The 57,671-nt window shown below is 50.4% G+C and carries 51 protein-coding genes and 1 tRNA gene (1 of these 52 running past the window's edge); 36 read left to right on the top strand and 16 right to left on the bottom strand.

Annotated features, from left to right (window positions below; genetic code table 11):
* Positions 1-1,494, bottom strand: the 5' portion of a protein-coding gene (locus FT643_RS20755; RefSeq protein WP_156873336.1) for a leucyl aminopeptidase. 9 nt of this gene lie to the left of the window's left edge; 1,494 of the gene's 1,503 nt are visible here — the first part of the coding sequence; the start codon lies at positions 1,492-1,494; the stop codon falls past the left edge of the window.
* 120 nt (positions 1,495-1,614) lie between these two features.
* Here FT643_RS20755 and lptF point away from each other — a divergent pair, with 120 nt between their 5' ends.
* Together lptF and lptG are read left to right on the top strand one after the other, a co-directional pair.
* The gene (lptF, locus tag FT643_RS20750) at positions 1,615-2,739 is read left to right on the top strand and encodes an LPS export ABC transporter permease LptF (RefSeq protein WP_156873335.1); all 1,125 of its coding nucleotides are present in this window, start codon (positions 1,615-1,617) and stop codon (positions 2,737-2,739) included.
* Positions 2,736-3,797 carry an LPS export ABC transporter permease LptG gene (gene lptG, locus FT643_RS20745; protein WP_317622091.1) on the top strand — a complete coding sequence of 354 codons (1,062 nt, stop codon included), beginning with the start codon at positions 2,736-2,738 and terminating at the stop codon, positions 3,795-3,797. The genes lptF and lptG overlap by 4 nt, the downstream gene beginning before the upstream one ends.
* Here lptG and FT643_RS20740 read toward each other — a convergent pair whose 3' ends face one another.
* Positions 3,798-4,298, bottom strand: a complete 501-nt coding sequence (locus FT643_RS20740; protein WP_156873334.1) for an RDD family protein — start codon at positions 4,296-4,298, stop codon at positions 3,798-3,800.
* 12 nt (positions 4,299-4,310) lie between these two features.
* Positions 4,311-4,397: transfer RNA gene (locus tag FT643_RS20735), tRNA-Leu, on the bottom strand.
* Positions 4,398-4,574: 177 nt separating this feature from the next.
* Here FT643_RS20735 and queA point away from each other — a divergent pair.
* The 5 genes from queA (at position 4,575) to secF (ending at position 9,979) form a co-directional block, all read left to right on the top strand.
* Complete coding sequence (gene queA / locus FT643_RS20730) at positions 4,575-5,597, top strand: tRNA preQ1(34) S-adenosylmethionine ribosyltransferase-isomerase QueA (protein ID WP_156873333.1); 1,023 nt, start codon at positions 4,575-4,577, stop codon at positions 5,595-5,597.
* Positions 5,598-5,630: 33 nt separating this feature from the next.
* Positions 5,631-6,746 carry a tRNA guanosine(34) transglycosylase Tgt gene (tgt, locus tag FT643_RS20725; RefSeq protein ID WP_156873332.1) on the top strand — a complete coding sequence of 372 codons (1,116 nt, stop codon included), beginning with the start codon at positions 5,631-5,633 and terminating at the stop codon, positions 6,744-6,746.
* Between the two features lie 36 nt (positions 6,747-6,782).
* On the top strand, positions 6,783-7,118 hold the full coding sequence (gene yajC, locus FT643_RS20720) for a preprotein translocase subunit YajC (RefSeq protein ID WP_156873331.1): 336 nt from the start codon (positions 6,783-6,785) through the stop codon (positions 7,116-7,118).
* A gap of 70 nt (positions 7,119-7,188) precedes the next feature.
* A complete protein-coding gene (gene secD / locus FT643_RS20715) occupies positions 7,189-9,051 on the top strand; it encodes a protein translocase subunit SecD (RefSeq protein WP_156873330.1) in 1,863 nt (620 codons plus the stop codon).
* 10 nt (positions 9,052-9,061) lie between these two features.
* Complete coding sequence (gene secF / locus FT643_RS20710; protein WP_156873329.1) at positions 9,062-9,979, top strand: protein translocase subunit SecF; 918 nt, start codon at positions 9,062-9,064, stop codon at positions 9,977-9,979.
* Positions 9,980-10,060: 81 nt separating this feature from the next.
* On the opposite strand, the gene FT643_RS20705 is transcribed toward secF, so the two are convergent.
* Complete coding sequence (locus FT643_RS20705) at positions 10,061-10,198, bottom strand: hypothetical protein (RefSeq protein WP_156873328.1); 138 nt, start codon at positions 10,196-10,198, stop codon at positions 10,061-10,063.
* A gap of 155 nt (positions 10,199-10,353) precedes the next feature.
* On the bottom strand, positions 10,354-11,163 hold the full coding sequence (locus FT643_RS20700; protein ID WP_156873351.1) for an inositol monophosphatase family protein: 810 nt from the start codon (positions 11,161-11,163) through the stop codon (positions 10,354-10,356).
* A gap of 124 nt (positions 11,164-11,287) precedes the next feature.
* Here FT643_RS20700 and FT643_RS20695 point away from each other — a divergent pair, with 124 nt between their 5' ends.
* The 14 genes from FT643_RS20695 to FT643_RS20630 all read left to right on the top strand — a co-directional run bounded on the left by FT643_RS20695 (position 11,288) and on the right by FT643_RS20630 (position 25,238).
* The gene (locus FT643_RS20695) at positions 11,288-12,058 is read left to right on the top strand and encodes an RNA methyltransferase (RefSeq protein ID WP_156873327.1); all 771 of its coding nucleotides are present in this window, start codon (positions 11,288-11,290) and stop codon (positions 12,056-12,058) included.
* A 36-nt stretch (positions 12,059-12,094) separates the two neighbouring features.
* Positions 12,095-12,901: a serine O-acetyltransferase gene (gene cysE / locus FT643_RS20690; protein WP_156873326.1), complete on the top strand. Its 807-nt coding sequence runs from the start codon at positions 12,095-12,097 to the stop codon at positions 12,899-12,901.
* A gap of 80 nt (positions 12,902-12,981) precedes the next feature.
* A complete protein-coding gene (iscR, locus tag FT643_RS20685; protein WP_156873325.1) occupies positions 12,982-13,470 on the top strand; it encodes a Fe-S cluster assembly transcriptional regulator IscR in 489 nt (162 codons plus the stop codon).
* A gap of 83 nt (positions 13,471-13,553) precedes the next feature.
* Positions 13,554-14,714 carry an IscS subfamily cysteine desulfurase gene (locus tag FT643_RS20680; RefSeq protein WP_156873324.1) on the top strand — a complete coding sequence of 387 codons (1,161 nt, stop codon included), beginning with the start codon at positions 13,554-13,556 and terminating at the stop codon, positions 14,712-14,714.
* A 140-nt stretch (positions 14,715-14,854) separates the two neighbouring features.
* Positions 14,855-15,286 carry a nucleoside-diphosphate kinase gene (gene ndk, locus FT643_RS20675; protein ID WP_156873323.1) on the top strand — a complete coding sequence of 144 codons (432 nt, stop codon included), beginning with the start codon at positions 14,855-14,857 and terminating at the stop codon, positions 15,284-15,286.
* Positions 15,287-15,424: 138 nt separating this feature from the next.
* The gene (gene rlmN / locus FT643_RS20670) at positions 15,425-16,609 is read left to right on the top strand and encodes a dual-specificity RNA methyltransferase RlmN (RefSeq protein ID WP_156873322.1); all 1,185 of its coding nucleotides are present in this window, start codon (positions 15,425-15,427) and stop codon (positions 16,607-16,609) included.
* A 19-nt stretch (positions 16,610-16,628) separates the two neighbouring features.
* A complete protein-coding gene (gene pilW / locus FT643_RS20665; protein ID WP_156873321.1) occupies positions 16,629-17,402 on the top strand; it encodes a type IV pilus biogenesis/stability protein PilW in 774 nt (257 codons plus the stop codon).
* Positions 17,403-17,404: 2 nt separating this feature from the next.
* Positions 17,405-18,514, top strand: a complete 1,110-nt coding sequence (locus tag FT643_RS20660) for a RodZ domain-containing protein (RefSeq protein WP_156873320.1) — start codon at positions 17,405-17,407, stop codon at positions 18,512-18,514.
* Between the two features lie 72 nt (positions 18,515-18,586).
* Positions 18,587-19,708, top strand: coding sequence for a flavodoxin-dependent (E)-4-hydroxy-3-methylbut-2-enyl-diphosphate synthase (ispG, locus tag FT643_RS20655; RefSeq protein ID WP_156873319.1), 1,122 nt, complete (start codon positions 18,587-18,589; stop codon positions 19,706-19,708).
* A gap of 120 nt (positions 19,709-19,828) precedes the next feature.
* Positions 19,829-21,106 (top strand): histidine--tRNA ligase, encoded by a 1,278-nt coding sequence (hisS, locus tag FT643_RS20650; RefSeq protein WP_198043768.1) that lies wholly within the window; start codon positions 19,829-19,831, stop codon positions 21,104-21,106.
* Between the two features lie 4 nt (positions 21,107-21,110).
* On the top strand, positions 21,111-21,797 hold the full coding sequence (locus FT643_RS20645) for a YfgM family protein (protein WP_156873318.1): 687 nt from the start codon (positions 21,111-21,113) through the stop codon (positions 21,795-21,797).
* Positions 21,797-22,996, top strand: coding sequence for an outer membrane protein assembly factor BamB (gene bamB, locus FT643_RS20640; protein WP_156873317.1), 1,200 nt, complete (start codon positions 21,797-21,799; stop codon positions 22,994-22,996). Before FT643_RS20645 ends, bamB begins: the two co-directional genes overlap by 1 nt.
* Entirely contained in the window at positions 22,993-24,414 is a 1,422-nt protein-coding gene (gene der / locus FT643_RS20635) for a ribosome biogenesis GTPase Der (RefSeq protein ID WP_156873316.1), read from the top strand. The genes bamB and der overlap by 4 nt, the downstream gene beginning before the upstream one ends.
* A 125-nt stretch (positions 24,415-24,539) precedes the next feature.
* Positions 24,540-25,238, top strand: coding sequence for a class II aldolase/adducin family protein (locus FT643_RS20630; RefSeq protein ID WP_156873315.1), 699 nt, complete (start codon positions 24,540-24,542; stop codon positions 25,236-25,238).
* Here FT643_RS20630 and FT643_RS20625 read toward each other — a convergent pair.
* From FT643_RS20625 to xseA, 3 genes are all read right to left on the bottom strand, one after another.
* Positions 25,225-26,007 carry a DUF2914 domain-containing protein gene (locus FT643_RS20625; RefSeq protein ID WP_156873314.1) on the bottom strand — a complete coding sequence of 261 codons (783 nt, stop codon included), beginning with the start codon at positions 26,005-26,007 and terminating at the stop codon, positions 25,225-25,227. The genes FT643_RS20630 and FT643_RS20625 overlap by 14 nt on opposite strands.
* 61 nt (positions 26,008-26,068) lie before the next feature.
* Positions 26,069-28,441, bottom strand: a complete 2,373-nt coding sequence (locus FT643_RS20620; protein ID WP_156873313.1) for an efflux RND transporter permease subunit — start codon at positions 28,439-28,441, stop codon at positions 26,069-26,071.
* A gap of 204 nt (positions 28,442-28,645) precedes the next feature.
* Positions 28,646-30,004, bottom strand: a complete 1,359-nt coding sequence (gene xseA, locus FT643_RS20615) for an exodeoxyribonuclease VII large subunit (protein ID WP_156873312.1) — start codon at positions 30,002-30,004, stop codon at positions 28,646-28,648.
* 296 nt (positions 30,005-30,300) lie between these two features.
* Here xseA and FT643_RS20610 point away from each other — a divergent pair, with 296 nt between their 5' ends.
* On the top strand, positions 30,301-31,647 hold the full coding sequence (locus tag FT643_RS20610) for an alpha/beta hydrolase (RefSeq protein ID WP_156873311.1): 1,347 nt from the start codon (positions 30,301-30,303) through the stop codon (positions 31,645-31,647).
* A 476-nt stretch (positions 31,648-32,123) separates the two neighbouring features.
* Here FT643_RS20610 and FT643_RS20605 read toward each other — a convergent pair whose 3' ends face one another.
* The 4 genes from FT643_RS20605 to FT643_RS20590 all read right to left on the bottom strand — a co-directional run bounded on the left by FT643_RS20605 (position 32,124) and on the right by FT643_RS20590 (position 36,076).
* A complete protein-coding gene (locus FT643_RS20605) occupies positions 32,124-32,894 on the bottom strand; it encodes an SDR family oxidoreductase (RefSeq protein ID WP_156873310.1) in 771 nt (256 codons plus the stop codon).
* Positions 32,895-32,910: 16 nt separating this feature from the next.
* Complete coding sequence (locus tag FT643_RS20600) at positions 32,911-33,606, bottom strand: histidine phosphatase family protein (protein WP_156873309.1); 696 nt, start codon at positions 33,604-33,606, stop codon at positions 32,911-32,913.
* Positions 33,607-34,680 carry a phosphotransferase family protein gene (locus FT643_RS20595; RefSeq protein ID WP_156873308.1) on the bottom strand — a complete coding sequence of 358 codons (1,074 nt, stop codon included), beginning with the start codon at positions 34,678-34,680 and terminating at the stop codon, positions 33,607-33,609.
* A gap of 181 nt (positions 34,681-34,861) precedes the next feature.
* Positions 34,862-36,076 carry an acyl-CoA dehydrogenase family protein gene (locus FT643_RS20590; protein ID WP_156873307.1) on the bottom strand — a complete coding sequence of 405 codons (1,215 nt, stop codon included), beginning with the start codon at positions 36,074-36,076 and terminating at the stop codon, positions 34,862-34,864.
* Positions 36,077-36,164: 88 nt separating this feature from the next.
* Between FT643_RS20590 and FT643_RS20585 the strand changes: the two genes are divergently transcribed.
* The 6 genes from FT643_RS20585 (at position 36,165) to FT643_RS20560 (ending at position 45,622) form a co-directional block, all read left to right on the top strand.
* Positions 36,165-37,085: a LysR family transcriptional regulator gene (locus FT643_RS20585; RefSeq protein WP_156873306.1), complete on the top strand. Its 921-nt coding sequence runs from the start codon at positions 36,165-36,167 to the stop codon at positions 37,083-37,085.
* Between the two features lie 133 nt (positions 37,086-37,218).
* The gene (locus FT643_RS20580; protein ID WP_156873305.1) at positions 37,219-38,469 is read left to right on the top strand and encodes a hypothetical protein; all 1,251 of its coding nucleotides are present in this window, start codon (positions 37,219-37,221) and stop codon (positions 38,467-38,469) included.
* Between the two features lie 128 nt (positions 38,470-38,597).
* Positions 38,598-40,802 carry an AsmA family protein gene (locus tag FT643_RS20575; protein WP_156873304.1) on the top strand — a complete coding sequence of 735 codons (2,205 nt, stop codon included), beginning with the start codon at positions 38,598-38,600 and terminating at the stop codon, positions 40,800-40,802.
* A 228-nt stretch (positions 40,803-41,030) separates the two neighbouring features.
* A complete protein-coding gene (guaB, locus tag FT643_RS20570; protein WP_156873303.1) occupies positions 41,031-42,500 on the top strand; it encodes an IMP dehydrogenase in 1,470 nt (489 codons plus the stop codon).
* A 30-nt stretch (positions 42,501-42,530) separates the two neighbouring features.
* Entirely contained in the window at positions 42,531-44,096 is a 1,566-nt protein-coding gene (gene guaA / locus FT643_RS20565; RefSeq protein WP_156873302.1) for a glutamine-hydrolyzing GMP synthase, read from the top strand.
* A 308-nt stretch (positions 44,097-44,404) separates the two neighbouring features.
* Positions 44,405-45,622 carry a tyrosine-type recombinase/integrase gene (locus FT643_RS20560; RefSeq protein WP_156873301.1) on the top strand — a complete coding sequence of 406 codons (1,218 nt, stop codon included), beginning with the start codon at positions 44,405-44,407 and terminating at the stop codon, positions 45,620-45,622.
* On the opposite strand, the gene FT643_RS20555 is transcribed toward FT643_RS20560, so the two are convergent.
* The 3 genes from FT643_RS20555 to FT643_RS20545 form a co-directional block, all read right to left on the bottom strand.
* Complete coding sequence (locus FT643_RS20555; RefSeq protein WP_456151664.1) at positions 45,585-45,863, bottom strand: helix-turn-helix transcriptional regulator; 279 nt, start codon at positions 45,861-45,863, stop codon at positions 45,585-45,587. The genes FT643_RS20560 and FT643_RS20555 overlap by 38 nt on opposite strands.
* Before the next feature lie 98 nt (positions 45,864-45,961).
* Complete coding sequence (locus FT643_RS20550; protein ID WP_156873300.1) at positions 45,962-46,384, bottom strand: DUF1249 domain-containing protein; 423 nt, start codon at positions 46,382-46,384, stop codon at positions 45,962-45,964.
* Positions 46,385-46,806: 422 nt separating this feature from the next.
* Complete coding sequence (locus FT643_RS20545) at positions 46,807-47,031, bottom strand: helix-turn-helix domain-containing protein (RefSeq protein WP_156873299.1); 225 nt, start codon at positions 47,029-47,031, stop codon at positions 46,807-46,809.
* An 868-nt stretch (positions 47,032-47,899) separates the two neighbouring features.
* Here FT643_RS20545 and FT643_RS20540 point away from each other — a divergent pair.
* From FT643_RS20540 to FT643_RS20510, 7 genes are all read left to right on the top strand, one after another.
* Entirely contained in the window at positions 47,900-49,228 is a 1,329-nt protein-coding gene (locus tag FT643_RS20540; protein WP_156873298.1) for a TolC family protein, read from the top strand.
* Positions 49,228-50,295: an efflux RND transporter periplasmic adaptor subunit gene (locus FT643_RS20535; protein ID WP_156873297.1), complete on the top strand. Its 1,068-nt coding sequence runs from the start codon at positions 49,228-49,230 to the stop codon at positions 50,293-50,295. Before FT643_RS20540 ends, FT643_RS20535 begins: the two co-directional genes overlap by 1 nt.
* A 12-nt stretch (positions 50,296-50,307) precedes the next feature.
* Positions 50,308-53,418, top strand: coding sequence for an efflux RND transporter permease subunit (locus FT643_RS20530; protein ID WP_156873296.1), 3,111 nt, complete (start codon positions 50,308-50,310; stop codon positions 53,416-53,418).
* Positions 53,419-53,513: 95 nt separating this feature from the next.
* On the top strand, positions 53,514-53,993 hold the full coding sequence (locus tag FT643_RS20525; protein WP_156873295.1) for a hypothetical protein: 480 nt from the start codon (positions 53,514-53,516) through the stop codon (positions 53,991-53,993).
* A gap of 47 nt (positions 53,994-54,040) precedes the next feature.
* Complete coding sequence (locus FT643_RS20520) at positions 54,041-54,463, top strand: MgtC/SapB family protein (protein WP_156873294.1); 423 nt, start codon at positions 54,041-54,043, stop codon at positions 54,461-54,463.
* Positions 54,464-54,467: 4 nt separating this feature from the next.
* On the top strand, positions 54,468-55,316 hold the full coding sequence (locus tag FT643_RS20515; protein ID WP_156873293.1) for a cation diffusion facilitator family transporter: 849 nt from the start codon (positions 54,468-54,470) through the stop codon (positions 55,314-55,316).
* 838 nt (positions 55,317-56,154) lie between these two features.
* Positions 56,155-57,021 (top strand): phage integrase N-terminal domain-containing protein, encoded by an 867-nt coding sequence (locus FT643_RS20510; protein WP_204995685.1) that lies wholly within the window; start codon positions 56,155-56,157, stop codon positions 57,019-57,021.
* A 21-nt stretch (positions 57,022-57,042) separates the two neighbouring features.
* On the opposite strand, the gene FT643_RS23740 is transcribed toward FT643_RS20510, so the two are convergent.
* Positions 57,043-57,165 carry a hypothetical protein gene (locus FT643_RS23740; protein ID WP_255473987.1) on the bottom strand — a complete coding sequence of 41 codons (123 nt, stop codon included), beginning with the start codon at positions 57,163-57,165 and terminating at the stop codon, positions 57,043-57,045.
* A 216-nt stretch (positions 57,166-57,381) separates the two neighbouring features.
* Between FT643_RS23740 and FT643_RS20505 the strand changes: the two genes are divergently transcribed.
* Positions 57,382-57,627 carry a hypothetical protein gene (locus FT643_RS20505; protein WP_156873292.1) on the top strand — a complete coding sequence of 82 codons (246 nt, stop codon included), beginning with the start codon at positions 57,382-57,384 and terminating at the stop codon, positions 57,625-57,627.
* Positions 57,628-57,671 lie beyond the last annotated feature (44 nt).

Here is a 57,671-nt window from a genome sequence, read left to right as displayed (position 1 = left end):
AGATTGTCCGATCAGGTACTGGGTTAGCAGGGGAACTGGGCGTCCGGTGCCGCCTTTGGCTGGTCCACTGCCAACGAAAGCACTACCAGCAACATCAAGATGAGCCCAGGGATAGGCCTTGGTAAAGCGGGATAAGAAGCAGGCTGCAGTGATAGAGCCTGCTTTGGGGCCGGAATTACCGATATTTCCGATGTCTGCGAAAGGGCTGTCCAGTAAGGCTTGATATTCGTCCCACAGGGGCAGTCGCCAGAGTTTATCCTGTGAATACTCCGATGCGGCTTCCAGCGCCTCGGCCACGGCCTCATTGCTGCTCATCATACCAGAAGCAAAGGGGCCTAAAGCGACAATCACCGCTCCAGTGAGCGTGGCGATATCGACCACCGAAGCCGGTTTGAAACGCTCCACATAGGTGAGCGCATCGCACAATACCAAGCGTCCTTCGGCATCGGTATTCAGGATCTCAACGGTTTGCCCCGACATGGTGGTGACGATATCTCCGGGGCGGGTTGCTTTGCCGCCGGGCATGTTTTCGGCTGCGGCCACCACACCAATAACGTTCATTGGCAACTCCATTTCCAGCACCGCTTTCATGGTGCCGAATACGGAGGCGGCACCACACATATCCCATTTCATCGTGTCCATGTCAGGGGCCGGCTTTAATGAAATACCCCCAGTGTCAAACGTAATGCCTTTCCCGACCAGGACATGGGGTTTGTCACTTTTTTTGCCGCCCTTATATTCCATTACGATCAACTTTGCAGGCGTCGCACTGCCGGCACTGACTGACAGTAGCGCACCCATGCCTAATTCTTTCATTTCTTTCTCATCCACAATGGTTGTGGTGAGATTTTTGTCGGATTTTGCTAGGTTTTTGGCTTCCTGGGCGAGATAGGAGGGGTTGCATACGTTGGGTGGAATATTGCCGAGATCCCGGGTGAAATTCATGCCGTTGGCGATGGCTTTCCCGATCTTGGTGCCCTGGGTTAATAACGCCTCGTTTTCACCGGCGCTGTAAATCAGAGACAGTTTCTTTAATTTAACGTTCTTGTGATTATCTTTGCTTTTAAACTGATTAAACGTATAGGTCGCGTACTCCGCCAACTCGACTATCTGGCGGCTGAGCCAGGTAGCATCGCGGTTATTGACCCGGATATCTTCTATGACCACGCTGGCATCTTTCGCTGCGGTACCTTTTACCGCGTTGATCGCAGCGCTGAAGGCTTTACGGAAACCACTTTCGTTCAGGTCTTCTGCCTTTCCTAAGCCCATCAATACGACGCGTTGGGCGCTGATACCGTCAATGCTATTGAGTACCAGTGTTTCCCCGCATTTGCCGTTAATGTCACCGCCTTTCAGAATTGAGCCTAAACTGTTTGAGGTTGCACCATTTACAGCGGCTCCGTTTTCCCCCAAAGTGGCTCCTTCGAATACAGGAAGTATCAAAGCATCTGTTTTCGTTTTTTCTGGTGTGGATTTTTTAATTTTAAAGTCCATTCAAACCTCGCAAGACAAAAGAATTCGATTGTTAGATAATGGCTGATCTTTAGCTGTTCTTAACTATACGCACTATTAACCAAAATTAACGTGATTTTCCAGAGCTGACGCTCCTTTTTAATGATTATATATCGATATCTATCCCGGCAGTTATTTTGGGCGACCATAGCGGTCAGCTCGATCCTGACCTTTATTTTGGTTTCCAGTCGCTTTCTGAAGTACTTGTCGCAGGCTGCGGTCGGCAAGCTTGAAGGTGGTGCGGTGTTTATGATAATGGCCTATCGGCTACCTGATTTTCTGGAGCTGATCCTGCCTTTGGGTTTGTTTCTCGGCATATTGCTGTCCTATGGCAGGATGTATCTGGAAAACGAAATGGTAGTGCTGCAGGCGTGCGGTGTCAGCCAGCGAAGGTTGGTGGCGCTATCCCTGATCCCGGCTATTTGTATGTCGCTTTTGATCGGCTACTTCGCATTTTTTCTGTCTCCATGGGGTGCCCAGAAAGCCAATAATCTTATCTTTGAACAGCAAACACGCTCGGGCCTTGATGTGCTGAGCCCGCGCCGGTTCCATTCCACGCGGGACGGCAGTACAGTGACTTATGTCGAGGATATTGATAGCCGCGCCGGTGTGATGAAAAACCTGTTTATCGTTAATTACGACCGCGAAAATGTCGGAGATGAATACAGTAAGGTCATTCTGATGCGTGCGACAGAAGGCACCTATCGAATTGACGATAAAGGTAACCGGTATCTGGTGATGTCCAACGGCGTGCGCTTTGAAGTGGACCCGGGAAGCTCCGTTTTTGCCCAGACGCGCTACGGAGAATACACCATTAAGCTCGAAGAAAAGCTGGTTTCACAAGGGGCAGCAGAATTCCAGGATCGCACTACGGAGGATCTGCTCGGAGACGACAGTATCAGTGCGCGGGTTGAGCTGCAGTGGCGGCTTTCTCTTATGATTATGGTGCCCATAGTGGTGTTTATTGCTGTGCCTTTGTCGCGTGCCAATCCGAGGCAGGGGCGTTACCTGAAAATGCTGCCAGCCATTCTTATTTATCTTGCTTACCTCGCGAGCATGATGTCGGTGAAAGGTGGCATCGAAAAAGGGCGCATTCCGGCAGAGCTGGGGCTTTATTGGGTGCATGTGCTTTTCTTTGGGTTGGGCTTTTTACTGAATTACTGGCCTTCGTTGCGATTGAAGATGTCAAAGAAACGCATGGATCGCCTGGAGGCTTCTGCGCCGTGAAGTTACTGGATAAATATATTGGTAGTACGGTGTTAATGTCCGTTTTAATGGTGACTTTAATTATCGTTGGTTTGGACGCCACCTTTGCTTATTTAACCGAGCTGGATGATCTGGGAGGCAATTACGGTGCCGGTCAGGCGTTGATATTTATCGCCCTGACATTGCCCCGGCGTATCTATGAGTTCATGCCGGTTGGTACCCTTATCGGCTGTTTGATCGGTTTAGGCACACTGGCTAATACCAGTGAGTTAACAGTGGTCCGCGCCGCCGGTGTTTCCATCAGTCGTATCGTATTCGCTGCGTCCAGGCCGGTTATATGGGTGGTATTGCTAGGGCTGCTGTTGGGACAATTTGTGGTGCCACAAACCGAGCAATTTGCGCAAAGTGAGCGAGCCAGGCATTTGTATCTGGGGGAAAGCATTACCTCAATTGCGGGTTACTGGTATCGGGAAGGCGGCCACTATACCCATATCCAGGTGGTTCAGCCGAATGGCGTAATGTACGGAATTTCCCGTTTCATTTTTGATGACAGCAATAATCTGGTGCAAACGGATTTTTCACAGCGTGCCATTTATCAGGGTGATCACTGGGTGCTGGAGCAAGTACGCCAGACCCGCATAAGCAAAGACCATACAGCATCAGAGCGCTACCAGACCTTACGTTGGGACAACACAACGATCACCCCGGATGTGATGTCTATTGTGGTGTTAAAGCCGGATTATTTGTCCATTTCCGGGCTGTACACCTACGCCACCTATTTGGAAACCCAAGAGTTGGATAGTTCTTCCTATTATTTTTCTTTCTGGAAAAAGGTGTTGCAGCCAGCCACTACGCTGGTGATGGTTTTTATCGCTATTTCATTTATTTTTGGTCCGCTGCGCTCGGTCTCGATGGGGCAGCGTTTGATGGCGGGGATTATCGTCGGTTTGCTTTTTCATTACGCCCAGCAGTTCCTGGGGCACATCACCATTATTTTCAGCATTGCGCCTTTGATGGCCGCGTTGGTGCCATTGCTGGTTTGTTTGTTTATCGGGATCTATTTGTTACGTAGGGTTTGATCATCGCCGCCTTCGGGCCGGCATTACTTTTTTATTTTCTTCCGTGGGCAGCACCAATGTGCGGGTATTGGAGAGGCTGTCATGCCAGGAATCCCCGCTCGGGCTGACCAACACCCAAATATAGCCGAGACCAAAGCTCAGTAATGACAGTATAGCGATCAGAAACCGGCTCAGGCATTGGGCCAGACGTAGCGGCCTGCCATCCAGATTTGCGTCCACCACTTGCAAGCGCCACGCGCGCATACCGAGCGTTTGTCCACCCCGGCTCCAGAACCAATAGTAAAACAGGAACGTGCCGCCCAGCAGAAACGGAAACAGGGTATATTGCAGTGAGTCATTGTTTTCCAGATTGTCGACACCACGGATGGCAGCGTGGGCAAATCCGATCAATAGCCACATGGCAACCAGAATAAGCAGGTCATAAACCATCGATGCGAGCCTACGGAACAGGCTTGCAGAGGGAAACTCTAAATAGGATGTTCTTTCTGAGGAATCTGTCATGGATTTGACAAGTGGTGCCTAGGGAGAGAATCGAACTCTCACTCTGTTGCCAGAACCGGATTTTGAATCCGGCGCGTCTACCAGTTCCGCCACCCAGGCACGTGTCTTGTAACCTTGTCTCTACTTAAGAGAGCGGGGATTATATCAATGACGATCAAGACGTCAACAAGCCATTTAAGAGAAATCCATAAACCGCTATAATCGCGCCCCTCCGGATTCCGGCTGAAGCCCGGATTTGTTCCCTGCAGCGTCCATATAAGTGACCACATTATCCAGATGAAGCGTACTGATTACCATTTTGACCTGCCCGAAGCGCTGATTGCGCGATACCCCGCTGAGCAACGCAGCGGCAGCCGACTGCTCAATCTTAATCGTCAAAATGGTGCTATAAAAGATTTGCAATTCAAGCAATTAGCGGAATCACTGAATCCTGGGGATTTGCTGGTTTTCAATAATACCAAAGTAATTCCGGCCCGCCTGTTTGGGAATAAGCATACCGGGGGTAAAGTCGAGGTATTAGTGGAGCGTATACGCTCGGATAATACCTGCCTGGCTCATGTAAGAGCCAGCAAAGCACCCAAACCCGGTAGTTCGATCGAGGTAGAGGGTGGTGGCTCATTTCAGGTTGAAGCGCGCGACGGCGATTTATTCGTGTTGCGGTGCGATCAGCCTTCGTTGTTGGGTTGGTTGCAGAAAGTGGGGCACATGCCGTTGCCTCCCTATATAGACAGAAAAGATGAGTCCTTGGATTTACAGCGATACCAGACTGTGTATGCCAGCACCCCTGGGGCTGTGGCAGCCCCAACGGCCGGGCTTCATTTTGACCAGCCTATGCTGGACCGGCTTGCCGAAAAAGGCATTCGTACGGCCTTTGTCACACTGCACGTGGGGGCGGGAACGTTCCAGCCGGTGCGGGTTGAAGATATACGGCAGCATAATATGCACACGGAGTGGTTGGAGGTGAACCAAGCCGCCGTCGATGCCGTCGCTGAAACAAAGGCAGCGGGAGGGCGGGTCATTGCCGTTGGAACTACTTCGGTTCGTTGTCTGGAAACCGCTTCAGCGAAGGGTGGTGGAGCAGTGGCACCCTATCAGGGTGATACCAATATTTTCATTTATCCGGGTTATGAGTTTCAAGTGATTGATGGCTTGGTGACCAATTTTCATTTGCCTGAGTCCACCTTGATTATGTTGGTGAGCGCATTTGCCGGACGCGAGGCGGTGCTAAATGCTTATGCCCATGCGGTGCGGCAGCAATACCGTTTTTATAGCTATGGCGATGCCATGTTAATTCTTTGAAGCCCAGGAGCAGTCAATGATGGACACCAAAGCATGAAGTTTGACCTGATTAACACCGACGCAGGCGCCCGTCGCGGGCGCTTGCATTTTGAGCGGGGCACCGTGGAAACACCGGCCTTTATGCCGGTTGGCACCTATGGTTCGGTGAAAGCCGTGCTGCCGAAAGAGGTGGCTGATATCGGCGCCCATATTATTCTAGGTAATACTTTCCATTTAATGCTGAGGCCAGGCACGGACATTATTAAATTGCACGGTGATTTGCATGATTTCATGCAGTGGCGCGGCCCGATCCTGACAGACTCCGGTGGGTTTCAGGTGTTTTCGCTGGGTAAGATGCGCAAAATTTCCGAAGAAGGTGTTAAATTTCAGTCCCCTGTTGACGGTAGCCCGGTATTCCTAAGCCCCGAAATTTCAATGCAGGTGCAGCGGGATTTGGGTTCCGATATTGTCATGATATTCGATGAGTGCACGCCTTATCCTGCAACGGAGCAGCAGGCCCGCGACTCAATGGCGCTGTCATTGCGTTGGGCCAGACGCAGCAAAGTGGCGCACGGGGATAATCCGTCTGCGCTGTTTGGCATTGTGCAAGGTGGCATGTACGAAAATTTGCGGCTGGAATCGCTGGCCGGTTTGAAAGAGATCGGTTTTGACGGCTATGCCATCGGTGGGTTGTCGGTGGGTGAGCCGAAAGAGGAAATGCTGGCGGTGTTGAACTATCTGCAGCCCCACATGCCTAACGACCGGCCTCGATACCTCATGGGGGTAGGCAAGCCGGAAGACCTAGTAGAAGGCGTGCGTCGCGGTGTGGATATGTTCGATTGTGTGATGCCCACTCGAAATGCCCGAAACGGGCATCTATTTACCGCGGACGGGGTGGTCAAAATCCGTAACACCGTACATAAAACCGATACCGGGCCATTGGAAGAAGGCTGTGATTGCTACACCTGCAATAACTTCTCCCGAGCGTACCTGCATCATCTGGATAAATGTAAAGAAATACTCGGATCGCAATTGAATACGATCCATAATTTGCGCTATTACCAGCGTCTGATGGCCGGTTTGCGTAGTGCCATTGAAACGGGTACATTTGAGCGCTTTGTGGCTGACTTCTACCAACGGCGGGGCATTCCGGTGCCGGCGTTAGGCTGAATACTCTAATTTAACTGTAAACAACTTGAGGTAAGTATGAGCTTTTTTATAGCAGATGCTATGGCTGAACCAGGAGCCGTAGCGGCTCAACAGGGTAACCCGATGACGTTCTGGGGCATGATGATTGTCATGGTTGCCATATTCTATTTTATGATTATCCGGCCTCAATCCAAGCGTAACAAAGAACACAAGGCGTTGATGGGTGCACTAAGCAAAGGCGATGAAGTGGTATTGTCCGGCGGTATGATGGGCAAGGTGACTAAAGTTGTGGATGAATACGTTGTAGTGGACGTTGCGAACAACGTAGAAATTTCCTTTCAAAAAGCCGCTGTAACGGCAGTCCTGCCCAAAGGCACTTTGAAAAGCATTTAATGATCTGAATGGCGTCATCAAGGAAGATGGCCCGTAACGACCGACGACGAAAAGAATAGGGTCAACCCCCATGAATAAATATCCGCTGTGGAAGAACCTGGTGGTGCTGGTAGTCGCACTGTTTGGGTTGATTTACGCATTACCCAATTTGTATCCGGATGATCCGGCATTGCAGATAACCGCAAAAAAAGCCGGTGAAAAAACCAGCCAGGAACCGTTGGATCGCGCAGTGCAGGCGTTGGAAAAGGCGGGTATCGAGGTCAAACGATCGGGTTTGCTGGACGATTCCGCCTTAATCCGTTTTAACACGATTGATGACCAGATTAATGCGAAAGAAGTGGTTCAGGATACGCTGCACGAAAATTATGTGGTGGCCATGAATCTGGCGCCCAACACACCCGGATGGTTGAAAGAATTGGGTGCCGCTCCGATTAAGTTAGGCCTCGACTTGCGCGGTGGAGTGCACTTCCTGATGGAAGTGGATATGGAAAAGGCAACGCAAACCCGGCTGGACAACACCCTGAATGGCATCCGGGATCGGCTGCGAGAAGAGCGCATCCGTTATAAGCAGGCATCGCGGGAAGATAGCCAGATCCGGCTCAGTTTTACCAAAAGTGTCGATATCGATGCAGTGCGTACTATTCTGCGTTCCGAGTTTAAGGAGTTTTTGGTTCAGGAAGAAGAAGCCGATAATCAAACCACGCTGATGCTGTCGCTGTCTGAGCAGTCGGCAAAGGACATTAAAGATTATGCCATTAGCCAGAACTTAACCAGCTTGCGTAATCGTGTGAATGAGTTGGGGGTAGCAGAGCCGGTCGTTCAGCGCCAGGGTGCTGACCGCATTGTTATTCAGTTACCAGGAATCCAGGACACTGCGGAAGCAAAACGCATCATCGGTCGTGCAGCCAATCTGGAATTCCGTTTGGTGGATTGGGAAAATGATCCGCTTACCCGTCGCGCGCCCATTGGTTCCGAGTTTTTGAATATGCGGGGTACAGGGCAGCCGGTGTTGTTGAAAAAAGACGTAATCGTCACCGGCGATCGAGTTATTAACGCCAACACCGGGTTTGACGAAAACGGGCGGCCCCAGGTAAATATCGAGCTGGATACGGTCGGTGGCCGGCGCATGCTGAAACAAACCAGTAAGCACGTGAAAGATTCCATGGCAGTGGTGTTTATTGAACTCGAGCCGGAAAAACGTAAGGTGATGGAAGGTGGCGTTGAAATTGAAAAGATTTTCACTAAAGAAACCCGGGAAGTAATCAACGTCGCAACCATTCAGAGCTCACTGGGCTCAAGCTTCCGTATCACCGGGTTAGACAGCCCGGCAGAAGCGAAAGAGCTGTCTTTGCTGTTAAGAGCCGGTGCATTGGCGGCCCCCATGTATTTTGTGGAGGAGCGGACCGTCGGGCCCAGTTTAGGCCAACAGAATATCAAGGCGGGTCTGATGTCCCTGGTTGCGGGATTCTCGTTGGTTATGTTGTTCATGATCGCGTACTACAAGCTGTTCGGGCTGATCGCGAATACAGCACTGTTAATGAATTTGTTGTTACTGGTGGCGATCATGTCCATCATTCCTGGCGCGACACTGTCATTGCCCGGAATGGCCGGTATCGTATTAACCGTGGGGATGGCGGTGGATGCCAATGTCCTGATTTTTGCACGCATAAAAGAAGAAATGGCCAACGGCGTTTCACCCCATGCTGCGATCAATGCGGGTTACGATCGAGCTTTTCTTACTATTTTGGATGCGAACATTACTACGTTGCTGGTCGGGCTGGTCCTGTTTGCTTTTGGCTCCGGTCCCGTTAAAGGATTCGCAGTCACGCTGTCCATCGGCATACTCACTTCCATGTTTACAGCTATTGTCGGGACTCGCGCAATCGTGAATCTCATATACGGTGGCCGTGCATTGAAAAAATTAAGCATATAAAGAGGCCATCATGAATAAAACGACGACATTTAATTTCATGGGTGCCCGCCACATTATGGGGGCGATGTCCGTACTGCTTATTATCGGCTCCATTATTTCTATCTCAATTAATTTTCTTGAGCTGGGTCTGGATTTTACCGGTGGTACCCAGATTGAAGTGGAATACCCCCAAGCTGCGCAGTTGGAAGCCATTCGTGATGAATTAAAGGGCAGTGCATATCCCGATGCGACGGTTCAGCACTTTGGTCGCCCGGAGGAGGTTCTGGTTCGTGTTCCGCCAGTGGACGGTGAAGACAAAGACCAGGTTGGAGCACAAATTCTGCAGATATTGCAAGGCCATAGCGAAAGTGTCCGGCTAAAGCGTGTGGAATTTGTTGGTCCGCAGGTCGGCGAGGAGTTGAGGGATAAGAGTGGTACCGCGCTGATTCTTGCGTTGGGTTTAATGCTGATCTATATCACGTTGCGCTTTCGGTTTAAGTTTGCGGTGGGTGCGGTGATGGCTTTGTTCCATGACGTCATTATCACAATGGGCTTTTTCTCAGTGACTCGATTAACTTTCGACTTGACGGCCTTGGCAGCAATATTGGCTGTTATTGGTTACTCCCTCAATGACACGATCGTGGTATTTGACCGGGTTCGCGAGAATTTCCGTAGAGACCGGGGCGCGACACCCGCTGAGATTATTAATAATTCGCTTAATCAGACGCTTAGCCGGACGTTAGTGACATCGTTGACGACGCTGTTGGTGTTGATCGCATTGGCACTTTTGGGAGGAGAAATGATATTTGCGTTCGCAATCGCATTGATCGTGGGCATTGTCGTGGGGACCTATTCTTCAATCTATGTGGCGAGCAATCTTCTGCTAGTTCAGAAAATAAGCCGTGAAGATTTTATGGAGCAGGAAAAAGCGGCAGACGATATGCCCTGAGCAGAACCAGTCGGTCGACAAATAAAAACGCCGGCTTCAAGCCGGCGTTTTTATTGGGATTCGTGTACAGAGTGTGTCCGATTAGTAGCGTCGTTGCTCGGGGCGACGAGCCTCCACCGGAATGGGGATTGGCTTTAGTTCTGGTTCAATATGCTGCGGCGGTAGAGTGAAGTTCTGTAAGAAGGCCGTCAGTAACGCTTTGATTTCTTGCCAATTCATATTCTTATCCTCGCTCTCAGCGACCCAATACAGTCGCACTGAATTCAGTATAGCGAAAAAATGCCTTGATGGCAGGGGTTTGAGCAAGAAATTACTTTTTTATGACATTAGCAGGCCTGGCGGACAAACCTGCTACGTTAGATAGCCTGTTTGGATCAGGATTGGTAATGGGGTGCCATATGGGGATGAATTGTTTGTAGCATGGGCTTAAATAACTTAGGTGGCGCACATACAATATTGCCGGACTTCGCATAATCCGATCCGCCCCGGGGGTCACCGACTAATCCACCGGCTTCTGTAATCAGTAGTGCTCCTGCCGCCAAGTCCCATTCTGACAAGCCGAACTCCCAAAAACCGTCGTAACGACCGGCGGCCACATAGGCCAGATCCAGTGCTGCGGCACCCGCTCGGCGTATGCCGGCGGTGGTTTGGGTAAAATCCCCCAAGATCCCCATGTAAGCATTAAAATAACGCTTCTGATCCGGACGGAACGGAAAACCGGTGGAAAGCAGGGCTCCGTCCAGTTTGGCCTGCTTACTGACGCGTATACGGCGACCGTTAAGCTGGGCTCCACGTCCGCGGCTGGCCGTAAATTCTTCTTTGGATACCGGATCCAGGACAACCCCGACTTCAGTTTGGCCACGGACTTTCAGGGCGATAGAAATCGCAAACTGCGGCACACCGTGGATGAAATTGGTGGTTCCGTCCAATGGGTCAATAACCCATACATAATCTTTGTCCCGGCCCTCAACCAGGCCATTTTCTTCGCCCAGAAAGCAGTGGTCCGGGTATCGTTTCTGCAAACCTTCGATGATGCGCTGCTCAGACGCCCGGTCTACTTTAGTAACATAGTCATGTGTGCCTTTGGACTCTACTTCAATAGACTCCACCTGCTCATAGGCTTTGTAGATCATCTCGGCGGTAGAGCGGGCTACGCCCAGCGCGGTATTCAGCATGGGATGCATGATATTAATTACCTGGAATTCGTGGTTCATAGGATTATGGGTTGCGCATGATAGCAGAAAGCAACCGTCAGCTTGAGCAAAATCTGGTACCATTCGCCTCCTTTTTCGCTATCTGGACAGACTCATGGAATCACTTAATCGACTTCGTATCGTCATGATTAATACCAGCGACTCCGGCAACATCGGGGCGGCAGCGCGAGCAATGAAGACCATGGGGGTGAGCGATTTGTGCTTAGTGGCTCCGAAAGAATACCCCACGGCAAAAGCGACCGCCCGAGCCACTGGTGCGGCGGACCTGTTGCACCGGGCTACGGTGGTCGATACTCTGGAGCAGGCAATCGGGGATTGCCAATTGGTGTTCGGAACCAGTGCCCGAATGAGGACAATACCCTGGCCGTTGATGACGCCAAGGGAGGCTGCCCAGGTTGTCATGAATGAGCCGCAGGGTGCGGATATCGCCATTGTGTTTGGCAGGGAAGACGCTGGCTTAACAAATGAAGAACTGCGACGCTGTCATTATCACATCAGTATTCCGGGTAACGAGGCATATTCAGTTTTAAATATTGCCGCTGCAGTGCAGGTTATATGTTATGAAATGCGCATGAATGCGTTAGCCAGCAAAGAGAGTGAGCAGGAAGGTGCGGCTGCGCCGATGATGCCGTTGGAATTCCGGGAGTGGGATGAGCCTTTGGTTACATCCGAGGATATGGAGCGATTTATGAAGCATTTTGAAGAGACCTTGCTTGATATAGGCTTCTACGATCCCAATAATCCTAAACAGCTGATCACACGAGCCCGCCGATTGTTTATGCGTACCCGTATGGATCGTCTGGAAATGAATTTGATGCGCGGCGTTTTGTCCACGGTTCAGAAACGTGTAAAAAAAGAGCCGTAGCTGCTCACAGACAGATAAAGGTAGATAGGTAGCCTCATGCTAGAAGGCGTTCGTGAAGATATACAATCGGTATTCCATCGGGATCCTGCGGCCCGCAACAGCGTTGAGGTGTTGCTTAACTATCCCGGATTGCACGCGGTGTTATTTCACCGCCTGGCTCATCGACTTTGGAAGATGAACTTTAAATTGCTTGCCCGTTGTATCTCCACCTTCTCCCGTTGGCTAACCGGTATCGAAATTCACCCGGGGGCTACTATCGGGCGTCGCTTTTTCATTGATCACGGCATGGGCGTGGTAATTGGAGAAACGGCGGAAGTTGGCGATGATGTAACCCTTTATCATGGGGTTACCCTGGGGGGAACCAGCTGGAATAAAGGCAAGCGCCATCCGACATTGTCAAACGGTGTGGTGGTTGGTGCCGGGGCGAAGGTGCTGGGCCCAATTACCGTCGGGGTCAATGCCCGCATCGGCTCCAATGCCGTAGTGACCAAAGATGTTCCCGCAGAAGCGACCGCGGTGGGGATTCCCGGAAGGATCATTTGCAAAGATGAGGATGGCGATTGTCAGAAGGAAAAACAGCGCCAGGCCATGGCCAGTAAAATCGGCTTCGATGCTTATGGGATGACGTCGGATATGCCGGACCCGATTGCGCAATCACTGAAGCATATGTTGGACCACATGCATGCAGTGGACAAAAAGATTTCGGCAATGAGTAATGCGCTCGAGAAAATGGGTACAGACTGTGGTAAACAACTACCTGAAATCCGGGATGACCTGTTTCAACAGGGTAATAAATCCGAGACTGCGGTCGACTTAGTTGCCAAGGCTTCAAAAGTTGACTGATATACCAGGAAGCAGCAGAATGTTGTTTTAAGCCTGCACTTAGCGTGGCGCGGGCTCCCTTAGCCTGCGGAGGCTCTCACATGAAACTCACCACCAAAGGTCGATATGCTGTGACCGCAATGCTGGATCTTGCATTGCACGCACAGTCCGTTCCGGTCAGTCTGGCGGATATTTCTGAGCGGCAGGGCATTTCCATTTCCTACCTGGAACAACTTTTCGCAAAATTACGTAAAAATGAGCTGGTGTCCAGTGTTCGTGGCCCGGGTGGCGGTTATCGCCTGAGCCGTGAAGCGGCGGCTATTTTTGTCGCACAAATCATTGATGCTGTTGATGAAAAAGTCGATGTGACCCGCTGCGCCGGGCAAGGGGATTGTCAGGACGGTGAAACCTGCCTGACCCATGAGTTGTGGCAGGATTTGAGTCACCAGTTACACGATTTTCTCTCGAATATCAGCTTGCAAAGTCTGGTTGATCGGGCTGCTGTTCGGAAGGTGGCAGATCGGCAGGATAAGTATCAGCAAGACAAGAGTATAACCGCAGACAGAGTGCCTTTGAGCGAAATTGAATAGCGGCCAAACGCCCGGATTTTGCGCCTACGTACCCCGCTCCACTATAATGCCTCGCCCGTAATGTCGTCGAAGATGAGAGACTAATGCGCCCCGTTTATCTGGATTATGCTGCAACTACCCCTATGGATCCTGCCGTCGCCCAAATTATGGCTGACTACCTTACGTTGGATGGCGTATTCGCTAATCCGGCATCCCGTTCCCATATTTATGGTTGGCAGGCTGAAGAAGCTGTGGAAACCGCGCGTCAGAAAGTGGCGGCATTAATCGGCGCGGAAGCGCGGGAAATCGTCTGGACGTCGGGAGCGACGGAGTCGGATAATCTTGCCATCAAGGGCGTGATGGAATCCCGCCTGGACGCAGGGCAGGGCAGTGGCAAGCATATCGTAACCTCCGCAATCGAGCACAAAGCAGTGCTGGATACCTGCCAATATCTTGAATCACGATATGGCTTCCAGGTGACCTACCTGAGACCGGACCCGAAGGGGTTGATTTACCCGGATCAGGTGTTGGAGGCGCTTCGCGAGAACACCGTATTGGTCTCACTGATGCAGGTGAATAATGAGCTCGGGACCATAACGGACATTAACGCTATTGCTGATATTACCCGTCAACGGGGTATTTTATTGCATGTGGACGCAGCCCAGAGCGCGGGTAAGCTTGCTATTGATGTTAGAACGACGCCAGTGGATTTGATGTCGCTTTCATCACATAAAATTTACGGGCCCAAAGGTATGGGGGCTTTGTATGTGCGCCGGTCTCCGCAGGTAAAGCTCACGGCGCAGATTCATGGTGGTGGACACGAGCGGGGCATGCGCTCCGGTACCCTGGCCAGCCATCAGATAGTCGGCATGGGAGAAGCATTCTCTATCGCCGGTGATCGACTGGAGCAGGACTGTCAACACGTCACTGCTTTGCGTAAAAAGTTATGGCAGGGATTGTCGCACATCGAGGGTGCCCGATTGAACGGCGACTCGGAGCAGCGGGTGAGCGGCATTCTCAATGTTGCTTTTGAGGGGGTGGAAGGGGAGACGCTAATGTTGGCGCTGCGTGATCTGGCCGTGGCTTCCGGCAGTGCCTGCAATTCTGCTTCGGTCGCACCTTCTTATGTGGTGAAAAGCCTGGGTTTGCCAGATGACCTGGCATTAGCTGCGGTTCGCTTTTCGCTCGGTAGATTCACAACCGAAGAAGAAATCGATTTCACCATTCAGTATGTCACCCAGACCCTGGCGCGGCTTCGAGTGTGACAAGTTGATTGCCCCCCATACTAAAACGCAATAAACCTGCGTATAATCGCCGCATCCTGACTGACCGGCACTGGCGTTTATTCGTGTCGGTCTACCAGCTTTATTTAACCCATTGAAAACTATAGTTATTGGAGAGAAACATGGCGGTAGAACGCACTTTATCCATCATTAAGCCTGATGCTGTTGGTAAAAATGTGATTGGTGAAATTATCACCCGATTTGAGAAAACCGGACTGAGCGTGGTTGCGGCCAAGCTGGTTCAGTTGTCGGACCAGGTAGCCGGTGGATTTTACGCGGAACATAAAGAGCGGCCTTTTTATAAAGATCTGGTTGCGTTTATGACTTCCGGCCCGGTGTTGGTTCAAGTGCTGGAAGGTGAGAATGCAGTTGCACTTAACCGTGAACTGATGGGTGCCACCAACCCTTCTGAAGCCGCAGCCGGAACTATCCGTGCTGATTTCGCTCAAACCATCGATGAAAATGCGGTTCACGGTTCTGACTCCACCACTTCCGCTGCCCGTGAAATCGGTTATTTCTTTGCAGAAAGCGAGTTGTGCGAGCGTACACGCTAATTGCTTGAAATTGCAGAATTAAGCTAGGCTTATACAAATAGGTATAGGCCTGGGTAAGATCAAATGGAGTCCCAGGGCTCCATTTGTCGTATTAAAGCCACCGACCAGGGTTATATAACCCCCTCAGACAGGTCCGCCATGAACCAAGTCAGTCAAAAAAGCACGAATAAAATCAATTTGTTGGGGTTGACCCGCCAGCAGATGGAAGATTTCTTCGAGAGCCTCGGAGAGAAGCGCTTTCGTGCCCATCAAATCATGAAGTGGGTTCACTTTTTTGGCGTCGATGATTTTGAGGCGATGACCAATATCGGCAAAGGGTTGCGTGGAAAACTCGCGGAAGTGGCTGAAATCAAAGGGCCGGCTGTTGAGTTGGAACACTTCTCAAGCGATGGCACCCGCAAATGGGTGGTGGATTTGGGGCAGGGCAATAAAGTGGAAACGGTTTTCATCCCTGACGGCAAGCGCGGCACTCTATGTGTTTCATCGCAGGTAGGGTGTGCTTTGGACTGCAGCTTTTGCTCCACCGGAAAGCAAGGTTTTCAACGAGACCTGAGCGTGGATGAAATAATAGGTCAGTTATGGATTGCCCAACGCTCGTTTGGAGCCCCTGAAAACCACGGAATTCGCAATATCACTAATATCGTCATGATGGGTATGGGTGAACCATTGTTGAATTTTGAGAACGTGGTCACGGCAATGGAGATCATGAAAGATGATCTTGGCTATGGGGTTGCTAAAAAGCGACTTACACTCAGTACATCGGGTGTGGTTCCCAAGATGTACGAGCTGTATGACCGCATTGATGTAGCGTTGGCGGTGTCACTGCATGCGCCCAATGACGAGTTGCGTGATCAGTTGGTTCCCATCAATAAAAAGTATCCGTTATCTGCATTGATGGCGGCATGTCGTCGATATGTTGATCAGTTTCCTGACACGCGGCGTGTCACTATGGAATATGTATTGATGGATGGTGTGAATGATAAATACGAGCATGCCGAGCAGCTGGTGGCGCTTTTGCAGGATGTGCCCTCTAAAATTAATCTGATACCGTTCAACCCGTTTCCCAGCTCCGGATACAAGCGACCTAACGGAATGCGCATAAAGGCATTTCAGGACCGTTTAATTAAAGCCGGTTTCGTCACGACGATACGCACCACGCGGGGCGATGATATTGATGCAGCCTGCGGTCAGCTAGTTGGCCAAGTGCAGGATCGCACCCGCAGGGCGGCGCAGTGGCAGGCTAAAATTGCAGAAAAGGCCGCAAACAGTCAAAAAGGTAAGCAAATACCGGTGCAACAGGTATCTGTACACAAACAATCGTAACCAGTATTAAGGTTGGAGAATGAGGCTGAGGAATCCGCTAAAAATAGTATCACCCATCGTCGTGGTGGTATGCGTTGTATTATCGGGTTGTGTCACTGAAACGAATGACCCTTTGGCTCAAAACAAGGATCCGGCGAAAGCGGTGAAAACCTATGTTGAGGCCGCGACGCGTTATATGCAGCTAAACCAAATGGCTAACGCAGATCGTACGCTGAAACGGGCCCATGAAATCGCCCCGGATGACCCTGCGGTTAATAATGCGCTAGCCTTGTTTTACACCATTGAAGGCGAAGACGAGCAGGTAGAAAGATACTACAAAAAGGCGTTGTCGGGGGATCAGGCTTTTTCACAGGCCCGCAATAACTACGCCTCATATTTATATCGCAAAGAGCGATATCAGGATGCTATTGACCAGCTAGAAAAAGTCGCCAAGGACTATCGTTATCAGCGCCGTTATACTGCATTCGAAAATCTGGGGGTGTGTTATCTGAAAGTGGGCGAACGGGAGGATGCGCGCAAAGCGTTTAACCGGGCGCTTCAACTCAACACCAATATGCCCGTATCGACGCTGGAACTGGCTGAACTGGCGCTGGAAGACGGGGATAATCAACTAACCGAGAGATACTTGAGAAAGTATGAGAAGATAGCGCCTTCAAGCCCAAAACAACTTTGGATAGGTATACGGTTGCAGCGTAGACTCGGCGATAAAGACAAAGTGGCCAGTTATGCACTAGCATTAAAGAGTATGTTTCCAGGATCAGATGAATATAAAGCCTACAAGGCGTCATTATAACCATGACTGCTTTACCCGGTAAGCCGGCGGCCAACGCCGACCAGAATATAGATGCTAACGTGGAGCCGCTGGTTAGTGCGTCTCCCGGTGCCCGCCTGAGAAAAACCAGGGAATCATTGCATTTGGGGGTGGCTGAAGCCGCCCAGTCACTGAATTTGTCACCCGGTGTTGTCAAAGCACTGGAGGCGGATGATTACCGAACTTTACCCAATGCGACTTTCGTGAAGGGGTACATCCGCAGCTATGCCCGTGTATTGGGTATTGCCAGCGAAGACCTGGTGCGTTCGTACGAGGCCATTACCGGATGCGACAAACCGAAACCCGTCATAACCATAGAGCCACCTAAAACCGGACCCAAGGGTGGGCCCATCCTGATCGTATTTGTGGTTCTGATTGTTGCAGCAGCGCTGGTCACGTTCTTTTACGTAACAGAAGACAGTCCGGGCGCGGCGGAGCGGACAAACCCGGATCAACCGGTGACTCAGGATACGGCCATTCACCCTGAACAAAGTGCGTCTGTGGTGTCACCGGATATCAAGGTAGTGACCGTATCCGGTCAGGCTGCCGGGGAAACCCATGCGCAGGCAAGTGCAGAACCCGCCTCAAGTGGTATGACCGGGAACACAGTAGAAGACGATGGTGAAACCTGGATAAAAGACGATTCTGCAGAGGTTGCAGGCACAGATACACCTCGATCTTCCGGTAGTGAGTCTGAAATCAGCGCCGCTGAATACAGTTCATCTCCGGCTCAAGAAGTCAGCCCGCAGGCTGCGGTGGTGGATACGGCGCCGCCCAAGCCACAAGTCATTCCTTTTTCAGAGCTTGCTGGCTCAGAAAACGCGGCATCACCGGAGACCGAGGCAGGCGCTGTCATCACCGGAGAGATCAGCATGACCTTTACGGGAGACTGCTGGGTGGAAGTGCGAGATGGCAAGGGTGAACTGATTTACTCCAATTTAAAGCGACTAGGCGAGACTTTGACCCTGGATGGGCAGGTACCGTTAGAAGCAAAATTGGGTAATGGTAACGTGGTATCTTTGAGTTACAACGGCAAGCCGGTTTCTTTCCGGGTGCCTTCCCATAAGGTAGTTCGTGTCCGCCTGGGGGAATAGTCCCGGTACATAGCAATAGTCATCAATAAGCCTTAATATAGCGCCCTGGTTAACCTCGGTCAGGAGTACAGCATGCATTTTGAATCGCCCATCAAGCGCCGTAAGTCTCGTAAGATTATGGTAGGAGACGTTCCTGTGGGTGGGGATGCACCAATCACCGTGCAAACCATGACCAACACCGAAACCTGTGATGTTGCGGCAACAGTAGGCCAGATTCGGCGCATGGAAGAGGCGGGTGTAGACATTGTCAGGGTCTCTGTGCCCTCGCTGGAAGCGGCTGATGCGTTCGGCAAGATCCGCAAGCAAGTCAATGTGCCTTTGGTGGCCGACATCCACTTCGACTATAGGATCGCGTTGGCCGTTGCAGAAAAAGGCGTAGATTGCCTGCGTATTAATCCGGGCAACATCGGCCGCGAAGACCGTATTCGGGCAGTGGTCGATGCTGCTGTAGATAAAAACATTCCGCTGCGGATTGGCGTTAACGCCGGTTCCCTGGAAAAAGACCTGCAGAAGAAATACGGAGAGCCCACGCCTGCAGCTCTGGTTGAATCCGCCATGCGGCATGTCGATATTCTTGATCGGATGAATTTTCAAAACTTTAAATTGAGCCTGAAAGCGTCGAACGTGTTTATGACCGTGGCTGCCTACAGGTTAATTGCAGAGCAAATCGAGCAGCCCTTGCATTTAGGCGTAACCGAAGCGGGTGGGCTCAGATCCGGTACCGTAAAATCGGCCATCGCCCTGGGGGCGTTGCTGATGGAAGGCATTGGCGATACGTTGCGAATTTCGCTGGCAGCGGACCCGGTAGAAGAGGTGAAAGTCGGGTTTGATATTCTGAAAAGCCTGGGATTACGCACCAAGGGCATTAACTTTATTGCCTGCCCTAGCTGCTCGCGGCAAAACTTTGACGTTATAACCACTGTAAACGCCCTGGAATCGCGGCTTGAAGACATCAAAACGCCCTTGGATGTGGCCATTATCGGTTGTGTGGTGAATGGCCCCGGAGAGGCGAAAGAAGCGCATATCGGGCTTACCGGTGGCTCACCTCACAACTTGATTTTCCGCGGCGGTAAGCCCAGTCACAAAGTCGATAACGCAGAACTGATCGATGAATTAGAGCAAGTGATTCGTAAACGCGCAGCGGAAGTTGACAGCGAATCTGAAGCACCCGTCAAGATTACCCTGGGCCTCTGAGCCCCGCCGCAGGCGTTAGTGTTATCCAGGTACATTCTGGCTTATAATCTGGCCCCTGATTTCCGGAGAGTATACTCCGCGACAAGCAAATTTCTTTATCAATAAAGGGGTTCCCGCACATTGAGTAAGCGCATTAAGGCGATTCGCGGCATGAACGACATTCTGCCGCAGAACGCTGTTATCTGGCAGTACCTTGAGGGCACTGTGCGCCGTGTGTTGCAGCAGTACGGATATGGTGAGATCCGTCTTCCTATTGTCGAATACACTGATTTGTTCAAGCGTTCCATCGGTGAGGTCACCGACATTGTCGAAAAAGAGATGTACACCTTTGAAGATCGTAACGGCGAACGGCTGACGTTGCGTCCGGAAGGAACAGCCGGTTGTGTGCGGGCAGGCGAGGAGAACGGCCTGCTCTATAACCAGATTCAGCGTTTATGGTATGCGGGGCCCATGTTCCGCTATGAAAAACCACAAAAGGGCCGTTATCGCCAGTTTCATCAGATCGGTGTGGAAACATTCGGTATGGGTGGTCCGGATATTGATGCTGAATTGATCATTATGACGGCTCGCTTGTGGCGTGAGCTGGGGCTGGCGGATCAGGTGACGCTTCAGCTTAATAGCCTGGGCAGTAACGAAGCGCGGGCCGAGTTTCGAGCAGCTTTGGTCGATTATCTGACTCTGCACTTTGATCAACTGGATGAAGATAGCCAGCGGCGACTTGAAAGTAACCCCTTACGGGTGCTGGATAGCAAAAATGAAGGCACGCAGGCGGTGCTGAAAGCAGCGCCGAGCTTGCAGGATTATCTGGATCAAGAGTCGCAGCAGCATTTCAGTCAATTAAAGTCGCTACTGGATGCAGCCGGGGTGGCCTACGAGATTAACCCGAATCTGGTGCGGGGGCTGGATTATTACAGCAAAACCGTGTTCGAGTGGGTTACAACCGCCCTGGGTGCACAGGGTACGGTCTGTGCCGGAGGGCGCTATGATGGCCTGGTGGAACAGTTGGGGGGCAAGGCAACACCCGCAGTCGGGTTTGCCATGGGCATCGAACGTTTGGTGTTATTGCTCGAAGCCAGTGACGTGACCGCTCACCTGAGTGTTGCGCCAGATTGCTACGTGATTTCCGAGGATTCGCTGCAGGGAATCCTGCTTTCGGAATTGCTACGAAACCAAATCCCCAGGTTGAAAGTCCAATGCCACTGTGGTGGCGGAAAAATTAAAAAACAAATCAAAAAAGCGGACGATTCAGGCGCTCGCATTGCGCTTCTTATCGGTGAATCAGAAGCCCGGAATCAACAAGTGACAATCAAATTTTTGCGTGAGACGCGTGAGCAGGAATGCATTCCGCAAAGTGAACTTCAATCCCATTTAGCACAATACCTGAAGAACCAGGAGTAAGAGCGTGGACGTTTACACAAGCGAAGATCAACAGATAGAAATGATAAAGAAATGGTGGCGGACCAATGGCACCGGTATTTTAGCGGGTATTGTGCTGGCGATTGTTGCGGTGCTGGCGTGGCAGATATGGAATCAGAACAAGCAATCCAACCGCGAAGCGGGCGCTGTGCTATACGGGCAACTGGTCGATGCTGCCAGTTCGCTGGATCAAAGTCGATTGGCAGCTGAAGCGAAATCGGCAGAAGATCAGGCGGCCACGCTGTCTCATCTGGGTGAACAGTTAAAAACGGACTTCGCGGGCAGCGAGTATGCAGTGTACGCCGCGTTAATGCTGGCCAAGGAGGCGGTATTTGATGGCGAAACCAAGCAAGCCATTGAGCAGCTGAACTGGGCTATTGATAATACGCAGAATCAACCTCTGAAATTGATAGCCAATTTACGTCTGGCCCGGGTTTTAGCAGAAGACAAACAATACGATGCGGCTCTGTCGCAATTAGATGCCGTGCAGACTGGTGCCCAGGCTGATGCCTACGAGGAAGTCCGGGGCGATATTTATGTTGCCATGGGTGAGACTGAAAAAGCCCGGGCTGCCTATGAGCTGGCGATGACACTGAGTGCGGCGCGCAGCGAAGGTCAAAGCAGGCCAATCCTGAAAATCAAATTCGATAACCTTTTGGTGGCTGGTAACTGATGAGAATTTATTTGCTGATCCTGTTACCGATTTTTCTGATAGCTTGTAGCAGTAACGAAAATGTTGTGCCACCTTCACCTCTGCCTCATTTTAAATCTCAGGTGGATATCGAGAAGCTATGGGATATTCGGGTCGGAAACGGGGTTGGTGAAGCTTACCTAAACCTTAAGCCTGCGGTTACGGAGCGCTGGATTTTTACGGCCTCCTCGGAAGGCCTGGTGATGAAACTGGATCGCCTGACCGGTAAAAGAGAATGGAAGGTCGATCTGGAGCGAACCATCACCGGCGGTGTGGGTGCAGGCTACGGTATGGTCGCCTTGGGAACCGGTAATGGTGAACTGGTTGTACTGAGTGAAGACACCGGGGAACTGCTTTGGGAAAAATCCCTTGGTGGTCAGATTATGTCGGTGCCTGCGGTTGCCAGTGGCCGTATTATTACGCAAACCATTGATGGCCGATTGCATGGCCTGAACCGGGAAGACGGTGCCCAGGCCTGGCTATATGACACCGTGATTCCGGTTTTAACATTGCGTGGCGAAAGCAATCCCGTGGTATCAGCGGGTGCAACACTGGCCGGCTTCGCTAATGGGAAACTGGTCGCACTGGATACCAAAACCGGATTCGTTGCCTGGGAGCAATTAATTGGTGAACCCAAAGGTCGCTCCGAACTGGAGCGGCTGATTGATCTGGACGGGCGTTTCTGGGTGGCTGATAAAGTGGTGTATGCCATTACCTACCAGGGTGCATTATCCGCTATTGACGTTCCTTCCGGAAGGACACTGTGGAGTCGGCCGATGTCATCCTATGCCGGCGTGTCTGAATATCTGCGCACCCTTTATACCGTTGATGAAGACAGTGTGTTGCACGCCATGGATGCAATCAGTGGTTCCGATATGTGGCAACAGGATGATCTTAAAGGTCGCAGGCTGAGTGCACCCACGGCCTATGACCGATATGTGTTGGTGGGTGACTTTGAAGGTTATCTATATTGGTTGTCGTATCGGGACGGTAGTTTTATGGCGCGGGTTAAGGTGGGTGTGAAAAGTTACCGCGCCGCTCGTGACCGGGCTGGTTCGCTGCACAATTTGACGCTGTCAACTGAGGGCTTGCGCGTTGAGCCTATTGTTTATGATGATGTGGTTTACGTTCAGGCCAACAGCGGCGAGCTGGCGGCATATAAGGTGGTCGAAGAAGAATGAAGCCCGTATTTGCCCTGGTAGGGCGTCCCAACGTGGGTAAATCCACTTTGTTCAACCGCCTCACCCGTTCGCGGGACGCCATCGTTGCGGATATGCCCGGCCTGACCCGGGACCGTCAATATGGTGATGCGAAGTGGAATGAGTTCGACTTTATTGTGATTGATACCGGCGGGATTACGGGCGACGAGCAGGGCATCGATAACTACATGCGCGATCAGTCAATGCAGGCGGTGGAAGAGGCGCATGCCGTGTTATTTCTGGTGGATGCCCAGGTTGGCGTAACACCGGCAGACGAAAGTTTGGCGCAAGTGTTAAGACTTCGGCAGAAGCCTGTGTATCTGGTGGTAAATAAAGTCGACGGATTAAATCAAGACGTGGTGGTAGCGGATTTCTTCCGCTTGGGATTGGGTGACCCCTGCGCTATTGCCGCGGCGCACGGGCGGGGTATTTCACACATGTTGGAGCAGGTGTTTGAGCATCTGCCAAAACCGGAGGAAGCGCCGGATGCCGAAGCGGAACGGGTAGAGAAAGGCATTAAAATGGCCATTGTCGGCCGCCCCAATGTCGGAAAATCGACTCTGGTCAATCGCATGCTGGGTGAAGATAGGGTAATCGTGTTTGATATGCCCGGTACCACGCGTGACAGTGTTTATATTCCTTACGAGCGGCACGGACAGCGGTACACCATTATCGACACCGCCGGTGTTAGAAAGCGCGGCAAAGTGAATGAAACCGTAGAGAAATTTTCGGTTATTAAAACCTTGCAGGCGGTAGAAGACGCGAATGTGGTGGTGATGGTTCTGGACGCGCAGGAAAACATTGTTGAACAGGATCTGCATTTGTTGGGTTTCGTGCTCGAAACGGGGCGATCTTTGGTGCTCGCTATCAATAAATGGGATGGCATGCACGCAGACGCCAAGCAACGAATCAAATCAGAGATTGAGCGCCGCCTGCAATTTGTGGATTTTGCAAAGATCCATTTTATATCTGCCAAGCATGGCACCGGCGTAGGGGAGTTATATCGCTCCATTCAGAAAGCCTATGACAGCGCCTTTAAAAAATTAACGACGCCTTTTCTGACTAAGATTCTGGAGGACGCCCTAACCGATCATCAACCGCCACTAGTCAATGGTCGGCGTATTAAGCTGCGTTATGCGCATATGGGGGGCAGCAATCCGCCTCTGGTGGTTATTCATGGTAACCAGACAGAAAGGGTGCCTAAGTCTTATCGGCGCTATCTGGAAAATACCTTCCGGCGGGTAATGGATATTGAGGGAACGCCCATCCGGATTGAGTTCAAAACCGGAGAAAATCCTTTCGCTGGTCGCCGTAACACCTTGACGCCACGACAAATACATAAGAAAGAACGGATGGTAGCCCATCATAAAAAGCTGGAGAAGAAAAAGAAAAAGCGATAAGGTCGATAATCAGGCCCGTGAAAATGTATCAAAATGTCACAAAGCTGAACGCTAAATCTGATAGCCTGTGAACTTGGCAAATAACTCTAGCCGCTGTGCATAGCAACGACAATGGAGTTTAGGCAGTGATTTCTTATCTATCGCAAGAGACTGTATACAGAGCTGAAGGGCACCCGGGCAAAGAGGGTGTCATTCAATACCAGCTGGAATATCAGCCGGAGCATAATATCGACTGCGAATACTTCGCTGCGCTGAACGGATGGCGCAGTTATTTATTCCGGTTGGGTCTGATTGGTCAGCAGGATGCACGTTATGACGGGCTCGGTTATGGCAATATAAGTCATCGGCTGAACAGCGAAAGCCAACGTTTTATAATTTCCGGTACTCAGACCGGGCATTTGCCCTTGTTGTGCCGTGAGCATTATGTGGTGGTCGATAAAGCCGAGCCGCACTTGAACCGGATTGTCGCCCACGGGCCGGTAAAACCGTCTTCAGAAGCGCTCACTCACGGTGCCCTGTATCTGGCCAGCCCCTCAGTGCAATGTGTGATGCATGTGCACAGCCCTCTGATCTGGCGTCATGCGGATACCATGAAATTACCCGCTACATCCGCGCAAATACCCTATGGCACACCGCAAATGGCGGAGGCAGTAAAAAACTGTGTTGAGCAAAGTGGAGAGTCCACCGGTGCCATCGCCATGCAGGGGCATGAGGATGGCATTTTGGTCTATTCCGATGATATTGAGGCCGCCGGCGGTTTAATGCTGGAGTTATTGGTGTGGGCACATCACCTGACTGAGTCCAGCGATATTAGGGGTTCGTAGGCACTGCGTCCGGTATGACAAATTCGGAGCTGGCCAAAGTATCACCCTGCTTATCAGTCACCACCACTTTCCATTCTCCGCGCATATCTTTATTAATGTTTTTGCTGGAATGACTGCGCCAACGATCGCTGCCCACCGGGACCCGTATCCTCGCCACTTCTTTTCCATTCAGCATCCAGGTATACATAATCCGGTCGTCTTTGCGGCCATCCAGATCAGTATAAAAGTACAATTTCAGAAAGGGGTCGGTTAGCTGTGCTGTGTTTTCCAGGGTTTCCTTGGGTTCCAGATCGACGATGACGTTAGCCAGTACTGCCCGGGTAATATCTTTGCTCAGGATTTCCGTGTTAACCGAGAACTCCGGGGCCGCGGCTTTGGCGGTGTCAATGCTGCCGGAGAGGGCAGCAACGGATTCTTTGTCGGCTGCTGGCGTGGCCATGGGTGTCGGGACTGCAACTGGAGTGTCCGGCTGTTCCGGCGTTGGTTCAGCCGCCGCTACCGGGTTTTTTGTTACAGGCTGGTTCTGTGGTTCCGCAGCGGAGGCGAGCTGGATCGAGTCACCTGACTCGGGTGTATCTCCGGATGCCGTAAGGGGCGCGAGCGGGGTGTTGCCATCATCTGACGATTTCAGCAAGTGGTAGGCGCCCCATGCTGAAAGTGCCACAATCACAACCGCGACAGCAATGGTTGCGACAATCCGGTGCCACAGAATTTGTTCGGTGTATTCCGGGGCGTTGTGTCGATAATGATCAAATTGAGGCTTATCCATTGATGTCGTTGCTCCTTACCCTGTTGCAAACGATGGCAAGAATACCCAGATTAAGCACAAGTCACAATGATTCTGGCGCACTGGAACCCGTCTCTGTCAGCGTTTGTGTCACAGTTGTCGGTTTCTTCCCTGCCAGAAACATCAGCAGAGGAGGCAAAAAGAAAAAATCGATAATCAGCGCCACGACGATGGTGATTGCCGTGAGTAATCCCATGTCCGCGCTGAGCCGGAAATCGGAAAACGCTAGCACGCCGAAATTTGCGGTAAGAATTATGGTTGTCACAAATAACGCAGTGCCCACGGTGCGGAAAGCATAACGGATGGCGTCCGGCTCACTCAGATTCTGCTCACGCTTGGCACGCAAATATTTACTAATAAAGTGCACGGTGTAATCCACTACGATTCCCAGAGTCATACCGGCAACGGCGGACAAGCCCAGCCCGATTTGTCCCACGGTCAATCCCCAGATGCCGAACCCGACTGCTGCCGGAATCAAATTGGGCACCAGACTGATTAAGCCGAATTTGAGTGAGCGCAGTGCGAAACCCAGCACGACGGAAATAATAAGCAATGCAATGAATGCGCCTTCTAGCATGCTGCGGATGTTGCTGTAGCCCATGTGGGCAAACATGATATCGGAGCTGGTTCCGGGGTGGTAAAGCGACTTGGGGGCATGCTCTTTCATCCAATCTTGAGAGCGGCGTTGCAAAGACAGAATACTGTCGGTGGAACTGTCCCTCACAGTTGCTGTTATGCGGGTGGAGGATTTGCTGCTGTTCAGCAAATTATTGAGATCCAGCCCGAAAGGCAGTGAAAACTCGTATAGCAGCAGATACTGTGCTGCAAGCTCACGTTGATCTGGAATTTTATACCAGGCAGGGTCGTCGTTGTGCATGGTTTTGTTGAGACGCTTCATAATGTCGGTATAGGTAGTGACGTGAAGCACTTCTGGTTGTGCGGATAGCCAATCAGAAAACTGTTCGACGGTTTGCAGGAATGCGGGATTACTGATGCCGCCTTCCTCCTGAGAATCCAGCGAATAGGAGATGGTGTTATTGGTGGTCAGATGATAGCGGACATAATCGGCATGTTGACGGATTTCGGTGCGGGTATCGAAGTATTCTGCCCATACATCGTTAAGACGGTTGTTGAAAATAAACGATGTGGAAAAGAGGACAGCTGCGGCGGTGATAATAAAAATAGGCAGACGGCGCTCAATTACGAAGTTAGCCAGCCAGTCGTTATTTCCCCCTGATTTTTGTTTGCCGGGTTTGATATCAAAGGGAAGTACCATCACCAGGGCGGGCAACAATACGACCGAAAATATCCAGGCCGCAAATACACCCACAGCGACGACGTTGCCGAGATCCCGGAACGGCGGGGACGCACTGAAGTTAAGTGACAAAAATCCGATAATAGTGGTTAGACTGGTGAGCATCACTGGTTGGTAATTCAGACGCAGGCTATTTTCCATAGCCGCTTGCTTATCTTGTCCGGCCTGTCGGTTTTGAAAGTAAGTGGCTAACAGGTGCATACAGTCTGCAATCGCCAGAGTCAGAATCATGGTTGGCGCATTGGCGACGGGAGGGGATACCGATATCCCAATGAATACCATTGCCCCCATAGCCGCCAGTACTGAAGTCACAATGATAACCAAGGTGGCGAAGGTGCCACTAAGACTGGTGAGAATGCTACCACTGGCAACAAACATAAAACCGGCGATGCAGACGAGCGCGACCAGTAAGGCCAGCGGCACAAGATTTTTCATGTCATACAACGTGGCTTCTTTAAAGGCGTTGTTGCTCATCACTTTTCCCACCAAATAAAAGTCCGCCTGGGGGTATTTTGTCTTAAGGGATTTGACGAATTCCCGGGTAGACTTGACGACGAGCTTAATGGCGGCACCTTTATCCGCTTCCTGATGAAAATTGACGATGACATTTATACCGGCCATTTTTGCGTCCGGTGATATCAAGCGATTGACCAGTTGGGGTTCATTGACGGCAATTTGGCGGATGCCTGCGAGTTTTTCCGGGCTGTTGGGTGCTGGGGCTGTTACCAGGTCCTCCACCAGCAGGTCGTCATCTTCTGCGATAGTGTGTTGAAAATTAGTGATGGAGTCGACCCGTTGGGAATAGGGTAGTTGCCATGCTTGTTCCGTAATATCCTGCAGGATCGAGAGCGTTTCGGCGCTGAAAACGTTGCCGCTTTTGGGAGCAACAGCGATAAAGACATTATCAACATTGGTGTAGGTACTTTGCAGCCCATGGTAGGCCACCAGGTTTTCATCCTGATCCGGAAAGAATTCTTCGAAATCGGTGGTGATTTGTGTGCGGGGTAATGCGGATGCCAAGGCCGCGACGCATAATAGGCAGGCCAGAATCACCAGTAATGGATGGCGCACGATGGCGTGATTAATTCTATCCAATAGCATGAGTTGGTTAGCTCTCCATGTCTTAAACCTTTAACTACAGGTCATTCTTTTTATAATCGAGACGACTTCGGTTTTTCCGAAGCGGGTTGTTCAGATCGTAGTAGCCGTATTCATGGTATATATCGTAGACCAAAACCAACAGATTATGGAAAGTCGGAGCGATAACTTTGTTGTTAAATCACTGTTTGTGACGACAGCGTTGAATCAATCGGTAAGCTCAGTCTTTTCAACTTGGCAAATTAGTGCGCCATGTTGTAGCTGGCTGATAATCTTATCCCCCGGACTTACCCTTCTAGCATCGCTAATTACTTTTCCTTCGGTTGATTTGGTAATCGAGTAGCCCCGGCCCAATGTATTGAGCGGGCTCACCGAATTCAGCCGTTGAGCAAGATTGGCTGACTGGTTCTGGCTTTGTTTTAGCTGTTGCTGCATACCCTTAACTAAAGCTTGGGATAAGCTCAGTACGTCCTTGCGCAAGGATTTGATCTGGTGCGTCGGAGTCTGTGCCAGTAGTTGCGCGCGCACCCGCTCAAACTCACTTTGCTGTAAACGCAGTCGTTGACTGATTGTATGGCGTAGGCGCAAATCTAATTGATCCAGGCGCTGGGCATGTTCCTGTAGGCGTTTACCCGGGTGCTTCAATTGTCGGCTGGCCCAGTCCAGGCTCTGTTGTTTAAATTGAAGGTGACGCTTGATCTTCTCTTTCAGACGCAATTCATAGGCATTCAGACTTTCCATTAATTTGCTGCAGTCCGTACTAAGGAGCTCAGCAGCTGCAGAAGGCGTCGGAGCCCGTACATCCGCAACAAAATCAGCGATGGTAAAGTCGACTTGATGCCCGACGGCCGAGACCACCGGCAATTCACTTGCGGCAATGGCCCTGGCGACGGATTCGTCATTGAAACACCACAAATCTTCCAAAGAGCCACCGCCGCGCCCCACAATCAGCACGTCACACTCATTACGCCGGTTCGCCGTTTCAATTGCTTGGCAAATGGCGGCGGCGGCCTGATCACCCTGAACCAGTGTAGGATAGAGAATCACTTCTGTGATGGGCGAACGGCGCTTTAGTACAGAAAGAATATCGTGGATGGCCGCCCCGGTGGCGGAAGTGACCACACCAATACGGGTAGGGTGCAGGGCGATGGCCTGTTTGCGATCATCATTAAACAAGCCTTCCTGTTGCAGTTTGCTTTTAAGCTGTTCAAAGGTTCGTTGCAGTGCACCTAAGCCGGCTTCTTCCATATGATCGATGATCATCTGATAGTCGCCCCGCGGTGCGTAAAGACTTAAGCGCCCCCTGACCAGCACTTGCATTCCGTCTTTGGGCTTAAATGGCAGCCGCACATTGTTGCCGCGAAACATGGCAGCGCGTAGTTGCGCGCCATCGTCTTTCAGCGATAAATAAATATGGCCGGAACGGGGCTGAACCAGGTTTGAGATTTCCGCTTCAACCCACACTGCGCGGTACTCAGTTTCCAGTAAACGTTTTACGGTCTGGTTGAGGTCCGATACCGAGTAAACGTGGCGATGGCCAATGTCATCAGGTATGTCTTTATTCATGGGGGCATCATACTGGAATGTGAGAAGCGCTTCTACAACACCTGTATTAACACTGCTATCAGCCCGGGTTGGGGTGCCGCGTTGCACAATCACCTAAGGAAATTGCATAAACCGGCTTAATAGGGTCATGGCCAAACTCAAGTTGTCCTGCAATCACCAACTTCGAATATTCGCTTTTGCTACTCTGGGCATGACGTTGTCGCGCCTGCTTTCGCTTCCTCCTGGACGCGCAGCGCTCGATAGCTGTTTGCCAACAATAAGACCCATAACAAAAATCATGAAGGGTGGAAAAGTTTATGTCTTTATCGCGAACGATGCTTAGCGGACTGTTGCTAAGTTGTGTAATGCTGTTGTCTGCATGCGGCGGGGCGGGAGTCGAAGGGCTCTATGTCGCTAAAACTGAGGACGGACTCGATATAAAAATGAAACGTTACCGGCCGTCGCCGCAGGACAGTTTCCGTAAAGGTACGCCGGTTCTGCTGTTCCCCGGTATCACGCTTAACTTCAATCAGTTTGATGTGCACACACCAGCTTGGCTGAATAGCTACCACTATGCATTACCCAATAATGCACCGGCGTGGGCGAAGAACGATCCTACCGTTCAGGACGACAACCTGAAGTACTTTAGTCTGGCGCATTATCTGTATCTGCGCGGTTATGATGTTTGGATGGCAAACTACCGAGGCGTAGGGCGGGGCGATTTTGCCAGCGATCATGGCCATAACAATACCAATCTGGATGTGTGGTGTGCTTTGGATTATCCGGCAGCCGTGGACAAGGTGCGTGGTGTTACCGGCAAGAAACCCGTAATCGGTGGGCATAGCACCGGCGGCTTGTGTGCCTATCTTTATCTGCAGGGATTCACTATGGATGCGGATGTGGTAAAAGAGGGCGACTATCTTCCGCACGCATCAGCCAATGCGGCTCTGGCAGCCCAGCGCAATAACAATGTTGCCGGTTTCCTGGGTATTGATCCGGCTGGTACCCCGGTGCTTGCGTATGAGTGGGTCATTGATAACCCGCTTATCTGGGATACCCTGGCGCTCGAATGGCTGATTGATCTGGATACGATTCTGCCCTATGCGACCAAGTTGTTGCATCCGGTAGTGACCTCCGGTGCTATTGATATCCTGTTTAAAGGCGTCACGTCGTTGGCGGATAATTTCCCGGCTTTCTTTCCTCACTGGGCTGATTTGTTCGGCGCGCTGGACTTCTGGCGTACGGATAATATGAACGGCTATGTTGAGGATTACCACGCTCGCATTGCATTCTCCAGTTTTTATCTGGGTGGTATTGCGCAATATGCGGATTGGGGCACCAACGGTGTTTTCCGAGAGTTCTGGCAGAACGGATATGAAAATAAAGATTTGGTAAATCCGCCGGATCAGGCACCTGGTGATGGTTATTTCTATTTCCAGGATAATATGGCGAACTTTACGGTGCCGGCATTTTCACTGTTTTCTGAGGCTTCCGGTTTAGTGGATACCAGCACCATGGTAAACGTAATCTATAACGGTAAAACGCATAATGCCAAAGATGGCTGGATAGAGGTGCCTGGCACCGGACATCTCGATGTGGTGAATGGCAACAATGCTCCCACCGTGGGATTCCCTGCCATCGCGGATTGGCTGGATACGTTGTAATAGGGGTTTTTATTACTGTAAAAAGAAAAGGCTTCCCGTTGTGGGAAGCCTTTTTAATTCTGTTTAAGACGCTATTTGAACTTCGGTAACCGAATCGCCGCAACCATTAGTTGGCGAAAAACATATAATCCAGATAATCATGCAGCGCTTCCATCATCGCTTCTTCTTCTTTGCTGGTAATACTGAATAGCACTTCTTTGTTTAATACAATTTTCATGGTTTAAACTCCTGATGCTTCTCGTCTGGGTGTTGCAACGTTGAGCGTTCATCTTGCGACGATCAGACTGAGTAGTCAAATAACAGCTAATGGTCTTTGTAACAGGGTTTATATCTATAACCTAATGGCATCAGCAGCGGGAGTGATAGAGCAGGCAGGGATTAGGTTGGGCATAAAACACCCAAAACCAAAGCGGAATCGGTGAGATGCCGCGGGGGTTGGTTTTGAGCGTATGAGTAAAACCGGGCGAAAACCGGTTTTAACCGATTAGAAAGCCACCATCTACCACCAGGCTGGTGCCGGTGGTGTAGCTGGATGCGTCGGATGCCAGATAGAGCACTGCGCCGGACATCTCATCGGGCTGCGCAACCCGTTTTAGCGATAGGTGCGGAAGGATCTGATTTAGAATGACATCGTTCTTCACCAATGCGGAGGCAAACTTGGTATCGGTCGCACCGGGTAGCAAGCTATTTACACGGATGCCGGACGACCCGCACTCTTTAGCAAAGGCCTTGGTCATGGCAATCACAGACGCTTTGGTAATAGAGTAAATGCCCTGCATTGCTCCTGGAATGATGCCGTTCACGGAAGCAACATTAATAATCGAGCCTCCGCCGTTGTCACGCATCAGTTTGCCCGCCTCGATGGACATAAAGAAATAGCCGCGGATATTGACGTCGACCGTTTTGTTGTAGGCACCCAGGTCGGTATCCAGGATGTTACCGAAATAGGGGTTGGCCGCTGCGTTGTTCACCAAAATATTGAGTTTGCCGTGGGTTTCCCGGATGTGTGAAAAAATGGCCTGGATTTGCTCCAGATCACCAACGTGACACGGGAACGCACTGGCTTTACCGCCATCAGCGATAATGCTGTCGGCCACTTTTTGACAGTCATCCACTTTGCGGCTGGAAATAATAACGTGAGCACCTTGCGCTGCCAGTAATCTGGCAATGCCTTCGCCTATACCGCGGGAAGCACCGGTTACTAATGCAACGCGTCCAGAAAGATCAAAGGGGTTTTTCATATCCATGGTGTGAACCTCTTAATTATCGATATGTAAGCATGGATTTGTCTGCGTTGACTTCGAAATGGGCAAAGTCATTAAAATATCGCAGGGTTATTTTTTCCGAATTAAACAGTAAGCAGGTAATGGAGCAATTCATCAGGGACCAGCTCAATTCTGCGATATGGCTGTCCGCTAAACCCAGGCACTGACCGGTGGCGACAGAGATAGGGCCGCCGGAAGAGAATACCGCGATCGACTTCGCTTCCCCACAGGTGCTACGAACCTGGTCCATGGCAGCGTTGCAGCGCGTGATAAATTGCGCCCAGTTTTCGGAGTATTCGTGATCGAACTCGCCGCCGCGCCAGCGATGTAAAGCGCTTTCAAATTCAATTTGAAAGGCTTTGCGGGGATTGTTCTGGGCTGCCAGAAAACGATTCAATGCATCCCGTTCCGCAAATTCCGGACGATGCTTTTCCAGCACTTCTTCGTGGTTGTATTCGTTAAACCCCTCGATAATGGCCGGGGTTAAATTAAAGCCCATGTTACTCATGCAGTGTTGTGCTGTCTGGGCGTGGCGCACCATTGAACCGGCATACACGGCATCAAAGCGGATGCCGCGCTGGTGTAGCGCGGTGCCTAATTGTTTTGATTGCTGAATGCCGGTAGGGCTGAGTTTGTCGTAATTGTCGCTATGAAAGGACGCTTGCCCATGACGAATCAGATAAATGGCTGCCATCTAATTAACGCCGGCTTTTGATAGCAAATCATGACACTGACTTTCCAATACGTTTACCATTTTTCCGAATGAAGCAAACCGCTTATCTTTGGTTTGGCCGTTGTAAAAACGGAAGTAAATTTGCTGCAGAATCACCGCAAGCCGGAAAATGCCGTAGACTCGATAGAAAAGAAAATCCTCTGCATTGAGTCCGGTCTTCGCACAGTAATGAGCGACAACCTGATCTCGGGTCATCATGCCCGGAAGGTGAGTGGGTTGACGGCGCAGCACCTGATGTTCAGCCGGGTCGCCGGCTTCCACCCAATAGGCCAGGGAGTTGCCCAGATCCATCAGCGGATCGCCCAACGTTGCCATTTCCCAATCCAGAACACCGATCACCTCGGTTGGATCCTCCGCATTTAAAACAACGTTGTCCATACGGTAATCATTGTGAATGATACAAACTTTTATTTGAGCAGGCATATTGTCGTGCAGCCAGGCCATGATCGTTTCAAAATCCGGCACATCGTCGGTTTTGGCGGCACCAAAGCGCTTGCTCCAGCCTTCGATCTGGCGTACCACATAACCTTCACCTTTGCCCAAATCGGTTAAGCCTGCGGCTTCATAGTCCACATTATGCAGCTCTGCAAAACGGTCAATGACATTCACACAGAGTTGATGAGCCTGCGCCTCCGACAATGTCAGGCCATCCGGCATCACGTCGCGGGGGATTACGCCGACCAGTCGCTCCATCAGATAAAATTCACACCCCAAGACGGATTCGTCGTCACAAAATGACACCATTTCCGGAACGAAAGGATAAACCGGTTTCAGTTTGCTCATGACTTTATATTCGCGCCCCATATCATGGGCAGATTTGGCCTTGGTGCCAAAAGGGGGACGGCGCAGAATATAATCCTTGTTGTCGAATTTGACCGAATAGGTCAGGTTGGATGCGCCACCCGGAAATTGAGTGATGACAGCGGTTCCTTGCACATCGGGAACAATGTTTTTTACATATTGAGTAATGATCGCCGGGTCCAACTCTTCTCCTTCCCGGACTTTTCCTGCTTGGTCTAAAACAGATTCGGTCATATTAACTCCCTCAGAAACTTGTGATTAACATCGTACTTGGCATTATTTTATAAACTGGATAAGCGCCTTTGATCTGCCGCGACAAATTGTACACCTGCCACGACACGAGGCTAGCCGATGTGTCAAACGGGGCTACCATTTTGTTAGCCTGTGACCGTAACTTGGTAGCCACTTGTTCTGCTCACTTGTATTTTTTTAGCTCGATACGGGCGATCTGGCCACGGTGGACTTCGTCAGGGCCATCTGCCAAGCGCAATACCCGGGCATAGCCATATAGGCTGGACAGTGGAAAGTCATTGGAAACACCACCACCGCCATGGATCTGAATTGCCGCATCAATGACTTTGGTTGCAACGTTCGGCGCCACCACTTTAATGGCCGAGATTTCGGTCATGGCGCCGGAGACGCCAACGGTGTCCATCAGATAAGCCGCTTTCAGTGTCAATAGGCGTGCCATATCAATCTCCAGGCGGGAGTTGGCAATAATGTCGCGATTGCCTCCTAATAGCGCTAACTGTTGTTTAAATGCAACCCGCTCAAGGGAGCGTTCAACCAGATGTTTCAGGCCTCGCTCAGCGGCACCGATCAAGCGCATGCAGTGGTGAATGCGTCCTGGGCCAAGACGTCCCTGGGCAATTTCAAAGCCGCGGCCGGGGCCGGCAATAATATTTTCTTTCGGTACACGCACGTTCGTGAATGACACTTCGCCGTGGCCTTCCGGTGCGTCATAACGATTGAATACCGGCAACATGCGCTCGATTTTTACACCGGGTGTATCCAGTGGCACCAGCACCATTGAATGCTGGCTGTGACGGGGCGCGTCGGGGTCGGTAACGCCCATGAAAATGCCGACTTTACAGTCCGGGTGTCCCACGCCGGAACTCCACCATTTGCGCCCGTTTATGACGACTTCGTCGCCTTCCACGGTGCAGGTGGCTTCCATATTGGTGGCGTCAGATGAGGCTACATCGGGTTCGGTCATAAAAAACACAGAGCGGATGGTGCCTTCCAGTAGCGGTTCCAGCCACTGTTTTTTCTGCGCCTCAGAGCCGTATTTATAGAGCACTTCCATGTTTCCGGTATCGGGTGCGCTGCAATTGAATGCCTCAGAAGCGAATGGGCAGTAACCCATAATTTCTGCCAGCGGCGCATAATCGCGGTTGGTCAGGCCCGCGCCGTATTCTGCATCCGGCAGAAACAGGTTCCACAATCCGGCCTGTTTGGCTTTTTCCTTCCATTCTTCCATCAATGGCGAAACCTGCCACTGGGTCCAGTCCCCGTTCGCTTCGTCTATCTGCTCCAGGTAACGGCGTTCGTTAGGGATGATATGTTCATCCATAAAGGCCTGTACGCGGGCCATTAATTCCTGTGCTTGGGGGGAATGAGAGAAGTCCATTGCGTGCTCCTTGGTTGATTTGCCCTAAGGCTATAAGACTGTCCATAATAAGGCCAATGAATAGTAGGAATTCAAAGGTATAAATATCATGCATATTGGCAAGGTCGACTTGAATCTGTTCAGGGTGCTGGATGCGATCTATCGGGAAGGATCGATTTCCCGAGCCGGGGATCAGTTGAATTTGACGCAGCCAGCGGTTAGCCATGCGCTGGCGCGGTTGCGGGAAGTCTATAGCGATCAATTATTTGTACGTACGGGTAACCGGATGGTGCCTACGCCCCTAACCCGATCCATTATTCAGCCGGTGCGGGATGCGCTGGCCCAATTGCAAACCACGCTCACCACTCCCCAGCCGTTCGACCCTGCCACCAACACAAAATCCGTGGTGCTCGCCATGCGCGATGTGGTGGAGTCGGTGTTGCTGCCGGAGCTGGTGGTGCGCCTGGAAAAGACCGCCCCTATGATGCAAGTCACCAGCGTGCGGGTGCCCCGACGGGAAATGGAGGCTGAACTTTCGTCCGGGCGGCTGGATCTGGCGTTTGATGTGTTGTTGCCGGTGGGGCCGGGTATCAGTCATAAAGAGCTGCTGGAGGATCGGTTTGTTGTGGTTTCCCGAAATAACCACCCCATGCTGAAACAGGGGTTGGACATCGAGCGGTATTTGCAATTAAGACACATTATCGTTTCCTCGCGTCGCAGTGGTCCGGCGGTGGAGGATTTTGAGCTGGGGCGGTTGGGCTACCACCGTAACATTGGCATGCGCTGTCAAAATTACTTCGTGGCTTGGAAAACCATTGCTGAATCGGACATGTTACTAACCGTTCCCGAGAATTACGCCCGGCAGACCCAAAGTAGCCACAAGCTAACCATTTGGCCTATGCCGGTGGAGCTACGCCCCATGGCCAGTTACGTTTATTGGCACACCAGTTTTGACGCCGATCCGGCTAATATTTGGCTGCGAAAGGAAATTGTAAAGTTACACCACAAGATGTCTGTCACAAGACACTAAGCTTGTACAAAAAATTGCATGAATAGGGGGGGCGAAATAGTTAGGATAGAAATGTCAAAAAATATAACTATAAGTGTTCAATAAGTAGAATTATGGCTTGAGGAACAGGCCAATTGCAGTGGGATCTATGGATATGAATCTGACCAATATTGCTTTCCTGGTAATGCTGTCTTTGTGGCTTACAGCGTGCGGTGACCTGGAGGAAGGGGTGCCGCAAGAAGAAGGGGGTGGACGCTTTATAGATGTTCAGGCTCCCACAGTCGGTGAGGACAAAGACATAGACCGGACAGCAGAGGACCCGGTGGATGAAGACGCACCGGTGGATGGCGCGCCGGATGGGGAGGGGCCTGTTGGTGGAGGCACCGGCGAGGAACCGCCCGCTAATGAACCCTCCGACAACGACGGCTCCGATAACGAATCCCCGGATCCGGATACCGAGACTCCGGGTGATGGATCTATCGATGGCGATGAGCCGGGGGACACGCCCGGTGATGGCGTAGTAACCCCGCCCCCTGCTGAACCTCCCACCCAAATTACTGACAATGTCTTTTTTCCTTACGCTGACGACGTTGCCTGGCATTACGATAATTCGGATGTGGTGACACTGGGTGCGCCTCGTGACTTTGCCGGGAAAACCATTTCGCCGTTGCGCCACAGCCTTGATATTCAGGTGTTCGGTGATGAGTATTTTTACGTGGGCGACGGCACTATTTATTATGGTGGTATCAATGCGAACACCGATAGCATACCGTCCATGGATACCGCCGAAGCCCGCATTGAATTTGTATCGTTAAGAAAAGTGTATGACCAATACAGCGATAGCGGCAGTATTGACTACTTAAAGCGCGGCACCATTGCTACTGAGCCGGAATGGCAGCGTGTGGGCTTGGTGTATAACTGGCGTTCTGAGGTATTAAGAAAAGAACTGATTGAAACAGTACAATACGGCCCCGTTCCCGCCGTTGCCGTTGATATTTCTGTTTCTGTACAGATCCCATTTAAGCTGAAGCTTACAAGCGGTATTTGGTTTGCCCCGGGTTTGGGTATTGTGGCTCGCGAACTTGCGGGTCTTACGACGCGCCTGGATTATGTGGAAGGGCTTGCACCACCGGTGGTGTTCAGTTTTGATCAAGGGCAGGGTTTGTCACAGCCGAAACAACAGCTTTTACTCGATGGTATGCCTATTACAGATCATAACTGGCAGACTCAGGTGGCGTATATGGCAGAAGATGAAGACTGGTTGAGAGTTGATTTTGATAGCAGCGGCAGCTGGCGGGCATCGTTGCAGGGGCAAGAGCTGGAAGCGGGCTTGCATGTAGCACAAATACATTTCACCCGTGCATCCGAGTTGCACAAACTGGTCGTTTCAGTTCTGGTGCAATAAGCAACAACCCGGCATAGGCGGGTTTATTCGATTTTTCCACCTTTATCCGGTCAGATGTTATGCTTAAATTTCAGGTGAAGAGCCTGGTTGAGGTTTAACATCGTTTGGATGCAGGAAAGGAAATCGAAATGAGAATTGCAAAAATCATCGGCATTCTTGTGGCCGTCGTCGTCAGCCTGGTGTTAATCGGGGTTGGCGTGCTGCTGTTTGTGGTGGACCCAAATGATTACAAATCACAAATAAGCGATCTGGTGTACGACGCCAGTGGCTACCATCTCACCCTTTCAGGCGATTTGTCCTGGAGCTTTTTTCCTGTGCTGGGCTTCGAATCAGAAGCCGTTTCATTATCAACCGATTCAAATCAAGGCGCCTTTGTCGAATTGCAGTCGATCTCTGTGGGCGTCCAGTTAATACCGCTGTTTTCCAAGCAACTCAAAGTCGACTCACTCAATCTGGCTGGCCTTAACGCGGATCTTCAAGTGGATGAGCAGGGTGTACCAAACTGGCAGCCGATCGGCGCTACCAGCGAAGTGCCAGCAGCGGACGAACCTGAGAAGAAATCAAGCGACGAAACCAATGCGGTATTAGCTGAGCTGGAAATACCGTTAATTCAGCTGAGTAATTCCACCATACGTTACAGTGACCTGCAGGCGGGCGGTCGCTATGTGATTGAGGTCGAATTATTGCAGCTTGAGAACGTGCGGTTAAACCAGCCGTTTGCTGTGACGTTGAAAGCTAGCGCGGATGCAGGTGATGGACTGGCAGTAACATTAGATGGCAAAACCCAGGTTACGCTGGATCTGGACCAATCCCGCTATCAACTGTCCGCAATTGAAATGGCACTGGCGGTGGCCGGCATCGCAGATAAGCCTCTTCCGCTGCAACTGCAAGCGGAGGCGGTCGCGGATTTAAAAGCAGACAGCCTTCAACTTTCAGTGCTTCAGCTAAAGGTGGCCGACTACGCGGCCCGGCTCGAATTGCAGGTATCCCAATTGCAAAACGATCCGGCGATCAATGGACGCTTGCAAATGGCACCCTCTGACTTGCGACCGCTTCTTGTTCAGCTTGGAATTGAACTGCCTGAAATGGCGTCGGCAACGGCTTTATCCAAGGTTGGAGTGGATGCCACGTTAAAAGGTTCACCGCGCGCTATCACGGTTCAACCCTTCACGGTAACACTGGATGAGAGCAAGCTGACCGGACTGGTTGCACTGGACGATATTGAGCATCAGGCGCTTCGATTTGATCTGTTGCTGGATCAAATCGATCTAGATCACTATCTGCCGCCTGCACAAGAAGGCGATGCGGCGGCTGTGCCCGCGCCTGCGAAAAGCAGTGCTCCTGCAGCGGGTGAGGCAGAGCTGATTCCGGTAGAACTGATTCGGTCTTTGAATCTGGATGGACGACTTAACATCACCCAGCTACAGATTCAGAACATTCCCATGCAGAATGTGCTGGTGAAAGTGAATGCGAAGTCCGGCGTACTCAAGGTGTCGCCGATATCGGTAGAAACCCTGGGCGGGAAGATTACCGGTAATGTCAGTGTGGACGCGAAAAATGCCACACCGGTGCTGGATACGGATTTGAATATAGACGGTATTGAGATTGCCTCTGTGGCAAAACAGCTTTCCGATCTGGATCTGTTGAGCGGTCGTGCTTCTTTCAAGCTGGACACCAAGGCGAAGGGAAACGACGTAGATGCTTTGTTGCGGGATGCAGTGGGTAAGCTAAAGCTACAGTTGGATAACGGCGTCATACACGGAATCAACCTGAACAATATCGTGGTGGATGCATTACGCGATCAAATCAGCGACTTGAAAAGTTTCTATCCGGATTATGAAAAATATTTACCCAGGGAGCTGAAGCAGGACACCGACATTAATGCGTTTCTGGCGAACGCAACTATTGAAAAAGGCAAACTTATCATGCCTCAGTTTAATTTCGCGATCGACAACGGAGCAATTGATGCCAGTGGCAATTTTGATCTGATTGAGCAGGGCTTTGATTATCAATTGGGGGTGTTCCTGTCAGCGATGGATCAGGTTAAATATCTGAAAGGAACGAAGTGGCCGGTGAGCTGCAAAGGCACCCTGGATTCGGCGCCTGCAGATTGGTGCAGACCGGATACCAAAGCGATTAAAAAAGTGCTGGGTAGCGCGGCCAAATCGGCTTTCAAAGACAACAGCGCCAAAGAACTGGGTGATAAGCTCGGGGTGGACGCAGAGTCGCAGGACCAATTGAAAGCAGAACTGAAAGCCAAGGCGAAGGAAGAGGAAGACCGGGCCAAGAAGAAGTTGCAGGACAAGCTCGATAAGCTGTTTAAAAAGCTGTGAAACGTCCGCTCCGGAGCGGGCGTAATAGGGTAGCAGTGTCTTAAGTAGTTGCTGAAGTAGTTCGGAATAATGGCTAGATGAAGCTATTTAGGTGTGCCTCTATCTGTGCACGTAGGGTCGATAGGGCCAAGGCGGTGAAAATGCTACTTTTATTCCAACCTGCCCGGAGCTTTGCTATAATCGCCGGTTAAATTACACCCCCCTCCCTTCTTACAAGGTTGACACCGCATGTTACGTATTGCCCAGGAAGCGCTCACATTTGATGATGTCCTTCTTCTCCCCGGCTATTCGGAAATTTTGCCTCGGGATGTTGAGTTAAAAACCCGCCTGACCCGAGACATCCAATTAAACATTCCCCTTTTATCGGCTGCAATGGATACCGTCACTGAATCCCGCCTGGCTATTACCATGGCGCAGGAAGGCGGGATCGGCATATTGCACAAGAATATGACCGCGCAGGAGCAGGCCCGGCAAGTACGTACTGTCAAAAAATACGAAAGCGGCGTCGTTCGCGACCCTATTACGGTCTCGCCGGATGCAACCGTCGGCCAACTGATCGAAATCACGCAGATCAATAACATTTCCGGGGTGCCGGTAGTCAAGGGCGAGCAACTGGTGGGAATCGTTACCAGCCGCGACTTGCGCTTTGAAGATCGCTTTGACCAGCCGGTCTCCGCGATTATGACCCAGAAAGACAAGTTGGTTACCGCCAAAGAAGGGGCCAGCAGCGACGAAATCAAGGCGCTTCTGCATAAATACCGTATCGAGAAAGTACTCTTGGTGGATGACGAGTTCCGCCTAAAGGGTATGGTCACCAACACTGATATCCGCAAAGCGGAAGCCTACCCTCTGGCATGCAAAGACGATCAGGGCCGATTACGTGTCGGCGCCGCTGTAGGAACAGGAGAGGGCACGGAAGAACGTATTCAGGTATTGGTTGAGGCTGGCGTCGATGTGCTGGTCGTGGATACCGCCCACGGGCATTCCAAGGGGGTGCTGGAGCGGGTACGCTGGGTCTCCAAGCATTTTCCTGAAGTGCAGGTGATTGGCGGCAATATTGCCACTGGCGATGCAGCGCTAGCATTAGCTGAAGCAGGCGCTCACGGGGTGAAAGTGGGTATTGGTCCTGGTTCAATTTGTACTACCCGTATCGTTTCCGGTATCGGGGTTCCCCAGATCACTGCAGTGGGCAATGTGGTCGCAGCGTTGAAAGGAAAAGAAGTGCCGGTAATCGCCGATGGCGGTATCCGCTTTTCCGGCGACATTGCCAAGGCCATTGCGGCCGGTGCTCACTCCATCATGGTGGGCGGGTTGCTGGCCGGCACCGAAGAAGCGCCTGGCGAAGTCGAGTTGTACCAAGGGCGCTACTACAAAGCGTATCGCGGTATGGGTTCGCTCGGTGCTATGGCGCAAACCCAGGGCTCCAGTGATCGCTACTTCCAGGATGCCTCTCAGGGCGTTGAAAAATTGGTGCCAGAAGGTATCGAAGGGCGGGTGCCCTACAAGGGCCCGATCTCAAATATAATTCTGCAACTGATGGGCGGAGTGCGGTCCAGCATGGGTTACACCGGCTGTGCGACGATTGAAGAAATGCGCACCAAACCCCAGTTCGTTCGGGTAACCGGAGCCGGCATGAAAGAAAGCCATGTGCACGACGTTACGATTACCAAAGAAGCGCCAAATTACCGGGTCGGCTAAGTTCACAATTAACGGGAAGTTCTGCACAACATGACTGATATTCACGCCCAGCGTATTTTGATTCTGGACTTTGGTTCGCAATACACCCAACTGATCGCCCGGCGGGTGCGGGAAATCGGAGTTTATTGTGAATTGTGGGCCAATGATGTGGATGCAGAACAGATCCGGGAGTTTAATCCCCAGGGTGTAATCCTGTCCGGCGGGCCGGAATCCGTCACCAGTGACGATACCCCGCGGGCCACCCAGGTGGTGTTCGAGTTAGGTGTGCCGGTGCTGGGCATTTGTTATGGCATGCAAACCATGGCGGCCCAGTTTGGTGGCAAGGTGGCAGCGTCCAAGCATCGTGAATTCGGTTATGCGGAAGTGTCCCCTAAGAACCATTCGCCTTTATTGGAAAGTCTGGATGATCACGCCGGTTTAAAAAAACTGGATGTGTGGATGAGCCACGGCGACAAAGTGGTGGAGTTGCCACCGGGTTTTGATTGCATTGCGGAAACCGCCAGCGCACCCATTGCCGCCATGGCCAACGAAGAGAAACGCCTTTACGGTTTGCAGTTTCATCCGGAGGTCACGCATACAAGGCAGGGCGGTGAAATCCTGAAACGCTTTGTACGTGAAATCTGCGGCTGTGATGCTTTGTGGACGCCGGGCAATATCATCGACGATATGGTGGCCCGGGTGCAGGAGCAAGTCGGTGACGACGAAATACTGCTGGGCTTATCCGGCGGTGTGGATTCCTCAGTGGTAGCTGCGCTTTTACACAAAGCCATCGGCGACAAGCTTACCTGTGTGTTTGTCGACAACGGCCTGTTACGCCTCAAGGAGGGTGACCAGGTGATGGAAATGTTTGCGCAGCACATGGGCATTCGCGTGATCCGGGTGGATGCCGAAGATCTGTTCCTGAGCAAGCTTGCCGGTGTGGCGGACCCTGAACAAAAACGTAAAATCATCGGCAATGCGTTTATTGACGTGTTCGATGCAGAAAGCAGTAAATTAAACGAGATTAAATGGCTGGCACAAGGCACCATTTATCCGGACGTGATTGAATCCGCCGGATCCAAAACCGGCAAAGCGCATGTGATTAAATCCCACCACAACGTGGGTGGTCTGCCAGAGCATATGAAAATGCAATTGGTGGAACCGCTGCGGGAATTATTCAAAGACGAAGTGCGTAAAATCGGTGTGGAACTGGGCCTGCCTTACGACATGGTGTATCGCCATCCATTCCCCGGCCCCGGTCTGGGGGTGCGCATTCTTGCGGAAGTGAAAAAAGAATACGCCGATATCCTGCGCGAAGCGGATCATATCTTCATTGAAGAATTACACAAAGCCGATTACTACCACAAAACCAGTCAGGCGTTTGCCGTGTTTTTGCCAGTGAAATCCGTGGGGGTGACCGGTGATGGTCGTCGCTATGAATATGTGGTGGCATTGCGTGCGGTGGAAACTATTGATTTTATGACGGCGCGCTGGGCGCATCTGCCTTATGAATTATTAGAGAAAGTATCCAGCCGGATTATTAATGAAATCGAAGGTATATCGCGGGTGACTTATGATATTTCTTCGAAGCCACCGGCTACGATTGAGTGGGAATGATTCGACGTCTGGCAACACCAGGCACCTACAAGCAGTAAACCTACTATAACCCATTGTTTGCAATGGGTTTTTTCTTTCTAGGCATGGTGATTTCAAGCACCTTCTAGCACCGCCAAGCAAACTTTTTTCATGGGATTTTCCATGGTATCGTCTTTTTCAATGTTGATGACCAAAGACAATACCATGCAGTGATTTTTAAGGTCTTCATGGTATTGGATTTCGTTAACTCTTTGTTATCTAAAAGAAAAACACCCTAAAAATCGCTAGTTTTTATCATGGTATTTGGGGCGTTTTGAGAGGGTACCTTTATGTTGACTGATACCAAGCTTCGAAACCTGAAACCCAGAGACAAAATGTACAAAGTTGTTGACCGCGATGGGCTTTACGTCGCTGTATCCAAGACTGGTACAGTCTCATTCAGATACAACTACTCATTAAATGGTCGCCAAGAAACGCTGACTTTTGGGCGCTATGGCGTGGGTGGTATTAGCTTGGCAGAGGCTAGAGAGCGTCTTAACGAATCAAAGAAAATGATTGCTTCTGGTAAGTCTCCTGCGAGAGAAAAGGCACGCGATAGGGCGCGGGTGAAAGGTGCCGAAACATTTGGTGCTTGGGCAGATAAATGGCTGCGTGGGTATCAGATGGCGGATTCAACCCGCGATATGCGCAAGTCTGTCTATCACCGAGAATTGAAGAAGGTTTTTGGAAATCAGAAGTTGGTTGAGATTACCCATGAAGATCTACGCTCTTTGACTGACGCAATAGTTGAGCGGGGTGCTCCAGCAACCGCTGTTCATGCGCGCGAAGTCGTTTTAAACGTCTATCGTTGGGCGATTGAGCGAGGACAGAATGTAGAGAATCCGGCTGAAATGGTACGTCCAACCACTATAGCTAAATTTGTACCGCGTGAAAGAGCATTAACACCGTTTGAAATTGATCTGATGTACAAGTACATGAATCGAATAGGGACATCACCTCAATACCGCGCGGCGATTAAACTATTGTTGCTCACTCTAGTGAGAAAGTCAGAGTTATCCAATGCAACCTGGGATGAAATTAATTTTAGCGAAGCGCTTTGGACTATTCCGAAAGAACGCATGAAAAGACGTAAGCCTCATTTAGTTTTTTTATCTCAACAAGCAATGGATATCTTTATTGCATTGAAAACATTTGCTGCTGGTTCAAAGTATGTGCTTCCCTCGCGGTATGATTCGGATACACCTATGAGCAATGCCACGCTAAATAGGGTGCTCACATATACTTACAAAGCTGCTCAGAAAGATGGAAAGTCGCTTGCTAAATTCGGTCCTCATGATTTGCGCAGGACAGCCAGTACGCTGCTGCATGAGGCTGGTTACAACACGGATTGGATAGAGAAAAGTCTTGCCCATGAACAGAAGGGAGTTAGGGCAATTTACAATAAAGCGGAATACCGAGAACAGCGAACAGAAATGTTACAGGACTGGGCGAATATGATTGATGAATGGACTAGCGAGAACCGAGAAGTAGAGGCATACCAGGCCTGATGGCTTTAGCGTCTGATTGTTTACGCTCTTCAATCCAATTTTCTACTTCCGCTAAATCCCATGCGACATTGCGGCTTGTTAATACGATGCGGCGAGGGAATTCGCCGCGTTTTTCCAGATTGTAGATGGTGCGATCTGAGAGCGGAATCATCGTTAATAATGTTCTGCGGTTGATCAGCGTCTTTCCTGAATTCAAGGTGCTTCCATTATCCCGATGCTTGGTTTCTCTGGTGTTACCCACGGCTATTATTCCATCTACTCAATTTACGGATGTCGAGCGAGAACACTAACAATTCATGTATCGACTTTCCGTTGCAAATCTTTCAATGCGATAAAAAATTATTCTGATAGGGAATGCTGCTGTGCAATCAGGTTATTCAGCCATTGCCGAAGAAACGAATTAAGCTCTTTACGCTGTTGAGGGTGGAACTTGCCAGGCTCTGGAAAGACTTGCTGATAGATAGGCGGTATCGACATTTCAAAGGTAAAGGCTTCTGCCATTCGTTGAGATGGGTAGATAAGTACAATCATCTCCGGATCTTTGCATAGATCGCCGTTCTGCTCAAAGTAATGCGCCAGTGACACCGCAATACCCTCATCATTGCCTGAAACACCGTCCAGATGGGGTAAACGCTCCACCACCCAATCCATTAACCCCGCCACCTGACTGCGGCGACATTGATTGGGTACAGCCCTCTCATTAGTAATAACACCCAGTTTAATCAGCCGGTCATAGTTAGTTTCATAAATGGTCTTTCTCATAATGGTTACCCTTGAGTTCGTGAATTGTGCTTAACGAGCGCAGCACCCGTCTGCGCTCCTGCACCGCTGGCGAAGCGTGGGGGTAGCAAATGGCCAGTGGCTCACCGGAAGCCGCAGCTAAGTGACTGAGCAACGCGAAGGAATCTGAACGGGTGAGGAAGCGCGGAGCCTTGCACTTGCAATGCGCGAGGGGCAAGGCCCCTTAGCAAAGTAGCTTGAGCATCTGGGTTGATATTTGGCTGAGAGGTGGATGAAGGTGAGGAAAACTGTTTCGATGATTTTGCAGCCTGGAGGGCTGAAGCGTTAGGGATTGATAGGGCGGCAGTTCCCCAACGGGGAATGAGCGATTAGCGAACCCGGCCAAGCTCGGTAAACGCCAACATACTTAAATCAAGATACTTCCAGAATGGTTGAAATAACAGCTAGACGTAGGTTTCATCGCAATTGGATGTAGTATTTTTTTCCCTGAAAAGAATGACCTCGGATTCCAGATAGAAAACCTTGCGAAACCGCTTACACCAGGGTAATTCCGGGCGCTCTCCAGTACAGCGCCATTTTCTCAGTGTGCTGGGCGACAGGCCGAGTAGGGAAGCTGCCTCTTTGGTGGTGAGTTCACGGTCAGTAATAGCCGCTGTGGTGTTGTTCATATTTTGGTTCCCGAAAGAGTCACGAGCACATTAGCGATATAGTTAGTCGATAGTCATACTTTTGTTTTCAGCCCTTAAAGAAATATATTTCAAGCATGAGTGCTATCTATTGAAATCGAGCTTTTATAGGATCTATCACACCTTGTGACTGTATTGACATACAGTCACAAGGTGTGATGAGTCGCCCAATGGTTACACTGGGTCTAATCTGCAGAAATTTTTCTAGTGTGCGGGTATCGTTGAAAGTTAGTCAGCCGCGGTCCTAGATGAGAGCCGACTTTTGATTGTAAGTAACCTCTAGTATGAAAATAAAGGCTAAGAGTAGGTGCATGATAGGGCTAAAATTGACAAATTAGGTAATATATGATGAACTAAAAAAAGTTTAGTTTGTCGTAAGTGGTCGAGCTATTTCTTTAAAGTCCTTTAACAGTTATTAGATGTGTCATGAGAAAATGGGTGCCTTACATGTTAGTCGTACTGATTGCTCTGCAGTCAGTGTTGGCTGTGGCTGACTCTCATGAGGAACATCATTCAGATACAGACCCACAAGGGATATATCACAGTTTTACCGATACCGAAGATGGTAATAGTATTGCAGACCAATTAGATGCAGGTCTGTCTTCAGCAGATTCGATAGATTGCCACCACAATCATTGTCCCCATTTCAATTCTATTGTCACACCCACATTCAGTCATGTCTCTGCGAAAGGCAAAGTTCGCCTATTAAGTCTAAGCAGTGTTAAGCCTAATTACATTCCTTCTTCGCTAGACCGTCCTCCCCAAGTCTCCTACGCACAGTCTTTTATTGGGTTTATCGCCGTTAGAGCGATGATGCCCTGATTTGTCACGCTTATGTAGGATTAATACCATGCTAAGTATTGAACATGGGGCCGTAGTTGCGCCCCGAAGCAACCGAAAAAGGTTAGGAGTCGGCTTTGCCCTAATCGGTTTGCTGATGCTGCCCGTTATTTCATTGCAGGCAGCAGAGAACACAATCACATTGCAAACTGCGATACAACGTACCCTGGTCAAGAATCCGTCTTTGAAGGTTTTTGATTTTCGTCAGCAAGCGCTGAAAGGCGAGTTGGCTACGGCCGAGCTCCGACCAGCCTATGAACTGGACTTTGGGGCCGAGAACTTTGCGGGTTCGGGCGATTTTAATGGGTTTGACCAGGCGGAGCTGACGATCTCATTGTCATCAGCATTAGAGTTGGGTGGAAAGCGGGATGCGAGAGTCGAGGTTGTCAATCGTGGTTTCAGTCGGTTTGAAGCTCAAAGGCAAGCAGACGCTTTGGATTTATCGGGTGAGGTTACGCGCCGTTTCATTGATGTGTTAGCTGCACAGCAACGAGTGGCTTTGGCGGAGAAAGCGGATCAGCTGGCGAAGGACGCATTGGTGGCAGTCAAAACAAGGGCTAAGGCTGGCGCGTCACCGGATGCTGAAGTTAAGCGTGCCGAAGCAGCCGCAGCTCAGGCTCACCTTACGGTTTCAGCAGAAAAGAAACAGTTGAGTTACCTCAACGTAGCTTTGGGTACACTTTGGGGAGAGACAAGGCCGGATTTTAATCGGGCTGAAGGTGATTTGTACCGTTTTAGTAAGGATGTGGCATTCGAAGCGCTGTATGAACGTGTTGAGCTGAACCCGGCGATTCAGGTTTTTGCTGCAGAGGAACGACTAAAGGAAACCGAATTACGGTTGGCCAAGACCCAGAGTCGTAGCGATGTGAACTGGTCGGTTGGATTGCGGCGGTTTCAGGAAACGGATGACACAGCTGTTGTTGCAGGATTTTCCGTCCCTTTGTTTTCCGGACGTCGAAATAGCGGAGCGATTCGTTCAGCCACAGCCGCTCGTGATGTGATCTCTGTACAGCGAGAGGCTGCTTTGCTGGCGATGCGTGCGCAACTGTATCGCGCTTATAGCAATCGGCAGCAGGCTATTCACACCGTAGACGATTTACGTAAGAACATTGTTCCTGCACTGGAGCAGGCCTTGGAGGGAACGCAGCAGGCTTATGAACGTGGACGTTATAGCTATGTCGATTATGTGTCTGCCAGGCAAGAGTTGTTAAGTGCGCGTCGAACCTTGATTGATGCCGCCGCCGCCGCTTTGCGTTATGGCGCGGACATTGAACAACTTACCGCAGAACCGCTGACGGTAGAGCAATATTCTTTCACCAATTTCCAGGAAGCTAAATAATGAATATTTGTATTTTGAAAAAAAAGGGTTCGTTGGGGTTGGTCATCGGTTTTGTAGCGTTGCTCACAGTGAGCCTGGTCGCCAACAGTGAAAGTGATGACCATGCGCAACACGGGCATGAGTCACATGACCATGCAAAGCAGGATTATGAAGAGCATCAGGGAGATGACCATGAAGAGCATCAGGGGGATGACCATGAAGAGGGTCATGAAGAAGAGAATGAGGAGCATGGTCATGAGGGGGGTGATCTAGAAGATCAAGAAGGCGTTGTTGAAATTGCTGACGCGATGGCTAGCAAAGCTGGTATTAGCACCGCCGTTGCAGGTCCTGGTGAAATCAACAAGACGCTGACCGTCTATGGTCGGGTGATTGCCGACCCGGGGCGTATCAGTCATATTCGTGCACGCTTTCCCGGTACGATTACACAGGTAAACGTCAGTATCGGCGAGCGTGTCGAAAAAGGGCAAAAGTTGGCAGAGGTGGAATCGAATGAAAGTCTCAAGCGCTATGTTTTAAAGGCGCCTTTTTCAGGGATTATTACGGCTCGTCATGCCTCACAGGGTGAAGCGACGGAGGAGCAGGCACTGTTCACGGTTGCTAACTTTGATCAGGTTTGGGCGGAGTTCCAGATATTCCCTGGCCAGATGAGCCGTATCGCCTTAGGCCAGCCGGTCACCATGTCAGTGGAATCTGAACAAACAACGTCCACGATCAAACACTTGATTCCCAGCGACAGTGGTCAACCGTTTGTTCTGGCTCGGGCAGCTATTGATAATAAGCAAGGACGTTGGACTCCTGGATTGTTATTACAAGGTCTGGTGAGCGTGGAGCAAGTACAAGCCTCCCTGCGAGTGGACAATCGCTCTTTACAAACGTTTGAAAACCGCACGGTTGTCTTTGTCAAAGAAGGTGAGCGCTACGAAGCACGACCGGTCACACTGGGTCGCAGTGACAGCCGCTTTACTGAGGTATTGGATGGACTGAAGCCTGGTGACGAATATGTTGTCATAAACAGCTATCTGATCAAAGCCGACTTGGAAAAATCCGGCGCTTCCCACGATCACTAAGAGGACGTAATCATGATTGAATCAATTTTGCGCCTCTCGATCGAGAGGCGTTGGTTAATGCTATCCCTGATACTGGTGCTGTTAGGTTCTGGTATTTGGAGCTACCAACAGCTACCCATCGATGCAGTACCCGATATCACCAATGTCCAGGTGCAGATTAACACTGAAGCACCTGGGTATTCCCCGCTGGAATCTGAGCAACGTATTACCTATCCGGTTGAGACTGCTTTGGCGGGTATCCCCAATCTTTCTTATACTCGCTCGCTATCCCGTTATGGCTTGTCGCAAGTCACGGTGGTGTTTGAAGAAGGAACCGACCTGTATTTTGCCCGCAATCTGATTAATGAGAGACTGGGCGTTATCAAGAGTTCATTGCCGCCAGGCCTTGAGCCATCGATGGGGCCTATCGCGACCGGCTTGGGCGAGATATTTTCCTACACGGTGGAAGCTGAACCTGGTGCGGTACAGGCCAACGGCAGCCCCTACGATGCCACGGCATTGCGGGAAATTCAGGACTGGATTATCAAGCCGCAGCTGGCACTTGTGCCAGGCATTACCGAGATCAACACCATCGGTGGTTATGATAAGCAATACCATGTTACGCCCAAACCACAGGCGATGTTGGCTTTTGGTGTATCGTTGGACGACATTGGTGATGCTCTTCGCAGCAATAACAACAACCGTGGAGCCGGTTATGTTGAACGTAACGGCCAGCAGTTGTTGGTGCGTTCGCCAGGGCAGCTACAGGCGATTGTCGATATCGAGCAAGTCGTCATCAAAGACATTGACGGTGTGCCTGTAAAAATTGCTGATGTTGCCGGTGTAGCGATCGGCAAGGAATTACGCACCGGGGCTGCTACCCGCGATGGCAAAGAAACCGTATTGGGTACCGCTATGATGTTAGTGGGTGAAAACTCCCGGACTGTTGCCCTTGCAGTTGCTGAGCGGTTGGAGCAGATACAGAAAACTCTTCCTGACGGTATCAAGTTGGACACTGTGTATGACCGCACAGTGCTAGTGGATAAAGCCATTGGTACCGTGCAGAAAAACCTAGTGGAGGGGGCGTTACTGGTTATCGCGGTGTTGTTCTTGTTGCTGGGTAATATCCGTGCGGCTTTGATTACAGCCGCAGTGATTCCGCTAGCGATGCTGGCGACTATCACAGGCATGGTTAAAGCTGGCGTGTCGGCGAACCTGATGAGCCTGGGTGCGCTGGACTTTGGCCTGATCGTGGATGGGGCGGTGATCATCGTTGAGAACGCGATTCGCCGTCTGGCTGAAGCGCAGCGCAGAAACGGTGGCAAGCAGCCGTTGAAAGAGCGCTTGCAGTTGGTGTTTGAAGCGACTAATGAGGTCATCCGGCCTAGCCTGTTCGGTGTAATGATTATCACGGTAGTGTATATACCACTATTTTCCCTCACAGGTGTAGAAGGGAAAATGTTCCACCCTATGGCGGCAACAGTAGTCATGGCACTGCTGGCGGCTTTGGTGCTATCGCTGACGCTTGTACCTGCAGCCATTGCCGTGTTTATGACGGGTAATATCAGTGAAAAGGAAAACCGTGTTGTTAGCGCGGCTAAATCCTTATATGAGCCGGCATTAAAAGGGGCGATGAAACTGCGTTGGTGGGTGTTGTCAGCGGCGTTATCACTGGTAGTTTTCAGCGGTTGGTTGTCAACAACACTGGGCTCTGAGTTTATCCCACAACTTAAAGAAGGTGATATTGCTCTGCACGCTATGCGTATACCCGGTACTGGCCTGGAGCAGGCTGTCAGTATGCAATTTCAGCTGGAGGAGCGGATTATGGAGTTCCCTCAGGTGGATAAGGTGTTTGCCAAAATTGGCACTCCTGAAGTGGCTACCGATCCCATGCCGCCTAATGTAGCGGACAACTTTGTGATGCTGAAGCCGCGCGATCAATGGCCCGATCCAACGATGACTCAGACGGAGTTGGTCAGGGAGATTGAGGCGGCGGTTAAACAATTACCGGGTAACAACTATGAGTTCACACAGCCGATCCAGATGCGATTCAATGAACTGATTTCTGGTGTGCGTGCCGATTTGGGGATTAAAGTGTTTGGCGACGATCTTGAGCAGCTGGAGGTATCAGCTGAAGAGATTTTAACCGTGATCGAATCCATGCCGGGGGCAGCCGATGCGAGAGTAGAACAGGTATCCGGTCTACCCATGCTGTCGGTGGTGCCCAAACGCTTGGCGATTGCCCGATATGGACTGAATGTGATGATGGTGCAAGACCTAGTGGCAGCGGCGATCGGTGGTGAGCCAGCAGGACTGATCTTTGAAGGTGACCGGCGCTTTGAATTGATCGTTCGTCTGCCTGAGTCTATACGCAGGGACTTGGATGGACTCAGCGAGCTGCCTGTGCCCTTGCGCAATGGCGGTTATGTGCCGCTTTCTGAGGTGGCGACATTGGATATCGCACCAGCACCTAACCAGATCAGCCGTGAAAACGGCAAGCGCCGCGTTGTGGTCACAACCAATGTGAGAGGACGAGATCTCGGTTCCTTTGTTGCAGAGGTTAAAACCCGTATTGCACAAGAGGTCGATCTACCAGCCGGCTATTGGCTGGATTACGGCGGGACCTTTGAGCAACTGGAGTCGGCCACTCAGCGTCTGTCGATAGTGGTGCCAATTACCTTGGTTGTTATTCTAGGTTTATTGGTGATGGCGTTTAATTCGTTTAAAGATGCAGCCATTATCTTTACCGGCGTTCCGCTGGCCCTGACCGGTGGTGTTATTTCACTTTGGCTCCGGGATATGCCTTTGTCGATTTCTGCCGGGGTAGGATTTATCGCCCTGTCTGGCGTCGCCGTTCTAAACGGGTTGGTGATGTTAGCATTTATCCGCGATCTTTGGCATGAGCGGGGCGACCTGGCCTCAGCTGTTATCGATGGTGCTTTAATTCGACTACGCCCTGTTCTGATGACAGCTTTGGTTGCCAGTCTGGGCTTTGTGCCTATGGCGCTCAACACAGGTACCGGTGCAGAAGTGCAACGACCGCTGGCAACGGTTGTGATTGGCGGTATTGTATCGTCAACCATACTGACCTTGTTTGTGCTACCTATCCTGTATCGGTTGGCGCATGGGCGTGAAAAAGTATAACGGATAATTACGTTATATAGAGGCTATACCGCCGCACCCGAAGGTTTGGGGTGGCGGTTTTTAGTTGAACCCGGTATTGGGCCAAGGGGAATGAAATGGGTATAGATAAAAAATTTGAACGTATTTCTGTATTTATTTACTTTGTCGCTGCCATTTCATTGACTTTAATGGCTCTTCTTATTATGGGGTGGTCTGTTTATGAAGTTTTGGCTCATGTATTAACTGTGGATGGTCTGAGCGATGGTTTTGTCTCTAAGATGCTCAGTTCTGTAGGCGCGATAGTCATTTCGGTGGCCATTCTGGACGTTGCCAAATACATGATTGAAGAAGAAGTTGTTCGTAGCAAACAATTGCATTCCCTTAAAGAGGCCAGGGAAGCGCTCACCAAAATCATGGTCATAATTTCGATCGTCGTTGGGATTGAGGGCCTGATCTATATTTTGAAGGCTGGGACAGCAGACATTACTTTGTTGATTTACCCAGCAATTTTAATTATTACATCGGTATTTCTAATGATTGGCTTGGGTGTGTATCAAAAAATTAGTTTACAAGCTGAAAAACTCGAGCAGGATTAATCGTTTAACAAGCTGCGGAGTGGTGGTTATCTTTTAAAGGAGCTTCAATGTTTGAACTGGATTGGGCTTTAGAATTTAGTATGACCGGCAGATTACTATTTGCAGGTTTTTTAGGAGCATTGATTGGACTGGAACGTGAGTTACATAAAAATTCTGCCGGTATTCGAACCTATGCAGCTATTTCTATGGGAGCTTGCACTTTCGGATTAGTGTCCATGCATGTTGATGCGCCTGATCCTACCCGAATCGCGGCTCAGGTGGTATCAGGAATAGGTTTTGTCGGAGCGGGCATTATTTTTAAGTCCGAAGATAAGATAAGCGGCTTGACTACTGCCGCAACGATTTGGGCAACAGCTGCGGTGGGCCTTGCTGTTGCTTTCAAAATGCTACTACTACCGGTGCTGTCTGCAGTACTGCTGTTCGGATTATTGGCGCTCCATCACCTGCCTATATTAAGTCAAAAGGAATAGAAAAATGGGAATGCATAGTCATGAGCACGGGGTAGACCGGAAATTATCCATCGCTGTTTTAATCAATATTTTACTAACGGTGGCTCAAGTAGTCGGGGGAGTGTTATCCGGTAGTTTGTCACTAGTTGCAGATGCCCTGCATAATTTGAGTGATGCAGGAGCAATAGTCATTGCTGTAATCGCTAGAAAAATAGGCAATAAGAATGCGAATGAGAGCATGACCTATGGCTATAAGCGCGCTGAGATTCTGGGTGTTCTCATTAATAGCACAACGTTAATTGTCATTGGCCTCTATCTGATCTATGAGGCTTTTAACAAATTCTTTAATCCGACACCTATTGATGGTTGGATAGTGTTTTGGGTGGCTGGATTTGCTTTAGTTATTGATATTGGGACGGCATTTCTAACCTATTCTGCTGGGGCTAGGGAAAATATGAATATTCGAGCGGCGTTTATTCACAACGTATCCGATGCGCTGGCTTCTGTTGCGGTGATTGTCGCCGGTGTCATGATTATTCTTTATCAACTGTATGTCGTGGATGTTATTGCGACGATAGCCATATCTGTCTACGTTATTTATCACGGTATAGTATTGCTAAAAAAATGCATTTTGATTCTCATGCAGGCAGTCCCGGAGGGGATCAGTATTAATGACATCAAATGTACTTTGAATGATATTGAAGGGGTTGATCAGGTAGAGCATGTGCATGTTTGGCAGCTGGATGAAAATAGGTTGTTTTTTGAAGGACATTTATCTTTAAGGGGGACTGATCGAGCTACCATTAAATCGGCGGTTAGGTCAGCATTAAAACAGAATTTCGGAATTACTCATTGCACTATAGAAGAAATATAGGTGAGGAATATGAGAGTTTATTCCTGAGGTTTAAGGCCCACGTCACTGCAACCAAATGCAGTGACGTGGGGTACGATAAATCGCTAACCCCCATGAATACTGATCTCTATAAATATTCCTGACATGCCGAAAGCATTATCAGGGTATTTTCTCTTCACTTTATGGATACTAAAACCTCAATGTGTGGCTATTGCACTCTCAATAGCAAACCGGCTCGAAAGGGCTTTTCAAGTTGATTCACGCAACCGCGATGAGTGGCTTATCACTTAGTTGTATAGATAAATAAGGAGAAATGCCTGGCAAAAGAAAAAATGAAAGTAGTAGTACTGTCTAAAGCGTGAAAACGAAACCCTGTCGTACCCATCCGGGAATTGGCATTGTTGGTTATGCCGCTATTCAGGTTTTGTGGGAGTGGTGTCCCGTGACGTTAGCAATCAGTTATTGAAATTGCTTCTCCATCCACTGTGGTGGCTGGACAGTCATAAACACTGACCGAAACTTTAACACCGCACTGTTCCAGCTTGAAGACGACTGTTCTGAACGGTCGCACGTCTGTTCCATAGGGCAATTTGTCCGTTCAGAACAGTCGTCTTAGGCGAAGAACGGACAACAAGCCTGACCGGAACGATTAGACACAAACGAAGCTATCTATAACGCACGATCAATTTTTTTGCTTCAATGCCGGTAATACTTAGCTGTCGGCTGATTGGCATTAGATTGATGCATCAATAAATACTTGAAGATTATTTCCTTCGGCCTTGAAAGGTTAACTAACGACTCAGCATATCTTCTTTTTCGAGAATGTGAACACGCTTTAATTCTCGACGAGGAGTTGTCTGTGAAAGATCTCAATTATCAATTAAAGGATTTATGTCAGCGCAATCAAGATGGCAGTCGCGCCACACAAGCTGAACGCTTTCAGTTGTTACAAACGATGGCGAATCATCTTAATGAATTGGGCTATCGGCGAATGGAGGCGAAATCTCTCAAGCCTAAGCATGTCGATGCTTTGGTCACCAAATACCTCGAAGAAGGGCTGACTCCCGGTACGATCAAAAATCGTCTTGCAGCGTTGCGTTGGTGGGCTGAAAAAATCGGTAAGCAAAATGTAGTTGCTAAGGACAATGCCTATTACGGCATTGACTCTCGGGTCTTTGTCACTAACGTGTCGAAAGCGCGTGACCTGGATCAGGAGCTGCTCGAAAAAATCAGCGATCCACATTTAAGAATCAGCCTGGAACTGCAAAAAGCCTTTGGCCTGAGGCGGGAAGAAGCAATTAAGTTCAGTCCGGACTACGCAGACCGAAATACCTACATTCGTTTGAAATCTACCTGGTGTAAAGGAGGGCGGGCACGAGAAATTCCTATTCGAACCGACGAGCAGCGGGATGTTCTCCGGCGGGCACGATTGGTAGCCGGGAAAGGTTCATTGATTCCATCCCACCTGATGTATGTTCAGCAAATGCGCCTCTATGAACGTGAGACGCAAAAGGCAGGGCTATCCAAGTTGCATGGTTTGCGTCACCGCTATGCGCAAGAGCGATATTACGAACTCACCGGAAAGCAGGCACCCGCCTGTGGTGGCCCATCTAGCAGTGAACTCACTGAAGAAGAACGCGCGAATGATCAGGTGGCTCGCTGGGCGATTTCTCAGGAGCTCGGTCATGAGCGTGAGCAAATCACGGCGGTGTATCTCGGGCGGTAAGCAATCATTCAGGAGTTACGCTCAACGGGCGCTGCCCTGGCCGCTGGGCCTTCCCGCCCTCGCCGGTAGCAGGGGTTGCAGCAGCACTGCAACCCCTTTGAGAGGGTGAGAATGATCAATCGCATCAAGGACTACTCGGCTCATGCCTGCGTTCCTCCTTGACGCTGAAACCTCATGACGAATCACACTGTGGCTATTGCAGTCTCAATAGTACCCGGCAGTTACGCTGCCAATCAATCGGTATGGCCCGAAAACGTTACAAGCAACTGCTGATACGTTAGCCAGTTATACCACCCCTACGGGAGAAATGATTTCCCGTAGGGACATATTTCTCTTGTTCATTCAACGATGAGGAGAAAGATGATGGAGTACCTGGAAATGCGAGGTGCAGTGAAACTCAAAGCCAATGCCGATAAAGCTGTTGTGCGATCCGTTCTCAGTAAGTTGCGAGAAACCGAGTTTGTCGATGCAGGCTATATCGATATAGGCATTGAGGAAAATACCCTGAGTATCAGTGCCGAAGGCACAATTGTTAATTTGCATCTAAATTTGACCCGGCTTTTGCACCGAATATTGACCCGCCTAATACGGCCGATTATGGCCTAAACAATTCTGTTATTACCAGTCTTCCTTTCCCTCTGTTGTGTGGT

Source organism: Ketobacter sp. MCCC 1A13808, assembly GCF_009746715.1.
Classification (GTDB): Bacteria; Pseudomonadota; Gammaproteobacteria; order Pseudomonadales; family Ketobacteraceae; genus Ketobacter.
Note: the sequence above shows the minus strand (reverse complement) of the source record. Positions and strands in the feature narration are given on the sequence as shown.

What these genes read in the sequence shown, in the direction of transcription:
- lptF (WP_156873335.1), top strand. Translation starts at nt 1,615, where the DNA reads ATGATTATATATCGATATCTATCCCGGCAGTTATTTTGGGCGACCATA.
- FT643_RS20740 (WP_156873334.1), bottom strand. Translation starts at nt 4,298, where the DNA reads ATGACAGATTCCTCAGAAAGAACATCCTATTTAGAGTTTCCCTCTGCA.
- queA (WP_156873333.1), top strand. Translation starts at nt 4,575, where the DNA reads ATGAAGCGTACTGATTACCATTTTGACCTGCCCGAAGCGCTGATTGCG.
- tgt (WP_156873332.1), top strand. Translation starts at nt 5,631, where the DNA reads ATGAAGTTTGACCTGATTAACACCGACGCAGGCGCCCGTCGCGGGCGC.
- yajC (WP_156873331.1), top strand. Translation starts at nt 6,783, where the DNA reads ATGAGCTTTTTTATAGCAGATGCTATGGCTGAACCAGGAGCCGTAGCG.
- secD (WP_156873330.1), top strand. Translation starts at nt 7,189, where the DNA reads ATGAATAAATATCCGCTGTGGAAGAACCTGGTGGTGCTGGTAGTCGCA.
- secF (WP_156873329.1), top strand. Translation starts at nt 9,062, where the DNA reads ATGAATAAAACGACGACATTTAATTTCATGGGTGCCCGCCACATTATG.
- FT643_RS20705 (WP_156873328.1), bottom strand. Translation starts at nt 10,198, where the DNA reads ATGAATTGGCAAGAAATCAAAGCGTTACTGACGGCCTTCTTACAGAAC.
- FT643_RS20700 (WP_156873351.1), bottom strand. Translation starts at nt 11,163, where the DNA reads ATGCATCCCATGCTGAATACCGCGCTGGGCGTAGCCCGCTCTACCGCC.
- FT643_RS20695 (WP_156873327.1), top strand. Translation starts at nt 11,288, where the DNA reads ATGGAATCACTTAATCGACTTCGTATCGTCATGATTAATACCAGCGAC.
- cysE (WP_156873326.1), top strand. Translation starts at nt 12,095, where the DNA reads ATGCTAGAAGGCGTTCGTGAAGATATACAATCGGTATTCCATCGGGAT.
- iscR (WP_156873325.1), top strand. Translation starts at nt 12,982, where the DNA reads ATGAAACTCACCACCAAAGGTCGATATGCTGTGACCGCAATGCTGGAT.
- FT643_RS20680 (WP_156873324.1), top strand. Translation starts at nt 13,554, where the DNA reads ATGCGCCCCGTTTATCTGGATTATGCTGCAACTACCCCTATGGATCCT.
- ndk (WP_156873323.1), top strand. Translation starts at nt 14,855, where the DNA reads ATGGCGGTAGAACGCACTTTATCCATCATTAAGCCTGATGCTGTTGGT.
- rlmN (WP_156873322.1), top strand. Translation starts at nt 15,425, where the DNA reads ATGAACCAAGTCAGTCAAAAAAGCACGAATAAAATCAATTTGTTGGGG.
- pilW (WP_156873321.1), top strand. Translation starts at nt 16,629, where the DNA reads ATGAGGCTGAGGAATCCGCTAAAAATAGTATCACCCATCGTCGTGGTG.
- FT643_RS20660 (WP_156873320.1), top strand. Translation starts at nt 17,405, where the DNA reads ATGACTGCTTTACCCGGTAAGCCGGCGGCCAACGCCGACCAGAATATA.
- ispG (WP_156873319.1), top strand. Translation starts at nt 18,587, where the DNA reads ATGCATTTTGAATCGCCCATCAAGCGCCGTAAGTCTCGTAAGATTATG.
- bamB (WP_156873317.1), top strand. Translation starts at nt 21,797, where the DNA reads ATGAGAATTTATTTGCTGATCCTGTTACCGATTTTTCTGATAGCTTGT.
- der (WP_156873316.1), top strand. Translation starts at nt 22,993, where the DNA reads ATGAAGCCCGTATTTGCCCTGGTAGGGCGTCCCAACGTGGGTAAATCC.
- FT643_RS20625 (WP_156873314.1), bottom strand. Translation starts at nt 26,007, where the DNA reads ATGGATAAGCCTCAATTTGATCATTATCGACACAACGCCCCGGAATAC.
- FT643_RS20620 (WP_156873313.1), bottom strand. Translation starts at nt 28,441, where the DNA reads ATGCTATTGGATAGAATTAATCACGCCATCGTGCGCCATCCATTACTG.
- xseA (WP_156873312.1), bottom strand. Translation starts at nt 30,004, where the DNA reads ATGAATAAAGACATACCTGATGACATTGGCCATCGCCACGTTTACTCG.
- FT643_RS20610 (WP_156873311.1), top strand. Translation starts at nt 30,301, where the DNA reads ATGTCTTTATCGCGAACGATGCTTAGCGGACTGTTGCTAAGTTGTGTA.
- FT643_RS20605 (WP_156873310.1), bottom strand. Translation starts at nt 32,894, where the DNA reads ATGGATATGAAAAACCCCTTTGATCTTTCTGGACGCGTTGCATTAGTA.
- FT643_RS20600 (WP_156873309.1), bottom strand. Translation starts at nt 33,606, where the DNA reads ATGGCAGCCATTTATCTGATTCGTCATGGGCAAGCGTCCTTTCATAGC.
- FT643_RS20595 (WP_156873308.1), bottom strand. Translation starts at nt 34,680, where the DNA reads ATGACCGAATCTGTTTTAGACCAAGCAGGAAAAGTCCGGGAAGGAGAA.
- FT643_RS20590 (WP_156873307.1), bottom strand. Translation starts at nt 36,076, where the DNA reads ATGGACTTCTCTCATTCCCCCCAAGCACAGGAATTAATGGCCCGCGTA.
- FT643_RS20585 (WP_156873306.1), top strand. Translation starts at nt 36,165, where the DNA reads ATGCATATTGGCAAGGTCGACTTGAATCTGTTCAGGGTGCTGGATGCG.
- FT643_RS20580 (WP_156873305.1), top strand. Translation starts at nt 37,219, where the DNA reads ATGAATCTGACCAATATTGCTTTCCTGGTAATGCTGTCTTTGTGGCTT.
- FT643_RS20575 (WP_156873304.1), top strand. Translation starts at nt 38,598, where the DNA reads ATGAGAATTGCAAAAATCATCGGCATTCTTGTGGCCGTCGTCGTCAGC.
- guaB (WP_156873303.1), top strand. Translation starts at nt 41,031, where the DNA reads ATGTTACGTATTGCCCAGGAAGCGCTCACATTTGATGATGTCCTTCTT.
- guaA (WP_156873302.1), top strand. Translation starts at nt 42,531, where the DNA reads ATGACTGATATTCACGCCCAGCGTATTTTGATTCTGGACTTTGGTTCG.
- FT643_RS20560 (WP_156873301.1), top strand. Translation starts at nt 44,405, where the DNA reads ATGTTGACTGATACCAAGCTTCGAAACCTGAAACCCAGAGACAAAATG.
- FT643_RS20550 (WP_156873300.1), bottom strand. Translation starts at nt 46,384, where the DNA reads ATGAGAAAGACCATTTATGAAACTAACTATGACCGGCTGATTAAACTG.
- FT643_RS20545 (WP_156873299.1), bottom strand. Translation starts at nt 47,031, where the DNA reads ATGAACAACACCACAGCGGCTATTACTGACCGTGAACTCACCACCAAA.
- FT643_RS20540 (WP_156873298.1), top strand. Translation starts at nt 47,900, where the DNA reads ATGCTAAGTATTGAACATGGGGCCGTAGTTGCGCCCCGAAGCAACCGA.
- FT643_RS20535 (WP_156873297.1), top strand. Translation starts at nt 49,228, where the DNA reads ATGAATATTTGTATTTTGAAAAAAAAGGGTTCGTTGGGGTTGGTCATC.
- FT643_RS20530 (WP_156873296.1), top strand. Translation starts at nt 50,308, where the DNA reads ATGATTGAATCAATTTTGCGCCTCTCGATCGAGAGGCGTTGGTTAATG.
- FT643_RS20525 (WP_156873295.1), top strand. Translation starts at nt 53,514, where the DNA reads ATGGGTATAGATAAAAAATTTGAACGTATTTCTGTATTTATTTACTTT.
- FT643_RS20520 (WP_156873294.1), top strand. Translation starts at nt 54,041, where the DNA reads ATGTTTGAACTGGATTGGGCTTTAGAATTTAGTATGACCGGCAGATTA.
- FT643_RS20515 (WP_156873293.1), top strand. Translation starts at nt 54,468, where the DNA reads ATGGGAATGCATAGTCATGAGCACGGGGTAGACCGGAAATTATCCATC.
- FT643_RS23740 (WP_255473987.1), bottom strand. Translation starts at nt 57,165, where the DNA reads ATGAGCCGAGTAGTCCTTGATGCGATTGATCATTCTCACCCTCTCAAA.
- FT643_RS20505 (WP_156873292.1), top strand. Translation starts at nt 57,382, where the DNA reads ATGATGGAGTACCTGGAAATGCGAGGTGCAGTGAAACTCAAAGCCAAT.